We start from the raw sequence: 53238 nt of genomic DNA, 5'->3' as shown, positions 1-53238 counted from the left end.
ATCTGCGCGTGTCGTACGAGAAGACTGCGGGTCCCGTGCTCGACGGTGTCGATCTCGACCTCTTCCCCGGTGAGATGGTGGCCCTGCTCGGGGCCTCCGGGTCGGGCAAGTCGACGCTGATGAAGAGCCTCACCGGCTTCGCTCCGATCTCCGGTGGGTCAGTCCGGGTCGCGGGTCACGATGTCACCAACCTCGCCCGCGGCGAACTGCGGACGCTGCGCAGCGAAGTCGGGCAGGTGTTCCAGCAGTTCAACCTGATCCCGCGGCTCAGCGTGCTGACGAACGTGCTCACCGGCGGCCTGCACGGCGCCGGCGCGATCAACATGGTCGGCGGATTCTCCACAGCGCAGCGCACACGGGCGCTGGAGCTGCTCGACCGGGTCGGCATCGCGCACAAGGCCACACAGTCGGCCCGCTCGCTCTCCGGCGGACAGCAGCAGCGCGTCGCGATCGCACGGGCGCTCATGCAGCAGCCGCGACTGATCCTCGCCGACGAACCGGTGGCATCGCTGGACCCCAAGCTCGCCGGTTCCGTGCTGCGCCTGCTGCGCGAGATCGCCGTCGAAGACGGCATCCCGGTGCTCGTGAGCCTGCACGTGCTGCCGCTCGCCCTGGAGCACAGCGACCGCATCGTCGGGCTTCGCCACGGCGAGATGCTCGTGTCCGGTGCGACGGCCGATCTCGACGCCGACGCGCTCGCGGTGCTCTACGACGAGGAGGACGACGATGTCGACGACGAACGCTGAACCCCGCACGCGGCGCGAGGCGCCGCAGCTGTCCGACGCCGAGCGCGATCGACTGGAGCGGGCCTTCCGGATCCCGCGGACACGTTTCCTCATCGGCATCCCGGTGGCCGTCGGCATCCTGTTGTGGTCGGCCAGCGGCGTCGGATTCGACTTCACCGCACTCGCCGAGGGCACGGTCAACATGGCCGAATTCATGTCGCGGCTGTTCCCGCCGGACTTCTCCGACATCGGCACCATCCTGGCCCTGCTGGTCGAGACCCTGCAGATGGCGATCATCGCGACGGTGCTCGGCGCCGTGCTTTCGCTGATCGTCGCCTTCGGGGCGTCGTCCAACATCGCGCCGAAGTGGCTCTACTACCCGTCCCGCTGGGTGATGAACATCATCCGATCGGTGCCGGATCTCGTGTTCGCCCTGATGTTCGTCTCGGCGGTGGGTCTCGGACCGTTCGCGGGCATCCTGGCCATGACACTGGGTTCGCTCGGGTCGATCGGCAAGATCTTCGCCGAGGCCATGGAGTCCGTCGACGACGGCCCCATCGTGGCCATGCAGGCGGTCGGTGCGTCCAAGCGCCAGATCATCCAGTACGGCATCCTGCCTCAGGCCGCCCCGCTGCTGGTGTCCTACACGCTGCTGCTGTTCGAGGGGAACGTCCGTGGCGCGACGATCCTCGGACTCGTCGGCGCCGGCGGCATCGGCCTCGAGCTCACCACGGCCATGCGGATGTACGACTACGGACACCTCAGCGCCATCATCATCTGCATCATCGTGCTCGTCACGGCGATCGACCAGGGCAGCGCCCTCATCCGAAGGAGAATCACATGACCACGATCGAACTCACCCTCAGCGCCCCGGTGAACCTGCGCGACCTCGGCGGAATCGCGATCGACGGCGGCGTGCTGCGCGAGGGCGTCGCGATCCGCACGGACGATCTCGCCTACGTCACCACCGAGGTCGCATCGGATCTCGTGGCGGGCGGGCTGACCGCGATCATCGACCTCCGGTCCCCGCTCGAGGTGGAGGTCACGGGCCGAGGGCCGCTCGGCGCCTACCCGATCGCGTATCACCACCTGCCGTTGATCGCTGATGTGTCACGCGCCCAGGACGGCGACGATTTCAGCCACGAGGGCATGGGGCGCATGTACCTCCGCATGGTCGAGCACGCCGCTCCCCAGCTCGTCGTGGCGCTGAACGTCATCGCCTACACGCCGGGGGCCGCCGCGTTCCACTGCGCCGCGGGACGCGACCGCACCGGGGTGCTCGCTGCAATGCTCCTGCTCGTGCTCGGCGCGCAGGACGACGCCATCGTCGCCGATTACACGCGCACGGGGGAGAACATGGTGGCGATCATGACGCGGACCGCACCCGTGATGGGCCACATGTGGAAGGCGCTCGGACATGACGTCGACGCGGCCAAGGCGTCGAGCTCGCTGCTGGAGGGGTCGATGGAGGTCTCGATGCGCGCCCTGCTCGAGGCGCTGCGGGAGCGGCACGGCGACGCCCTTGCACCGCTGCGGGCCGCAGGGCTGAGCGATGACACCATCGCGCGGCTGCGCGAGCGGGCGCTCGCGGCATGACGACGACCGCGACGCAGGATGCCGGGGTCGCGGTCCGCCGCGGCCCCGGACGCCCGCGCGACGAGGACATCGACGGGCAGATCATCGCCGCGACGCTCGCGCTGATCGACGCGGAGGAGGAGGTCAGCGTCTCCCGTGTCGTCGCTCGCAGCGGGGTCAGTCGCGCGGCGCTCTACCGCCGCTGGCCGTCGCTGACGGCGCTCATCGCCGCTGCACTGGATGTTGGACGCACCGTGCCGCCCGCCGTGCCGACGGACGGCGACCTTCGGGAGACCGTCTTCACGGCGCTGCTCGGCGCCCCGACCTCGGTGACGGCGGCCGGCTACTCCGAGGTGCGGTTCCGTCAGCGCATCCGTCTCGTGATGGGGGATCGGACGCTGCAGAGGGCCTACTGGGACTCGCACGTCTCCCGCCGCAGGGTGCCGATCGAGAACGCGTTCCGTGCGGGCATCGAGCGCGGCATCCTGCGGGCCGATCTCGATGTCGAGGCCTGCTTCGACGCCATCGCCGGAGCGGCGTACTACCAGATCGTCGTCCGCGGCGACGGGATGGATGCCCCCGGGGCGCGCGAGCGTCTGCATGCCGCGTTCGACGTGGTCTGGCGCGGCATGCAGGCGTGACGCCCTGTCAGTTCATCCGTGCGTCCGGAGGAAGCGTCGCGAGCACGGCATCCACCGCGCCCTTGACGCCCTTCGTCGGAACCTTCGTCGCGGCGACGAGCGAAGGCGCCAGCGCCGCCGCGATCCGGCCGGCGACGTACGGGGCGGCGAACGACGTGCCGCTCCAGGCCGCGAACCCGCCGCGGTAGTCGTCCGGGTCGACCGTCTGCCGATCGAAGCCCCCGAAATCGGCGCGGGTGGCCGCCTGCGCACCGCCGGTGAACGCGGGCGTCGTCGAGACGACCGCGGCCCCTGGCGCATACGTGCGCACCCACGGCCCGACGTTCGAGAACAGCGCCAGCGACCGCAGCGACGGGTTCAGAGCTCCGACCGACACGTGCGGAACGCCGTCGTCGTGGTGCAGTCCGTTGTCCGTTCCTGGCCATGGCCACAGGGATGCCGGGAAGGCCGGCCGATCGATCGCGTCGTTGCCCGCGGAGCAGACGACGACCATTCCTGTTTCCCTCGCCGTGCGCAGCAGGTCGTACAGCGTCAGCGAGAAGAGGCCGTCCGTCGGGGTCTCGTGGTAATACCCCAGCGAGAGGTTGAGGACGTCGATCGGCTGTCCACCTGTCTCCCCGGCGACCCATCTCCGGTGCAGCTCCACCACGGCGGCGAGAGAGGAGAGGAACGTGCTCTCGTCGACGACGCCGAGGGCCCCCGCCACGCGGATGGACACGATGTCGGCATCCGGGGCGGTCTGACGCAGGATGCCGGCGATGAACGTGCCGTGGCCGGCGACGGCATCGATCTCACCGTCGAGCTGCCCGTACAGGTCGGGGAAGCGCTCAGGGTCGTCGTCTCCGATGAGCCCGATCGGCACGCCGTCCAGCGTGAGGCCACGCGTGACGATCGGGTCGGGGAGCCAGTCGTGGATGCCGCAGCCCGTGTCGAGGACCGCGATCACCGCGCGGCGACCGCCCTTCTTCGGGTGGGGGCCGCGTGCCGGCTCCGGACCGATCCACGCGATGGGTTGGCGCCCGCCGCGCCCGGGCTCCAGATAGTCGTCCGTTCCGACCGCTCCCGCTCCGCGGATCGGATTCGATCGGGTGAACGGGTTGGAGCGGGTGAACGGGTTGGATCGCGTGAACGGATTGAGGCCGACCGGGTCGATCGACAGGACGTGTTCGAGGCTCGCCCTGGGCATCAGCCCGCCGCTCATCCTGCGCGCGCGCTGCAGCACGCGCCACGCGTCGGGGGCGATCGGCGATGCGCTGCCCTCTGTCTCGCCCGGTGTCGTGAGATTCGCGCGGTGCAGCCCGGCGAGTCCGGGAAGGCTGTCGGCGCGAAGCCCTGCTCGAACGAGATCGCCGCCCTCGACGCCCAGCTCCCAGCCGAAGGATCGAGCCGCGTCCATGAGGATCTTCAGGTCGCGGTCATAGGCGCCGTGCTCCTCGTCGAGCCGCTCGGCGATCAGCAGACGCGTCGGCAGGTACGCCGTGGGGTACGCCTGGATCTCGGGTATCGGGTCGATAGTCGGGTCGAGCGCGGTCCCCCGCGGGATCGACCCCTCCGCCCTGTCCTGCCAGCTCCAGTTCCTCGGCTGCTCCATGCGTGTCCCCTCCCGGCGGCAGAGCCGCCGCGTTCATCCCCCGTGGAGCTCACACCTCGAACTGAGGCGTGAGCAGATCCTTGGCGTCCCCTGCCGTCACGGCCTGCACGCGGCACAGGCCCGGCGGCACATCCTCGAAGGCGAAGCGGCCGTGCTCCGCCGGAGCGGTCGTCCACGTCCGCTCGCCCTGGGACAGCCGCACCTCGGTGGCGTCCGCATCGATCCAGCCGTCGATGCGGCGCCGGCCGTTCTCGGTGCGGCTGACGTGCAGCAGCACCGTGGCCGCGCCGTCGCTGAACTGCATCGTGGTGGTCTCGGCATCCCCGCGCACCGGGGACTCGATGCCTTCCATCAGCGTCAGAAGGGCGTACTCGCGCGAGAGGTCGGCGACCGCGACGACCGCGACCATGCGGTCGGCGAGGTCCGTCGGAACGGGGTCGCGCTGTTCGGCCGCGGCCCGGAGGGCTGCGAACAGGTCGTCGTCGCTCATCGTGCACCTCCGGCATCCGCAAGCGCCGTGCGCAGTTTGGCCAGGCACCGCTGTCGGGTCGGGCCGATGCTGCCGATCGGCATGTCCAGGTCGGCGGCGATCCGCGCGTAGTCGGGTCGATCGTCGAAGGCGACCACCCGCAGCAGGCGCTGGCAGCGGTCGGTGAGGGTCTCGAGGGCCGCCCAGAGCCTGGTGGCCTCGTCGGCGTCGGCGACGTGCTCCTCTGTCGACTGTTCGTGCGGGAGCAGCGGCTCGAGCACTTCGTCGGACGTCGCCGCCGCGGCACGATGCTGCTTGGCGACGCGCCAGGCTTCGCGCCGAGCCGTGACGGTCAGCCACCCGGAGATCGCCTTCGGATCGGCGATCGAATCATGGCTGCGCACGAGGGCGAGCCAGGTCGTCTGGACGACGTCCTCGGCGAGTGTGCGTTCGAGCCCGTACGAGCGCACGACATGCCAGAGCACGGGCGTCATCAGACGCACCAGCTCGTCCATGGCGCGGGCGTCGCCGGCACGCCAGTCAGCGAAGAGGGCGGCCGCGCGCTCCCAGCGCGCGGTGCCATCGCTGACGGCGCCTTCGGGGGAGGCGTCGGTCATGGTGCTCATTGTGCTCACACCTACCAGGAGCAGGGCAAGAGCTTTCTGATACATGGACTGCGTCCGGATACCGTGGAGGGGTGATTCCCCTCGCGATCCTCCTGTTCCTCAACGCCGCGTTCAACGTCGTCGTGTGGCCGCGGTTCTACAAGCGCGTCGCGCAGGACCCTCGTGCACGGGATGCCGAGGGCAGGCCGACGACGTTCCTGAAGGTGCACGTCGTGCTGATCGCGATCGCCCTCGTCCTGGCGCTCGTGTCGGCGCTCGCCGGGGTGGCGGCGCTGGTCGGGGCGCTGTAGCCGCGGCATCCCGCGCCCTGTGCGTGGCGAGTGATTCCGGCACCATTCCGGGGGCCGACACACCAGATGTCGGACGGATGCCGCGAAACGGTCCGACAAGTGGTGTGTCGGCCCCCGGAGTAGTGCGCCGCCGTCAGGCGCGGACGACGGGCTGCTGCAGCTCGGTGACCCAGTCGGCCTGATCGTCGGATACCGCGCGGACATACAGCTCCCGGCACGGGCCGGACGGCGCGAACCCGCGCGCGACGATCTCGGTGTGGATCTGCTGCCAGCTCACGGCGATCCGGTCCATCGATCCGAGATGGATGCCGCAGATCGCCAGATCAGCGGCGGGGAGATCGACGACTTCGAAGCCGTCGCGCGCCGGCCCGTTGTACGCGTAGCCGGCGATGACCTCTGTGCCCTCTTCTGCGGCGGAGTACTGCGCGATCGGAGTGGTCAACGAGCCCTTCTCATCGCCGATGACATCCGCGACGGCGTCGAAGGCGGGGCCGACGACGCCCGCGATCTCCGGCTGCGCCGCGACGGTCGCTCGACGCGCCGCGAGGCGGACGGCGGGGAGTGGCTTCTCGATGATCTCGATGGAGGACATCTGGTTCTCGCTTTCGATGAGGTGGAGCCGCCGTTCCACGTCGACGAGTCGCGCGGCCGCCAGTCGGTGCTCGCGCTCGACCTCGGCCCTGCGGATCCTCAGCAGGGCGCCGATGCGCTCGGCATCCACTCCCTGTTCGAGGATCAGGCTGATGTCGTCGAGGCCGAAGCCGAGCTGGCGCAGCGCCACGATGCGATGCAGTCTCTCGAGCTGCGACGGATCGTAGGAGCGGTAGCCGCTGAACTCGTCCACGTGCGCCGGCACGAGCAGGCCGGCGGTGTCCCAGTGCCGGAGCATCCGGTGGGTCACTTGGCCGATCTGCGCGAACGCTCCGATGGACAACATGTCTCTGTTCTCCCGCCTCACACGGTGTCAGAGTCAAGCATCCCAGGTCAGCGGATCTCGAACTGCTTCGCGTGGGCGGCCCAGCCGGCCTCGGAGGGCAGGGCACGCAGTGCCCTGTTGGTGATGGCCAGCGCGACCGAGACAGCGCAGAGCGCTGCGGCGAAGAGGATCGTGTTCTGCCGGCCGACGAGCGCGAGTCCGAAGCCGGCGATGAGCGGGGCGAGCGGCATGGCGCCCATGCCGAGGACGCCGGCGGCGCTGTTGGCGCGCCCCAGCAGTTCGGTGGGCGTGGCCACCATGAAGTAGCCCATCATCGATGCGTTCAACGCAGGAAGCAGAAAGACGGACGCACCCAGCACGGCCGTGATCCACCACGGGTTCTCGACCACCGAGACGATCGCCGCGCCGGCCGTGGCCGCGATGAGTCCGGCGATCGTCAGCGTGCCCGCCTTGACGCGGGGCACCAGCGCGGGCGCGATGAGTGCCCCGACGAGCATCACCGCGCCGAGCCCCGCCGATATCGATCCGATCGTGAGCTCGGAGTGACCGGACTGCTGCAGTCCGTAGACGACGGTGGTCATGGCTGCGTTGAAGCCCAGGTTGATGACCGTCGTGAGCAGCAGCACGCCGCGCAGATCGGGACGCGAGAACAGCCAGACGAACCCGTCGCGGATCTCGTGCCACGCGTTCGGCTTCGCGTCAACAGGTGCGGTCGCGCTCGCAGGAGAACGCGGATCACCCGCATCCGCATCCGGATCGGCGGGCCCTTCGTTCTCCGTGGATCCGGCGTTCGCCTCGGCATCCGCCGGACGATCCGTGATGCCGGCCCGGCGGGCAGAGCGCCGCAGCACCCAGGCCGTCACGCCGGCGAGCGCATAGGCGAGGGTCATCACGACGCCGACGAGCCATGCGCCGACACCGAGCAGCAGGCCGCCGAGCGGCCCACCCGCCAGTCGCAGCGCCGCATCGCGACCCTGGTTCGCCGCCTGGGCTCGCCCCATCGTCCCGTCGGGGACGATCTCCTTCAGAGCGCTCTCGCCGGCCGGGTCGAACAGACCCGAATGGGCCATCAGCAGCACTTCGACGACGAGGATCGTGGCGAACGTCAGGGCGTCGGCGAAGGCAAGCAGCGTGAATCCGCCTGCGAGGATGCCGGCGACGGCGGCGCCGAGGAGCATCAGCGCGAGACGTCCGTGCCGGTCGGCGAGGACGCCGCCGTACAGAGTGGTGAGAAGCCGCGTGACCATGCCGATGCCCGCGATGATGCCGGTCTGCGCCGGATCGTTCGTGACAACGAGGGCGATGAGCGGAATCGCGAACCCGGCGAGGGATGCCGCCAGCCCTTTGCTCGTGTCGCTGATCAGCCAGAGCAGGTAGCGGGTGTTGCTCCAGAGCCCGACGGGCTCGGCGGTGGTGGTCGTCATAATCCCCACCTTAGATCCGCAGGTTTATTTGCGCAAATAAAATCGCGCAAATAAACCTGGATAGACTTCTGGCATGGCAGAGGCGACGGACACCGAGGGGCGCCCGACGGAACGGACGATGACGACGGCGATGCTGAAAGCCATCGCCAACCCGCTGCGGCGTCGCATCATGCGCGTGTTCACCCAGCGGGAGTTCGTTCGGGCGGCCGACATCGCCGAGGATCTGGGGGAACCGGCGAACAAGATCAGCTTCCACCTGCGGGTGCTCGCGGATGCCGGCCTCATCGTCGAGGCGCCCGAGCAGGCTCGAGACGGACGGGATCGCGTCTGGACGCCGATCAAGGATTCGCTGCGCCTCAGGGGATCGACGACCGACCCCGACGACTTCGCCCTCAGCGATGCCGTGATCGCCGCGCTCACGGAGGACCACCTCGACCTGGTGCACCGGTTGGTCGCGCACTCGACCTCGGTGGCTGCGCAGGATCCGGCCGACCACGGCACCCTGAGCGTGAGCAACCTGCGACTGACCGAGGCGGAGTACTCGGCGCTGATGGACAAGCTCACCGCCGCGATCGTCGACGCGGAGCGAACGCGGGACAAGGATGCCGGTGATGCACGCGGCTGGCAGATCGACATCGTCGCCGCCGACGACACGATCTGAAGTGTGATGCCGCGGGATCCCGGGTCAGCGGATCTCGAACTGCTTCGCGTGAGCCGTCCAGCCGGCCTCGGCGGGGAGGGCGCGCAGGCCGCGGTTGGCGACGGCCAGCAGCACCGAGATCGCGCAGAGGACGGATGCCGCGATGAGCGTGTTCTCGCGACCGATCGCGGCGAGCCCGAACCCGGCGATCAACGGCGCCAAGGGCATCGCGCCCATGCCGAGGACGGCGGATGCGCTGTTGGCCCTGCCGAGCAGTTCGGTGGGCGTCGCGACCATGAAGTAGCCCATCAGCGCGGCATTGACGGCCGGGATGAAGAACACCGTCACGCCCAGCACGATCATCAGCGCCCACGGCTGCTGGGCGGGGATCATGCCGAAGACGCCGATCGTCGCGACGGCGAGTCCGCCGATGATGACGACGCTCGCGCGCATTCGCGACACCAGCAGCGGAGCGATCAGCGCGCCGATCAGCATCGCGACGCCCCCGGCCGTCGCGAGCAGGCCGATCGTGATGGTGGAGTGGCCCGACTGCTGCAGGGCGTAGATGACGGTGGTCATGGCCGTGCTGAATCCGAGGTTCACGATCGTGGCGACGAACAGCACTCCTCGCAGGTCCGGGCGGGAGAACAGCCACCGGAACCCTTCGACGACCTCCCGCAGCGCGTTCGGCCTTCCGACAGTCACCGCGGCGGCCATGAGGCCAACGTCGGATGCCGCGGCATCCGTCTCGGGCGTGCCGAATCCCGGACGGTCCCTGTCGTCGGCGGCGTGTCCTGGCGCCGGCAACAGCGACACGCGGGAGGCGTCCGGGATTCGGGGTCCATCGCCTGACGTCATGCGCCGCAGCATCCACGCCGTCACCATCGCGATTAGCTGGAACATCGCCATCGCGGCCCCGACCAGCCAGGCTCCCGCCGCGAGCAGGACGCCGCCGAGCGGCCCGCCGGCGAGCTGCAGCACGGCGTCGCGCCCCTGATTCGCTGCCTGCGCCCTGCCCATCGCGTCGTCGGGGACGATCTCCTTCAGCGCGCTTTCTCCGGCCACGTCGAACAGTCCGGCGCGCGCGGCGAGCGCGACGTCTATCAGCAGGAGTGTGGCGAATGTGAGTGCATCGGTGAGGGCGAGTGCTGTGAACGCGCCGGCGAGCACTGCTCCCGCCGCGGAGCCGATGATCATCATGACGATGCGGTTGTGGCGGTCGGCGAGCACTCCGCCGAACACCGTCGTGACGGTGCGGATCGTCATGCCCACCGCACTGATGATTCCCGCCTGAGCCGGGTCGTTCGTGACGATCAGTGCGATCAGCGGAATCGCGAACCCGAAGAGCGCCGAGGCGAGCCCTTTGGCGGTGTCGCTGATCAGCCACGTGATGTAGCGGACGTTGTGCGCCAGGCGATGAGCGGTGACGGTGGTCATGAGCCAAGAATAGATGCGCAACAGTACGTGCGCAACAGTCATTGCGCAATGATCGGTGTGGATAGAATCCGAGGATGGCAGACGAGAAACCGAAGCCGAGCGCGAAGGCCGCGCATCCCGAGGCGAAGCCGGCGACGACGGCGATGCTCAAGGCGTACGCCCACCCGCTGCGGCGGCGCATCGCCAGGGCGGTCGCCGGGCGCGGTCATGCGCGGGCTGCGGATCTCGCGGCCGATCTCGGGGTCCCCGCGAACAGCATCAGCTTCCACCTGCGGGTTCTCGCGGCCGCCGGCCTCGTCGAAGAGGCCCCCGAACACGCGCGCGACAAGCGCGATCGCGTGTGGAAGGCGACGGAAGGGTCGTGGAACGTCGGCTCCCCCGAGCATCCCATCGCCGACGAGGTTCTCGGCGGTGTGCTGATGAACGCCCTCGCCGAAGACCATCTCGAGATGCTGCGGAAGGTGATGGTCTGGGCGCCGGAATACGTGTCCGGTCGCGATCCCGTGGTGCACGGCACGTTCTCGCAGGCGAATCTGCGGCTGAACGAGGCCGAGTTCACCGAACTCGAGCGGCGCATCCAGGAGGCCATCAAGGAAGTCGGAGACGCGCACGATCCCGACGACCCGGAGACCCGGTTCTGGAGCCTGGACATCATCGCCGCGGACGACACGCTCTGAGGGGCGGATGCCGCGGCATCCGCCCCTCAGATCAGACATCGACGCTTACGGGATCGTCCTGCGGAACGCGAGGAACGAGACCACCGAGAGTGCGGCGACGGCGACGAGGCCCCACAGCGCCAGGCCGACGGCGCCGAGCGTCAGGATGCCCTCCCAGACCTGCCCCCACGCTTCAAGGCGGGTGATGACGAAGACGATCCCGAGCAGGACGAGCACGACCGCGAAGATCGCGATGAGGAGCACCATCTGTCCCCAGCTCTTGAAGATCGTCGCCCCGGTGAAGCCGATCACGAAGAAGAACAGGGCGAGTGTGAAGTACACGACGAACGCGCCGAGCGGACCCATCTCCCACAGCCACGGCAGGTAGAAGACGTAGCCGTTGACGCCGTAGCCGTTCGTGAGCGTCTCGATCCCGCCGCCGATGAGGAACAGCACACCCATGAGCGCGCTGGCGAGGATCGCGGTGAGCATCGTGCCGAGGAAGAATTCGCGGCGGGTGATGCTCATGGCCTGAGAGAACGGGAAGGTGAGGGTCATCGCCGACATCCCGACCGCGAAGAAGTACCACAGCGGGGCCTGCCCGCCGCCGCCGTACTTGGGCTGGTCGATGGGAATCATCGCGTAGATGAGCACCGAGATCACCACCGCACCGGCGAGGATCACCAGCGGGTACCAGATGAAGGTGCCCTTGTTGATCAGCTGCAGTCGGATGACATTGAGTGTGCGCATCAGTGGACCTCCTCCATGGTGGATGCAGCGGCGGCTTTCTGGGTGAGTCGGACGACGAGCTGCTGCAGAGACACCGGTGCGAGATCCAGCCCCGCTGCGGCGATGCCGGCGCGATCCGCATCGGTCAGTGCGCCGAGCACGGTCGCCGAGGCCACCCGCCCGAGCGCCTCGCGGTGGAGGACGTCGCGTCCGGCAGACCAGGCGTCGACCTTCTCCGCATCGCCGATGACGGTGACGGCGCGGTCGCGCACGGCATCCGTGTCCTCGTTCAGGAGGATCTGGCCGTTGTCGATCACGATGACCTTCTCGATGAGGTTGGAGACCTCGTCGATCAGGTGCGACGAGAGGATGATCGTGCGCGGGTGCTCCGCGTAGTCCTCGACGAGGCGGTCGTAGAAGATCTGCCTGGCGACGGCATCCAGTCCGAGGTACGGCTCGTCGAAGAAGGTGATCTCGGCCCGGGAAGCCAGCCCGATGATCACGCCGACCGCCGAGAGCTGTCCTCGGGAGAGCTTCTTGATCGTCGTCTTCATGGGCAACTGGAACTCGGCGATCAGCTCGTCGGCGAGCGCCTGGTCCCAGTGCTGGAAGAACAGACTGGCCGCCTTGAAGGCGTGCTTGGGGTATGCGTCGTCTGGATACTTCTGGCTCTCGCGGACGAAGCAGATCCGGCTGAGCACGTGCGCGTTCTCGTACGGGTGCTCGCCGAAGACCTTGACCGTTCCGGACGACTCGAAGTTCTGCGCCGTGAGGATGGACATCAGTGTGGTCTTGCCGGCGCCGTTGCGGCCGAGGAGGCCGTAGATGGCGCCGCCCTCGACGGACAGCGACACGTTGTCGAGCGCGCGCTTGTCCTTGTAGCGCTTGGAGAGGTTCTGCACCTCGATGACGGCGGTCATGCGGGGTTCTTCCCTTCTGTGATGGTGGATGCTGCGGCGCGTTCGCGCAGCAGTGCGGAGAGATCCTCCGGGCCGAGTCCGAGCGTGCGGGCCTCGGCGAGGAGGGGGTCGATGTAGCGGTCGGCGAAGGCGGAGCGGCGCTCGGTGAGGAGCTGATCGCGCGCGCCGGTCGTGACGAACATGCCGATGCCGCGGCGCTTGTACAGCACTCCCTTGTCGGTGAGCATGGCGACTCCCTTGGCTGCGGTGGCGGGGTTGATCCGGTAGAACGCGGCGAGTTCGTTGGTCGATGGAGCCTTGGACTCCTCTTCCAGCGAACCGTCGACGATCGAGTCCTCGATCTGCTCGGCGATCTGCAGGAAGAGTGCCTTGCCTTCTTCGATCACGACGCCTCCGGTTGGTCTGTTGGTTACTTACTCGACTAACTAACCACATAACCCAAGACGGAGTCAAGAGGGCAGCAGAAAGGGCCGACACCTGTGGTGCCGGCCCGTCGGGGTGAGATGTGATGCGCGTCAGCGGTAGAAGCCTTCACGCAGGTTGATGCCGTGCTCGAGCCACGCCTTCATGGCGGTCAGCATCCCGGCCCAGCCCTCGCAGTTGCCGAAGGCCGATTTCGCACCCTCGGTCGTCGCCTGCCAGGACTGCTCCGTGATGGTCACGAGCGTGCGCGCCCCGTCATCGATCGACGCGAACTCGAAAGTGGTGCGCGTCGTGCCGGCCCCGTCCGCGGCATTGTCGCCCTCCCACTCGATGACGATGCGATCGGGGGCGGATGCCTCGACGACCGTGACGGGGAATCGGCCGGGGAAATCGGCGAAGTCCCACGACACGTCGGCACCGGCCTCGAGGCGCCCGCGGGCGCCGCCGGTGGTGAAGTAGCGCGAGAGCTGCGCCGGATCGGCGACCGCCTCGTAGGTCTCGGCGATCGGCCGCGCCACGCGACCCGACACGGAGAAGGACAGTTCGGTGAGCGTTTCGGAGACTGACATGTTGTAAGATTACAACATGAAGTCGAACAGGGGAAGCGCCGACAACGACGACCTCGTCTTCAAGGCGCTGGCCGCCTCGGTTCGGCGCCGGATGCTCGACGCGTTGCGCGCATCGCCGTGCACCACCGGTGCCCTGTGCGCACAGTTTCCCGAACTCGACCGGACGACCGTGCTCCAGCATCTGCGTGTGCTCGAACAGGCCGAGCTCGTGATCGGACGGAAGGTCGGCAGGGAGCGTCATCTGACCCTCGCGCCACTGCCGATCAAGCGCATCCACGACCGCTGGATCGGAGACTACGCGCGGGCCGCAGTCGACCTGCTCGCGGAGCTCGACGACGATGCCGAGAGCGAGCGGGACCCGGACGCCTAGGGTGGGGTGGTGTCCGAGTTCCCGTACGACCGCCTCCGCCGTTTCCCCGACGTCGAGGCCCCCAACCTGCAGGCGCACGATGCGACCGATCTTCTGCTCGTCGAGCGGGGGTGCGCGCTCGCCGCGGACCGGGGACTGACCGGCTCGGAGATCGCCGTGATCGGCGACGAATACGGGGCCATCACACTCGCCCTGGCGGATGCCGGATTCCACGGGGTGAGGGTGCATCAGGACCTGGCGACCGGCCGGCGGGCGCTGGTGCGCAACGCCGCCGCGCTCGGGTTGTCCCGCACCCCGGACGCCGACGGCGTGTCGACCGGCGACGAGGCCGAACGCGCCGGAAGTCATCCGGGATCCGGGACGCCGTTCGCGTCGCACGAACTGGATGCCGAATTGCTCGCCGGCGCTCGACTGGTTCTGCTGCAGCTCCCGAAGGCGCTCGCCGAGCTCGAGGAGATCGCGGATGCCGTGGCCCGATGGGCGGCGGACGACGTCGTCCTCGTGGCCGGCGGACGGGTCAAGCACATGACGCTCGCGCAGAACGACGTGCTGGCGCGGTCGTTCGCTCGGGTTCAGGCGCAGCGGGCGGAGCGGAAGTCGCGTCTGATCGTGGCGGAGGAGCCGCGCGACGTGCCGCAGACACCGCCGTTCCCGGTTCACGCGACGCATGCGGAGCTCGGACTGACCCTCGCAGCGCACGGGGGTGCGTTCGCGGGCGCGCGCATCGACATCGGCACGCGCGTGCTGCTCGAGGTGCTGGACCGCGTTCCGTCCGAGGAGAACGTCGTCGATCTCGGCTGCGGAACGGGCGTGCTCGCCGCGGTGTATGCGCTCACGCATCCCGACGCCCGCGTGATCGCGACGGATCGATCCGCTGCGGCGGTGGCCTCGGCCAGGGCGACGGTGGCGGCGAACGGTCTCGACGAGCGCGTCGAAGTCACCCATGACGATGCCGGGTCCGAGCTGCCGGATGCCGGTGTGGACGTCGTGCTGCTCAACCCGCCGTTCCATCTCGGGGCGAGCGTGCACACGGCCGCCGCGACCCGTCTTTTCGAGGCGGCCGCGCGACTGCTCAAGCCGGGCGGCGAACTCTGGACGGTCTACAACTCCTCGCTCTCGTACAAGGGTGAGCTCGCGCGTCGAATCGGCCCGACGGAGCAGGTCAGGAGGACCTCGAAGTTCACCGTGACGCGCAGCGTCCGCCGCTGAACCGCATACGACGGTGTATCGGACAAATCTCCCGTTCACACGCGGATTCCCGCGGGTTCCGACACGCCGTGGATTTGCCCTGACCAGCCATTTTGTTACGGTGGAGGGCGGGCATGACGCCCGAAGACCAGTCCGCGGCCGCGTCCTTCTTTCGATTCTGCTGTGCTAACGAAGAGGCGTGGGCGTACGGTCGATGTTCTATGCGGGGGATCCGAAATCCTCCGTCCGTGCCGCCATGCAGCGTTGTCGAAACGGCCTTGTGAACGTCACCCGGGCGCAACCGAAGCGGGCTCACCGAGACCCTGAAAACGGTGAGTCGCGGGGGAAACGTGACCGAAATCGCTCTTGAAGCGCGCCATCTGTTCAAGGTGTTCGGACGGAACCCGAACCAAGCCGTCCGTCGCCTGAAATCCGGCGAATCCCGAAACGACGTCCTCGACGCCGGAACCGCTGCCGTCATCGACGCCAGCTTCTCCGTCAACAAGGGCGAGATCTTCGTCATCATGGGCCTGTCGGGTTCCGGCAAGTCCACCATCATCCGCATGCTGAACGGTCTGCACGACGCGACCGACGGCTCAGTCGTCGTCGGCGGCGACCAGATCACCGGCATCCCGGCATCCCGCCTGCGCGAGATCCGGCGCGACAACGTGTCGATGGTGTTCCAGCACTTCGCGCTGCTGCCGCACCGCACCGTCGCCGCGAACGTCGCCTACCCGCTCGAGCTCCGCGGAGTTCCGAAGGCCGAGCGCCTCGCGAAGGCCGAAGAGGTCCTCGCGATGGTCGGGTTGGAGGGCAACGGCGACAAGCTCCCCTCCCAGCTCTCCGGCGGAATGCAGCAGCGCGTCGGCATCGCCCGCGCCCTCGCGGCCGACACCGAGATCCTGCTCATGGACGAGGCGTTCAGCGCGCTCGACCCGCTGATCCGTCGCGAGATGCAGGAGCAGCTTCTCGAGCTGCAGCAGAAGCTGCAGAAGACGATCGTGTTCATCACGCACGACCTCAACGAGGCCATGTTCCTCGGCGACCGGATCGCGGTCATGCGCGACGGCCGAATCGTCCAGATCGGCACGCCTGAGGACATCCTCACCGACCCCGCCAACGACTACGTCGAGCAGTTCGTGCAGGACGTCGATCGCGCGCGCGTGCTCACGGCCGCCAACGTCATGGAGTTGCCGCGCCCCGTGGTCGCCGAGACGACGGGACCGCGCACTGCGCTGCGCCAGATGCGCGACGCCTACATGTCGGCCGCGTACGTCACCGGCCGCGATCGCAAACTGGTCGGCATCGTCACCGACCGTGACGCGATCAAGCTCGTCCGCAAGGGCGAGACGTCGCTCGCGTCGATCCTCAAGCCCGTTCCGCAGAGCGTGGCCGAGGACGAGGTGCTGATGAACCTGTTCGTCCCCGCGGTGGAGACCCCGCTGCCGCTCGCCGTCGTCGACGCGAGCGGTCGTCTGGTCGGCGTCATCCCCCGAGTCACGCTGCTCGCGGCCCTCGGCCCCGGACCGGGCGCGACGGAGGAGATCACGCTTCCGCTGCGCCCCGTCCCGCAGGCCGAGATCGACGCCGTGCTCGATGAAGCACAGGATGCCGCGGTCACCGCCGTCGAAGGACAGACACCCGAGAAGGAGGTGCTGTGATGGATGGCTTCCGCATCCCCATCGGCGAATGGGTCTCGTCCGTCGTCGACTGGGTCAAGGACAATCTGGCAGGTCTGCTCGACGTCATCTCCTTCGTCGTGCGGTTCCTCGTCGACGGTCTGACCGACATCCTCGTCGGCACGCCGTTCCCGATCATGATCGCGATCTTCGCGCTCATCGCCTGGCTCGTCCGCTCCTGGCAGATGGCGGTCGGTACCGTCATCTCATTCCTGCTCATCGTCTCGATGGACCTGTGGGAACTGTCGATGCAGACGCTGGCTCTCGTGCTCGTATCGGCGCTGGTCGCGATCGCGATCGCGGTTCCGCTGGGGATCTGGTCGGCGCGCAACGACACCGTCCGGATGATCCTGAAGCCGGTCCTCGACTTCATGCAGACCATGCCCGCCATGGTGTACCTGATCCCGGCGATCGTGTTCTTCAGCATCGGCGTCGTCCCCGGACTCGTCGCGACGGTGATCTTCGCGCTGCCACCCGGCGTGCGGCTGACCGAGCTCGGCATCCGCGGCGTCGACTCCGAGACCGTCGAAGCCGGTAAGGCGTTCGGCGCGAAGCCCGGACAGATTCTGCGCGGCATCCAGCTCCCGCTCGCGATGCCGTCCATCATGGCCGGCGTCAACCAGGTCATCATGCTCTCCCTCTCGATGGTCGTCATCGCCGGCATGGCCGGCGCGGACGGTCTCGGCAAGGAGGTCGTGCTGGCGATCTCGACCGTCAACACGGCCAAGGGCGTCGAGGCCGGACTCGCCGTCGTGCTGGTCGCGGTCTACCTCGATCGCGTCACCGCCGCACTCGGCACGCCGAACGAGTACTCCTCGTCGCTGCTGGGCGTGCTCTCCCGTCGCCGGGCACAGCGCGACCAGGCGGCGTCGGCCGTTTCCGCCCTCGCCTGAAACGAACTCACCTGAACCCATACGGAACGCACCACAGCATACGAAAGGAAGCACCATGAAGAAGTACCGGCACATCACAGCCGTCGCAGCACTCGGAGTCACCGCATCCCTCGCCCTCGCGGGGTGTGCGACGGGCTCTTCCGACGACTCGGCCGGGGGCTCGGCCGAGGAGGAGAAGGGCACCATCACCCTCGGCTTCCTGCCGTCGTGGACCGATGGTCTGAGCATGGCGTACCTGCTCCAGGACCAGCTCGAGAAGCTCGGCTACACGGTCGAGTTCGAAGAGCTCACCGAGGCAGGCCCGCTGTACACCGGCCTCGCGCAGGGCGACGTCGACATGTACCCGTCGGCATGGCCCGAGGTCACGCACGCCTCCTACATGGAGAAGTACGGCGACGACCTCGAAGACCTGGGCGCGTACTACGAGAACGCCGTGCTGACGCTCGCCGTTCCGAGCTACACCGACATCGACTCGATCGACCAGCTCAAGGGCAAGGGCGACATGTTCGACGGAACGATCGTCGGCATCGAGCCGGGTGCCGGGCTCACCAAGCAGACCCAGGAAGTCGCGATGCCGGCCTACGGGCTGGACGGCGAGTACACGCTGCAGACGTCGTCGACCGCCGCCATGCTGACGGTGCTCGGCGAGGCGATCGACAAGAAGGAAGACGTCGTCGTCACGCTGTGGAAGCCGTTCTGGGCGAACAGCTCCTACGACATCAAGACGCTCGAGGACCCGGAGGGCGCCATGGGCACCCCCGAGACCCTGAACTTCGTCGGCCACAAGGGCTTCGCGGAGGAGTTCCCCGAGGCCGCTGAGCTCGTCGAGCAGATCAAGCTGGACGACGCGCAGTACGGTTCGCTCGAGGATCTCGTCGTCAACGAGTTCGGCGATGGCAAGGAAGCCGAGGCAGTGGATGCCTGGCTCGAGGAGAACGGCGACCAGTTCGACTGGGTCGTCTCCGAATGAGACTCGCCTGATATCGGGGGCGTCGCAGTCCGCTGCGACGCCCCTTTTTGTCTGATGACGATGAAGCACCGACGAAAGACGCAGCGACCATGACCAACCGCACACGTATCACCACCGGCATCCTGGCCCTCGGTCTGGGGGGATCTCTGGCGTTGACCGGGTGCTCGGCCGACGACGCCGCGACGGGACCCGAAGGCGACACCGAGAAGGGGACGATCACGATCGGCTATCTGCCGGCCTGGACGGATTCCCTCAGCAACACCTTCCTGCTGCAGGATCAGCTCGAGAAGCTCGGCTACACGGTCGAGCTGGAGACGCTCACCGAGGCGGGCCCGCTCTACACCGGCCTGTCCGAGGGCGACATCGACATCTACCCATCCGCGTGGATCGATGTGGCGCAGGCCAGTTATTGGGAGCGCTTCTCGGACGACCTCGAGGACCTCGGCGAGTACTACTCCGAAGCGAGCGGTCTGCTCGCGGTGCCGTCATACGTCGACCTGGACTCGATCGCCGATCTGAAGGGGCAGGGTGAGAGGTTTGGCGGGAAGATCTACACGATCGAGCCCGGGTCGGGTGCGGCGACCTACGCACAGGAATCGCTGCTGCCGGCCTACGGTCTCGACGAGGAGTACGAGCTCGTCACGTCGTCCACTCCGGCGATGCTCACCGTGCTCGAAGATGCGATCCGCAACCAGGAGGACATCGTCGTCACGCTGTGGCGGCCGTACTGGGTGAACGACGTCTTCGACATCAAGGAGCTCGAGGACACCGAGGACGGTTACGGCGAGCCGGAGGGCCTGCACTACATCGCGCACAAGGGCTTCACCGAGGAGTTCCCCGAGGCGGCAGACCTGATCGGGCAGATCACGCTGGATGACGAGCAGTACGGCTCGCTCGAGAACCTCGTCGTGAACGAATACGGACCCGACAAGGAACCAGAGGCGATCGACGCCTGGCTGGCGGACCACGAGGGTCAGCTCGACTGGGTCGTCTCCGAGTAGACGGGACCGCTCCTGGCCGTCGCGGCGCGAGCGCTCAGCGCCCGGCGGTCATGGCCGGTCCGAGGAGCTGATCAGGCCGGCCAGCAGCGGCAGCTGAGCGGGGTCTTCGAGGGCGGATCCGACGGCGACCACACGAGCGCCGGCGCGCAGATACTCGTCGGCGTTCGTGGCGCTCATGCCGCCGGTGGCCACGAAATGCGCGTGCGGGAACGGGCCGCGCATGGCGGAGAGCCACTGCGCTCCCAGCACCGACGCGGGGAAGGCCTTCAGCCAGGTCAGACCGGCCTTCATGGCCAGCTGCACCTCGCTCGCCGTCGCGACCCCGGGGATGCTGAGCAGCCCCGCGTCCTGCGATGCGCGCACGACGTCGAGATCCAGACCGGGGCTCACGGTGAACGCCGCACCGGCGGATGCCGCCTGGGCGACGTTCTCGACCGAGACGACAGTGCCGGCGCCCACGATCTTGCCGCGTTCCTTGCCGGCGGCCGCGACCACACGCAGCGCCTCGAGGTCGTCAGGCGTCTGGATGGGCAGTTCGACGACCTCGATGCCGAGGTCCCACGCGGTGGTCGATATCGCGAGACTCCTCTCGGCGCCCATGCCGCGGAGGATCGCCATCAGCGGCGAACCGCCGAACAGTTCCTCGAATCCCGAATTGTCCATGAGCTTCCTTCTCCTGTGCCGGGCAGTCCTGCCCGAGCATACCTCCGTCCCCCGGTGCACCCGGAGGCGTAGCCTGGCGGCATGGACGGTTTCGCGGCTGTCGACTTCTTCATCGCACGCGAGGTCCTGCAGAGGGGCATCGCGGCGCTGTACCTCGTCGCGTTCGTCTCGTCGCTGAATCAGTTCCGCCCGCTGCTCGGAGAGCGCGGTCTGCTTCCCGCTCCGCAGCTGCTGGAATGGGTCGCGGCCTCGGCATCCCGCAAGCGGATGCTGCACCCCACGCTCTTCACCCGCATCCGCTACTCGGATCGGCGGCTGGCGGCGCTGTGCTGGGGAGGCATCGTCGTGTCGGCATCCCTCGTCGCAGGCATCCCGCAGCAGGGGCCGAGCTGGGTGCCGATGCTCGCGTTCCTGGTGCTGTGGAGCGGCTACATGTCGATCACGAGCATCGGGCAGACCTTCTACTCCTTCGGGTGGGAGATGCTGCTGCTCGAGGCCGGGTTCCTGGCGGCGTTCCTCGGATCGGCGCACGAGCCGCCGCCGACCGTCGTGATGGTGTTGTTCTGGTGGCTGGTGTTCCGGCTCGAGTTCGGCGCGGGGATGATCAAGATCCGCGGTGGGAGCGAGTGGCGCGACCTCACCGCGCTGACGTATCACCATGAGACGCAGCCGATGCCTGGCCCGCTGAGCCGACAGGCGCATCTGATGCCGCGGTGGTTCCACAAGGGCGAAGTGCTGGGAAACCATTTCGCGCAGCTGGTCGTGCCGTTCTTCCTCTTCGCGCCGATCCTGTCGCTCGTCCTCCCCGACGGCGTGCCGATTCTGATCGGCGCCGTCGCAGCGGCGATCGTCATCGCCACTCAGTTCTGGCTCGTCGCGACGGGCAACTTCGCGTGGCTGAACTGGGCGACGATCGTGCTGGCGTTCTCGGCGATCGGTGTTCCGGATGCCGCAGGACAGGAGGCGATTCCGCTGTACTGGATCGTCGTCACCTCTGCGGTCGGCATCCTGTACATCGTGCTGAGCTGGCCGGCGTTGCGGAATCTGTTCGCGAGGCGCCAGCTCATGAACGCGAGCTTCAACCGGTGCCAGCTCGCCAACGCCTACGGCGCGTTCGGAACCGTCACCAAGGAGCGCTTCGAGATCGTCGTCGAGGGCACGCTCGATGCCGATCCGGAAGCCGGTGAATGGCGGGAGTACGCGTTCAAGGGCAAGCCGGGCGCGCTGCGCCGGGTGCCGCGGCAGTTCGCCCCGTATCACCTGCGACTGGATTGGCTGATGTGGTTCCTGCCACTCGGGCGGTCGCTGGACGAGTGGTTCACGGCGTTTCTGGTGCGGCTGTTGGAGGCGGATGCCCCGACGCTGCGACTGCTCGCCGACGATCCCTTCGCTGGCGAGCGGCCGCGGTGGGTGCGCGCCGTGTCGTACCGGTACCGGTTCGCGTCCAGGGAGCTGCAACGCAGCCAGGGGGCCGTCTGGGTGCGCGATCGCCGGCGCGCCGTCATGGGGCCGATGTCTCTCCGCTGAGGGTCAGAGCTGCTCGAGCTCGCGAGCCACCAGGCTCGGTCTCTGCAGAGGGATGCCGTGCCCGGCATCCGCGACGACGTGCAGCGAGCTGCCGGGCAGTGCGTCGTGCAGCGCGTCTGCGGACGCCCGCATCAGTGCCTTCTCGTGTGAGCCCGCGAGAATCAACGCCTGGCCGGGAAAGGACCTCCACGCGTCGGGCACCGCGAAGCGGATATTCTCGCCAACCGCGGCGACCAGGCTCTGCGACGTCATCGCCGCCGAAGTTCGCAGATAGTCGTCCAGCAGCGCGGGAGGGATGAAGAGCTCCTTCGCCTGCAGGCGCGCGAACCATCGCACGCGGGCGAGACCCGAAGCGGACCGCAGCAGCGCGAGGGTGAGTCGTGGGGCGGGGGTCGGCTGGGCCTGGGCGCTGATCACGACCACCCGGTCGACGAGGTCGGGGCGTTCCGCGGCGAGCAGCACCGCCAGCTGCGCGCCGAGCGAGAAGCCGACGACTGCCGTCGGTGCGGCGCCGTCGGCCTCGAGAATCGACACAAGACCGCTGACTGTCTCGTCGTGCGAGATGTACGGCTGCTGAGCACTGCGATCGTGGCCCGGCAGATCCGGGATCAGTAAGCGCCTTCGAGGACCGAGATGTTCGCGCAAGGGCTTCCACATCCATCCGGCGACGCCTCCGCCGTGCAGCAGCAGGACGCGTGGGCCCTGCGGGTCGCCGTGACGCTCGACATGCATTCGGTGGCTCAGGCCCTTCGGGTGCGCGCGACGTAGATCGTGTTCGACGAGGTGCCGCCGGTGACGGGATTGTCGAAGTCGACGACGTGCGCGGTCGCGTCGTCGAAGACGGCATTCAGCTCGGACATGAACGCGGCGTCGGGCGGGTCGTCCGACCACAGTGCGAATACGCCGCCCGCGGCGAGGTGCCCGTCGAGTGCTCGAAGTCCGTTCGCGTCGTAGAGGTCCGCGTGCGTCGGGTCGAGCTGGTGTCGCGGCGAGTGGTCCACATCCAGCAGGATCGCCGAGTATCCGGGATGGTTCTCGGCCGGCGCCGCGCGCACGAGGGCGAAGAAGTCGTCCTCGATCAGCGACGTGCGCGGGTCGACGACGAGTTCGGCTGACGCGGGCAGCAGTCTCCGCTCGTGCCAGGAGATGACCGTGGCGAGCCGGTCGATCACCGTGAGCGCGCGCACTCTCGGATCGCGGAGCGCGGCGACCGCGGTGTATCCGAGGCCGAGTCCGCCGACCAGGACGGACAGTTCGTCACCCGTGACGGCGGCGAGGCCCAGATGCGCGAGCTCTTCCTCCGCCACCGTGAACAGGCTCGACATCAGGAACTCGTCGCCGAGTTTGACCTCGTAGATCTCCGCGTCGACCGCTGGCTCCGTCCGCCGTCGCAGGGTGAGTTCCCCGATGGGGGTCTGCTGCCAGTCGAGTTCTTCGAACCGAGTGATCACTGCGGCATCCCTCCGTCTTCGGCCACACTACCCCGGGCGCGGAGCGTGCCGATCATCGGATACCGCCATCGGCGTCCGTCGACCGATGACAGGTTTTTGGTTCGATCCGACAGCGCACCAACGCGGAGGCGCTCGACGGTGTCAGGATGCCGGGAGGCTCATGACAAGGAGACTCGATGACGACCTCGCCCATCAAGACGACCTACGAAGCTCTGCGCTCTCGCCCGCTCGGCAGGCGGATCTTCAGTACGATCGTGAGCCTCAAGGCGCCGTACTTCCGGACCATTCGGCCCGCGATCATCTCGCTGGAACCCGGCCGCGGGGTGGCGCGCATGCGCGACCGCTGGGGCGTGCACAACCACATCGGTACGGTGCACGCGATCGCGTGCTGCAATCTCGCCGAACTCGTCGCCGGCACCACGATCGACTACTCGCTGCCCGAGTCGCATCGATGGATCCCGAAGGGCATGAACGTCGCCTACCTCAAGAAGGCGAGGGGGACGCTCACCGCCGTCGGCACGATCGACGGGTTGGACACCCTTCAGGTCGGCGAGGCGCGTGACGTCATCGTCGCCGTGGACGTCACGGATCGCGCCGGTGTCGTCGTCGTGCACGCCGACATCACGATGTGGGTGACGCCGCGCAGAGCGTCCTGACGCTGCCGCGCCGAGCGCCTACGGCACGATCGAATCGATGTAGCCGCCGTCGACGCGCACCGCGGCGCCCGTGGTGGCGGACGCCAGGGGCGAGGCCAGGTACGCGACCATGTTCGCGATCTCCTCCGGTTCGATCAGCCGCTGCAGCAGCGACTGCGGGCGGTGCAGACGCATGAACTCGCGCTGGGCGTCCTCCCAGGGCAGAGCCGGGTCGACCAGTTCGTAGACGAACGTCTCGACGCCGCCGGTGTGCGTCGGTCCTGCCAGCACGGAGTTCACCGTGACGCCGGTGCCCGCGGCATCCTTCGCGAATCCGCGGGAGACGGCCAGCAGGGCCGTCTTCGACATGCCGTAGTGGATCATCTCGGCGGGGATCACGACGGCGGAGTCACTGGCGATGTTCAGCACGCGACCCCAGCCGCGCTCCTTCATGCCGGGAAGCGTCGCGCGGATCAGGCGCACGGCGGCGAGGACGTTCACCTCGAAGTATCGGCGCCACTCGTCGTCGGAGATGTCGAGGGCCTCCTCGGCGCCGAAGATTCCGAGGTTGTTCACGAGCACATCCACGGGACCGGCGGCGGCGAGCACCGCATCCGTTCCGTCGGTGGTCGTCACATCACCGGGGGCCGCGATGAACAGACGGTCCGCGTCCTCGGCCTGGAGCTCCGCGATCACGGATGCCACGGACGACGCACCGCGCCCGTTGATCGCGACGCGGGCACCCGCATCCGCCAGCGTCGCCGCGATGGCGCGGCCGATGCCCTGGGTCGAACCGGTGACGAGAACTGTCCTGCCGGTGAGGTCGATGCGCATGAGGATCCCTTCGTTGCTGCTGACCGTAGGTGCAACGCACCGGATGCTCAAGGCATGCCCGCGCCTAGGCTGGGCGCATGACGAATCAGACCGCGGTCATGCCGGAGCTCGGACGCATCGACATCGTCGACCGGTCCGTTCCCGATCTCGCCCCGCGACAGGCGCTCGTGCAGGTCGAATCGGTCGGCGTCTGCGGATCGGATGCCGCGTACTTCACGGTCGGCTACATCGGCGACTGGGTGGTCGACGGGCCGATCGTGCTCGGACACGAAGCATCGGGGCAGGTCGTCGCCGTCGGGGCGGACGTCACCCACGTCGCCGTCGGCGATCGTGTCGCGATCGAACCGGGAACGCCCTGCCGCGACTGCGCCGACTGCAGAGCCGGTCGGTATCACCTGTGCCCGGATCTCGCGTTCCTCGCGACGCCTCCGTACGACGGAGCCCTCACGCAGCTGCTCGCCATGGACGAGCGCAACCTGTTCCGGATGCCGGAGAGCATGTCCTACGACGAGGGCGCCATGCTCGAGCCGCTGTCCGTCGGGATCTGGGCGTGCCGACGGGCCGGGTTCCAGGCCGGGGACAGCGTGCTCGTGACCGGAGCGGGACCGGTCGGCGTGCTCGCGGCTCAGGTCGCGCGGGCGTTCGGCGCCTCTCACGTCCGCGTCGCGGATGTGTCGGATTACCGGTTGGGGCTGGCGTCCTCCCTCGGCTTCGAGGTGGAGAAGGCCGGGGGTGAGGCGTCGCACGAACCGGAGTTCGACGTCCTGCTGGAGTGCTCCGGCGCACCGACCGCGCTCGCCGACGGGCTGTGGCGGCTGAACAACGGGGGCCGCGCGGCCATGGTCGGAATGCCGAAGCAGTCCGTCGAACTGCCGTTGTCGAAACTGAACGTGCGCGAGCTGTCGGTCGCGTTGGTGAACCGCTACGCGCATACCTGGCCGACCGCGATGGCGCTCGTCGCCGACGGCCGAGTGGATGCCGCGGCGATCATCACCCATCATTTCGCCCTGTCCGAGACGGCCGAGGCGCTGATGCTGGCGAAGACGGAGCCGAACTCCATGAAGGCGATCATCCGCCCGCAGGCGTGAGGGGTGCGGGCAGGGTGACGGTTGCGCCGGAGGCGATCGACGCGTAGGCGGCCTCGGCGACGACGATGGCGGCGACCCCGTCGGCGCCGGACACGCGGGCATCGGCATCGTGGTCGATGGCGGCGACGAAATCCGCGAGCTCGTCGAGATACGGATTGCTGGCCGGGGACACCGGCGGAAGATGATCGGTCGTGGCGGCCTCCGTCGGCGAGGAGGCCTCCGCACTGTCATGGGCCAGCGTGCCGAGACGGCCCGAGATCTCGAGACCGGTGCGGAAAGTCAGACCGGGACCGCCCCACGTCGCCTGCAGATCCGAGCGGGCGCCGCTGGCATGGGACAGCACCACCCGGGCGGTGACGGGAACGGGTACGACATCGTCCGCTGTCGGTGGATGCTGGACCGCCGAAACGGTCGTGACGGGGCCGGCGAGCCAGAGCGCCTGGTCGATGTCGTGGATCATGAGGTCGCGGATCACGCCGCCACCGGTGCTCTCCTGGAAGAACCACGAGGCCGACGGTGCGGACCCCATCCGAAGGAAGCGCTGCGTCATGACTTCACCGACAGTCCGCGCGTCGACCTGCGCTTTGACCCGGACGTATTCGGGGAAGTACCTCACGACGTGCGCGGGGAACAGCCGCACTCCCGCCTCCGCCGCTGCGTCGACGATGCGCTGCGCTTCGGCAGCGGTCGGCGCCAGCGGCTTCTCGCAGATGACGTGGACCCCGGCTTCGATCGCCGCGAGAGCGAATGCGGCATGCGTTGCGCTCGGGGTCACGATGTCGACGATGTCGACATCCGCGAGCAGCGTCTCGACGTCGGGAGCCACACTCATGCCGTACTCCGCCGCGAGATCCTCGGCGCCCGTGCGCGACGTCACCGTCGCATGCGCGCCGAGGGTTCGCCAGGCGTCCGCGTGGACACGCGAGATCCCGCCTGCGCCGATGAGACCGACTCTGAGTCCGGACACGGGGCTCCTTCCGCTGTGGTCAGGCGCCGCTCACGCCGGGCGGTTCACGCGCGCTCGTCGTCCCGGCGCAGAGGCATCCGTTCGGGTTCGGGTACGGATGCCGGGGTGACAGGTTCCGCGGCGGCGGGCGTCGCGGTGATCTCGCGAGCGACCTGCTTCTCGAGCACCTCGACCGCCGCATCCGAGAGCATGATGAGCCCGTCGAGTTCCTCGCGGACTCGCTTGTAGGCGATGTTGCGCTCGGCCTGCGTCGCCGTGTCGTCGACGGCGACCTTCAACAGCTGCTGTGCGCGGTCGAGCTTCTTGCGTTCCGCCTCGGTGAAGGTCGAATCGCGCAGGCGCCGCGCATCCCGTTCGGCGACTTCGAAGGCGACGGCGTAGTTGCCGACGGCATCCAGATACTCGGCGATCTGCTGTTCGCTCACCTTCGCATCTGCGGATGCCGGACGCAGCGTGTCTGCGAGCTTCTTGGCGCGCAGGAACGCGGCGGTCAGCGGCTGGCGCCCGTCGCTCATGGCGGGGAAGGCGATGAGCTTCGCGACGTCGAGCTCGTAGTCCAGCCAGCGCGCGGTGATCTCGTCGTGCTCGGCGAACAGCCGCTCGAGAAGCTGGTTCGAGGCCACCTGCGGCTCTGATGCGATCTGCTGCGGACGCCCTCTCGGCGGTGAACTCTGCCCGCGCGCGGCGATCTGGGCGGCCTTGATCTCGCCCTTGATGCGGATCGTCTCCAGACGGCGTTCGTGTCGCTGCCGGGAGGCGCGCTCCCACGCCTTGCCGATGCCGCCGGCGACACCCATGATCGGGAAGATCAGCCACCAGTAGTCCCCGGCGAAGTCCCAGAAGCCTTGGAGGAACACGTCCATGATGGCCTCAGCCTAGTCGTGTCGTGGCGCGCGCGAACCTGCTCAGGAGCGGGGAAGCTCGCCGATCTTGGTGCCGGACTTGTCCATCACGATGAGGGTGTCGCCGTCGACCTGGACGGCGCTCAGGTGCCGGAGCCAATCGTCCACGCCCTGGCAGGCCTTCAGCGTGGAGTAATACGGCGCGATCTCGACCCTGTCGTCGACCACGGTGTAGGTGCTGCCGATGCCGTTGCACCCGTCGGTCCCGGTCACTTTGCCGTCCTCGGTGAATTCGAGGAACGGCTCGCCCGTGGCATCCGACCCCCAGCTGCCGACGACATCCGGGCCGGCGGGTGACGCGGTCGAGGTCGGCGCGGTGCCCTGGCCGCCGGCCGTAGCGCAGGCCGTCAGCAGAACGGCGGCTGCGGCCAGGAGGAGGCCGACGCGGATGCGGTGGGAAGTCATGACTCGATGGTACTCAGCGAGGGTCGGATAGACGGAAGATCAGGTGAACTCTCAAGTCGGGTAGAACTACCCATTGGAGTCTGTGTGAATGCTGTGTACTCTGAACGAGGCTTTGCGCTACGGCGCGGACCGCCGCATGTCCTTCCGGAGTAGAGGGGGTTTTCAACTCCGGCGGGGGGACACTGCGCATTCATTCGCAGCGATAAAGGACATTCATACATGACCAGAGGGATGGGGCGCCGGTCACTGGCGCTGACTGCAGCCGCGACGCTGACGCTCGGAGGCCTTGTCTTCGCAGCTCCGGCCGTCGCCGCAGAGACCACGCCGTCGCCGACTCCGGCGGCGACGCCGGAAGCGAGCACGACTCCGGCCGCGGAGGACACTTCCGCGCCGAAGGAGACCGAAGCTCCGAAGGAGACCGAGGCTCCCAAGACCGAGATCACCGAGGACGAGGTCGCCGAGGCAGCCGAGGCCGCGGCCGAGGCGGACGTCGAGATCGTCGCGGTCGGCGTCAACGCCGCCGGCGAGGACCTCATCCTCGTCACCGAGGAAAGCGTCAACACGCCCGGCGGAGACGAGGCCATCGAGGCATTCGCAGAGCAGGTGGACGTCGAGGGGGCTCAGGTCATCACGACGTCGGCCCCGTTCGAGTCCTACGCCGCCGGTGATGTCGTCGGCGGCCAGGGCTACGCGATGCTCGAGCAGGTCGGCGAAGAGGTCCACGCCTACTCGTGCTCGATCGGTTTCTCCGCGTACACGCCCGATGGCGCACCTGCCGTGATCACCGCAGGTCACTGCGCGATCAACGAGGCTGGCGAGAAGTTCACGGAGACCTACCTGACGATTCCGGGCGAAGAGCCCGCGGTCGACGGAGAAGGCTACGCGTTCGAGGAGCCGCTCGAGGTGTTCGGCGAGTTCGGTTTCTCGCAGTACGGCGGACCGGGCAACACGGCCGGCGCAGAGAACGACCCCAACGCGACCGACATCGCCGTCATCGACGTCGCAGAGGGATGGAACCCCCGTCCCGGCGTGACCGACTGGACCACGGCCGGTGCGTCTCTGGACTCGGCTTCAGACAGCATCACGTCGATCAAGTTCGTCGGCGAGCCCAAGGTGGGCGCCATCTCGAAGAGCGGACGCACCACAGGGCTCACCAACGGCCAGGTGAGCAGCAACGACTTCCTCGACGGATGGGCGCCGGTCAACGATTCGTCCGGCAACCCGCACTGGGTTCGCGGATTCTCGAGCAGCGTCGGCTCCGCCCCCGGCGACTCCGGTGGAGCGGTCTTCCAGGGCAACACCGCGGTCGGCGTGATCAGCGGCGGCAACGACACGATCACGTGGTCGACCTCGCTCACGAAGGGCCTCGAGTTCACGGACGGCTACCAGGTCGCACTCGCCATCGACGCACCCAAGGTCGATGCAGGCGCGACGGCCGAGCGCGGCTCGACGATCACCGGCACCACCTCGAAGAACGCCAAGTCCGTCATCATCACGCGTGATGGTGGCGAGCCCACGTCGGTCGACGTCGTGGACGGTGCGTTCAGCTTCAAGCTCGAGAACAAGGGCGAGTTCACGTACACCTTCACCGCGGTGAACGGCTACAGCCGCTCTTCGACCACCAACTGGGACGTGAAGGTCGTTCCGCCGCCCGTGGCGGCTCCGGTCATCACCACGCCGGCTGACGGTTCGACGGTCGGTTCGCCGCTCACCAGCGTCAGCGGCACCGGCACCCCCGGCTACACGGTCGAGGTGAGCATCGGAAACGGCAACTCGGGTTCGGGCTTCCCGCCCGTCACGGTGGATGCTGACGGCAACTGGACGCTCGACGGTCTGAACCTCGAGACCTACGGCGAGTACACCATCTCCGCGCAGCAGTTCCGCAACGCCGAGGAGTTCTCGGGCGTCGTCAACACGACGTTCAGCCTCGCACCGGCCGCGCCGGCGATCACCTCGATCTTCGAGGGCCAGGTCTTCGGTTCCACGGCCGGCCCGACGGGCCTGTCGGGCACGGGCATCGAAGGGGCAACCGTCAAGGTCGCTCTGAACGGCACGGATGCAGCCGGCGCGATCACCGCACTCGCGGCCGAGAGCGGCAGCTACACCGCGACGGTCGTCGACGGCGAGTGGAGCATCGACTTCTCTGCGGCCCTTCAGCCGGGTTCGTACTCGGTCCGCGCTGTTCAGTCTGTCGACGGAATCAACTCCGCCACGGCGGCGAGCCTGTCGTTCACGGTCTCGGCGGCGGCAGCTCCGGCTCCCGCGCCGGCTCCGGGTGGTGGCGGCGGTGCCGCGGCTCCGTCCGAAGGCGGAGACGGCGAGCTCGCGACCACGGGTATGGACACGCTGGTTCCGCTGACCGCTTCGGCCGGTGCGCTCGCACTGATCGCAGCCGGTGTCATGCTGCTGGTGGCGCGCCGTCGCCAGCTCGCGCAGGACTGACGCGTAACTGATCGAGGGGCGGGCGCCGTGAGGCGCTCGCCCCTTCGTCGTCCCCGCACGTGGCGATCACGCGCGGTCCGATTCCCGCCAGCATCCCTTCTCGCATCGCTCCAGGATGGAAGCGACCCGGTGCCGCCGGGCAGGAAAGGGATACCGACTATGAGCACCATCGCATTGGTCACCGGAGCCAACCGGGGCCTCGGACTCGCCGCAGCCGCAGCCATCGCGCGCACGGGAGCGACCGTCATCATCGCGGGGCGCGACGAGGCAGCGGCCCGGGAGAGCGCGGACGCGCTTGTCGCGCAGGGTCTTCGTGCGGAGGCACTGACGCTGGACGTCACTTCCGTGTCGAGCGTCGCCGCCGGTGTCGCGGAGATCGGGCGCCGTCACGGCAGGCTCGATGTCCTGGTGAACAACGCGGGGATCCTTCCGGAGGCGACGGCATCCGGCGATCGCGAGTTCATCGACATGGCGGCGCTGATCGCCACGTTCGAGACGAACGTGTTCGGCGCGGCGCGCGTCACCGAAGGGTTCCTGCCGCTGCTGCGCCGCAGCGAGGGCGCGCGCATCGTGAACGTCTCGTCGACGATGGGTTCGCTGAGCGATCAGTCGGACCCCGAGTCCCCGTTCTACGCGAGCGACGTGCCGGCGTACCGGGCGTCGAAGGCGGCGGTGAACAGCCTCACGATCGGGCTCAGCAAGAAGCTCGCCGACAGCCCTGTCAAGGTGACCTCGGTCTGCCCAGGGTGGGTTCAGACGGACCTCGCGCCGGGAAATCGCGAGCAGGCTCCGACGACCCCGGAGGATGCCGCGCGCGTCATCCTCGCCGCGGCGACCCTCCCCGAGGACGCGCCATCCGGCACGTTCATCGACGTCGACGGTCCGGTCCGCTGGTGAGAGAGGTCCGGGCGGAGAACCTCACCGCCCGGACTTCTCCGCGCACGGAACGCACAGCTCGGCGAACGGGCGCGCCTCCAGGCGCGCCGACGAGATGCCGCGGCCGCAGGACGTGCAGACGCCGTAGGTTCCCGCGTCCACCCGGCTCAGGGCGTCCTCGACCTGGCGCAGTTCGGACTGGGCGGCCTCTGCGAGACCGGTCAGACGCGACCACTCGGACGACAACGTCACGCCCTCAGGGTCGTGCTCGTCGTCGTCGTTCGCACCCTCGCGGTCGTGCGTCAGCTGCGTGAGCGCCGTGATCGCGGCCTCGGCGCGGCGGAGCGCGTCGACGCGCAGGTCCTCGAGACGGGTGCGCGGGTCGGTCATCCCGCCATCCTGCCCTACTCCCACCATTCCGTGACGACGCGGTCGTTCGCGTGCACGTGCGTGGCCTCGTACGTGCCGCCGTCGAGCACCTCCGTTCCACGCCCGAGGGTACGCCGCGCGTCGGACACAGGGAACGCGGAACGCCGCCCGAGCAGGTCAGCCGGGCGGCGTTCTCGCAGCGCTGGCGTCAGTCGACGCCGGCCGGGGTCCTGTCAGCGAGTGACTTTCTGAAACCCGGAGGCTCCTTCGCCGGTCCAGCGATACAGCTCCAGTGCGGCTGCTTCCTGCTTGTGCCCGCTGGAGTGGTCATCGAAGTCGCGGGCGACGTAGAAGTAGCCGTGACCGATGGGTTCGATGCCGACGTCGGCTTTGAACTCCCAGCCGTGGATGCCGGTGGCCTCATGGGGCAGGCCCTGCTGCAGCAGGGGGAGGACGAGGCCGACTTCTCCGCCGGGCTGGCCCTGGATGGGCTGCTGCGTGGCAGCGGCTGTTCCGTCGACGACGTACATGGTCCGGTTCGGGTAGCCGGGTTTGCTGCCTCGGTAGACGCCCAGGTACCAGAGGTTGCTGTGGGCATCGTAGGACAGGTTCTGCACGCCGTAATGGGTATTGCCGGTGTGGATGAAGTACTTGGCGTCCTCTTCGGCGGGGCCGGAGGTGTGCGGATCAGCCTGGCTCAGAGGGCGCTCGAAATCTCCCCAACCGGAGATGTCGTACTGCAGAACCACCTGATTGTCGTTGTCTGCCCGGTCGTTGTTGCGGTAGACGCCGTAGGCGACCATGAGCTGCTGCTTGCCGTTCTTCTTACCGAATTCGGGTCCGAAGGAGACGCCGTCGATGCCGCTCGAGCCGTAGCGGTGGTCTGCCGTGCTGCCCGTGTTGCCGTCGAAGGTGCCGTTGCCGTCCATGTCTGCGGTGTAGTCCTCGACGACTTCTTCGAGGTAGACGGCGGTGACGATGCCGGAGTCTTCAGCGTCCATGCCCGCTTCAGTGATCTTGTCGACGTCGAAGATCGCGATGTAGAAGGCCTCTTCGGCCTTGTATTCAAGAGAGCCGTAGACGCGGCCGTCTTTGCTGTTGAAGTCCAGGTCGCCCAGATGCCCGGTGAACCCTTCGACGGTTCCGATGACGTTGCCGTGAAGGTCGGTCTTGACCAGCATGTCGGTGAACGAGTGGTAGACGAACCCGTTCTTCTCGTCGATGGCGATGCCCTGGATGTGTCCTGCGTCCCATGACCCCGATCGGATCGTCGCCGGGTAGTTCTCGATCGATTTCACCGACTCGGCGTGGCCGGGAGGAATCGGGGAGTCTGCCGATGCGGCGCCGGCAGGGGCTGCCACACCCAGCACAGCAGTCAGCGCGACGGCACCGGCGATGGGCGCGAACTTCTTCTTCACTATGGCGGCTTCCTCGAGAATTCGGCGGGTGCGGGTGATCCCACCTTGCCGTGCTCGTGCGAACACCGGTCCACACGGACATGAACGGAACGCGAACGTCGACCGGTCGTCATCGCTGTCACACGGAAGTGCCCGGCATCCGAAACCGGATGCCGGGCACTTGCGCGGGCATCACCGTCAGCCGACGGTCGCCGCGATGTCGGGGTGGTCGCTGAAGATGCCGTCCATGCCGGCATCCAGGAAGACCTGGATCTCACCGGCGAGATCGCCGGCCGCGGCCGGGTCGCTCGAGGAACGGAACTCGGCCGGCAGGAACTGGTTCTCCAGGCGGAACGTCCAGCCGTGCACGTCGAGCCCCGCGGCGTGCGCATCCGCGATGACCGGCGACGGCGCGGCGAGCGTGCCCTGCGGCGTGCGGGGGATCAGTACCGACTTCTCGGCGCCGACGCCCTGCGCGTACTCCGCGATCCCGGCAAGACCGGTCGGGGTCACGAGGTCCGCGTACGTGCGGGTGTCACCGGCGAGCGCGAAGTCGTACGGGCGACCGGAGGAGTTCACGAGCTGAGCCAGCGTCACGTCGGTCAGGGCGCTCAGATCCTTCAGATTCGACACCTCGAAGCTCTGCACGATCACCGGGGCGTCCGCGGAGTCGACGCCGTTGGCCTGCAGGGCGGCGACCAGCGGCTCCTCGAGCGACAGGCCGATCGAGTCGAAGTAGCTGGGGTGCTTCGTCTCGGGGTACACGCCGATCTGGCGGCCGTCGCAGCTGATCGAGTGACGGGCCAGGTCGATGACCTCGTCGAGCGTCGGGATGACGTAGAGACCGTCGAATGCGGTGTTCCCCGGGCGGACCTGGGGCAGGCGCTCCTTCGCGCGCAGCGTGCGCAGCTCGGCGAAGGTGAAGTCCTCGGTGAACCAGCCGGTGATGTTGGCGCCGTCGATGACCTTCGTGGTCCTGCGGTCCGCGAACTCGGGCCGCGCCGACACATCGGTGGTGCCGCCGATCTCGTTCTCGTGGCGGGCGACGAGGACGCCGTCCTTCGTCGAGACGACGTCCGGCTCGATGTAGTCGGCGCACTGGATGATCGCCTGCTCGTAGGCGGCGAGGGTGTGCTCGGGGCGGTAGCCGCTGGCGCCGCGGTGGCCGACGACCGTGATGAGCTCCTTCTCGATCTTCGTGCGGTCGAGGTCGATGACGGCGAACTCCGTGTCATCGGGGGTGCCGGTGACACGCGCGTCGTTTCCGGGGAAGTTGTTGTCGTTGGCGATCAGGAGATTGCCGTCCTTCAGCTGCACGACCGTCTCGAGCGACTGCACGGGCAGTGACCAGACCTCGCCGGTGCCGTAGCCGTTGCCGGAGCTCAGGGCGTCGGGGTTGGAGATGCGGAGCGCGTCGAGCACCAGCTTCTTCTCGACGTAGCCCTCGGCATCCGTCTTCTTGAGGTTGATCTCGTAGATGCGCTTGGTGACGGCTTGATCGCCCTCGAAGTCGTCGCGCTCGACGACGAGAAGCACGTCGTTCTTGACGGTGAACGCGTCGCCGATGACGTTCGGCTCCTGGTCGGTCTGGTAGTTCCAGGTGCGACCGGTGTAGGCGCGGGTCTTCGTGTCGAACTCATGGATCTCGCGACGGCGCAGGTCGGTCTCGCCCGTGTACGCGCCCTCGACGATGGGGTAGAGGTAGCGGCCGTTGACCGAACCGGCCAGTGCTTCGAAGCCGCGGCTCGCGGGCAGCGTCGGCGCCGCGCCGCCGAGGTACGGGTTCTGCGGCGAGGCCACGCCATCCAGGGCGAAGGGCTTCTCGATAAGCGTGCCCTCGGCGTCGAAATGCAGCAGGAACGGTCCGAACTCCTCGCCGACCCAGAACGTGCCGTCCTTCGCGCGGACGACGGATTCGATGTCGAAGTCGGCACCGGTGAGCAGGCGCTCCTCGGTGGCGTCGTTCACGATCGGGAAGTCGAGCACGCTGTTGCGGTCGTTGTACGAGATGAAGCGCTCGACCGCGATCTCACCATCGCCGCCCTGCGCGGTCTGCCAGGCCGGGCGCACCAGGTAGTTGCGCAGCAGGAAGTCCGCGGAGTTGCCCTTCGACCCGAAGCCGTTGTCGGGCTGCGCCCAGAACGTTCCGTCCCCGTTGTCGAGCACAGCGGAGAACCCGGGGATGACCTGCCCGTCCCAGGGCCCTTGCCGACCGTTGCCGGCGCTGGCCTGAGCCCCGGACGCGGGTCCCTCGGCGAGGTGGTCCGCCGACAGTTCGGCCCACGCGACGAGTGTCGGCTCGAAGGCGTGCATCTTCGAGGTCGGGGTGGTCTGGTTTCCGGATGCCGCGGCCGGGGCGGCGATCAGCAGCGAGGCTGCGGTCGCGGCGACGGCGGCGGTGGCGATGGCGCGATGGACTCTTCTCATGCCCTCGAGTCAATCGGTGCGCGTGGGAGCGTCCGTGTCGCCGTCATGACCGGCCGGTGACGAGGCGATGAACGGATGCCGGAGCCCGCGTCGAGCCGCGCGGGCTCAGCCCAGGAGGAGCGAGAGGACCGTCGCGCCGCCGCCGACCAGGATCAGCGCACCGATCGTGACCCAGGCGGTCACACGGATGCGCTTCTGGCGGCGCTCCGAGTAGATCGACAGATCTTCGGCCTCTTCGTGCTTGTCAGACATCGTGTGCTCCTGGAGATCGAGGGCGTCAGGCCGAGACCGGCTCGGTGACCGTGGGGCCGAAGTAGCTCGGCAGGGTGGCCTGCGAACGCTCGCGCAGCTCGGCGGCCGAGATGGTGAAGACGTCCTGCACCTCGAGCTGCGGCTCGGTGTCGGTCACGCCGATGCGCATCACGGGGTAGTCGCGGCCTTCGCAGAGTCCGCGGAACTTCACATCGTCCTCGCGCGGCACCGTCACGATGACGCGACCCGTGGACTCGGAGAACAGTGCGGTCGCCGCATCCACTCCGTCGCGCTCGATGATCTCGTTCAGCCAGACGCGGGCGCCGACGCCGAAGCGCATGACGCCCTCGGCGAGGGCCTGCGCGAGGCCGCCCTCGGAGAGGTCGTGCGCGGAGGAGATCAGCCACTCGTCGCGCGCCGCGCCGATGAGGCCGGCGAGGCGCTTCTCGCCCGCGAGGTCGACCTTCGGGGGCAGCCCGCCGAGGTGCGAGTGCACGGTCTCGGCCCAGGCCGAGCCGCTCAGCTCGGTCTTCGTGGTGCCGAGCAGGTAGATGTTCTGGCCCTCGTCCTGCCACCCGGACGGGATCCGCCGGGAGACGTCGTCGATGAGGCCGAGCACGCCGACCAGCGGGGTCGGGTGGATCGGCACATCACCGGTCTGGTTGTAGAACGAGACGTTGCCGCCGGTGACGGGGGTGCCCAGCTCGTAGCAGCCGTCGGCGAGGCCGTCGACGGTCTGCCCGAACTGCCACATGACCTCGGGGTTCTCGGGAGAGCCGAAGTTCAGGCAGTCGGTGATCGCGGTCGGCGTCGCACCCGTGACGGCGACGTTGCGGTACGCCTCGGCGAGGGCGAGCTGCGCGCCGGCGTACGGGTCGAGCTGGCTGTAGCGACCGTTGGCGTCGGTTGCGATCGCGAAGCCCAGGCCGGACTCCTCGTCGACGCGGATCATGCCGGCGTCGTCGGGGAACGCGAGCGCCGTGTTGCCGAGCACGTAGTAGTCGTACTGGTTGGTGATCCAGCGCGTGTCAGCCAGATTCGGCGAAGCCACGAGGTCGAGGAACTGCTTCTTCAGCTCCTCGGGGTCGGAGCTGCGGGGGAGGTTCTCCGCGGCATCCGCCTGCAGTGCGTCGATCCACGTCGGGTAGGCGACCGGACGATCGTAGACCGGGCCGTCGACGGCGACGGTCGACGGGTCGACGTCGACGATGCGCTCGCCCTGCCAGTCGATGATGAGGCGACCGTCTCCGGTGACCTCGCCGAGCACGCTGGTCTCGACCTCCCACTTGTTCACGACCTCGAGGAACGCGTCCAGCTTCTCGGGCGCGACGATCGCCATCATGCGCTCCTGCGACTCCGACATGAGGATCTCCTCGGCCGTCAGCGAGGGGTCGCGCAGCAGCACGTTGTCCAGCGAGACCTTCATGCCGCTGTTGCCGTTGGCCGCGAGTTCGCTGGTCGCGCACGAGATGCCGGCGGCACCGAGGTCCTGGATGGCCTCGACGAGCTCGCCGCTGTACAGCTCGAGGCAGCACTCGATGAGCACCTTCTCGGCGAACGGGTCGCCGACCTGGACGGCCGGACGCTTGGTGGGCCCGCCGTCGTCGAAGGAGTCGGATGCCAGGATGCTGGCGCCGCCGATGCCGTCTCCGCCGGTGCGGGCACCGAACAGGACGACCTTGTTGCCGACGCCGGTGGCGTTCGCGAGCTTGAGGTCCTCGTGACGCAGGACACCCACGGCGAGGGCGTTCACGAGCGGGTTGGCCTGGTAGACAGCGTCGAAGACCGTCTCGCCGCCGATGTTGGGCAGGCCGAGGCAGTTGCCGTAGAAGCTGATGCCCGCGGTCACGCCGTGCACGACGCGCGCGGTGTCCGGGTGGTCGATCGCGCCGAAGCGCAGGGCGTCCATGACCGCCACGGGGCGGGCGCCCATCGAGATGATGTCGCGGACGATGCCGCCGACGCCGGTGGCCGCGCCCTGGAACGGCTCGATGAACGACGGGTGGTTGTGCGACTCGGCCTTGAAGGTGACGGCCCAGCCCTCGCCGACGTCGACGACGCCCGCGTTCTGGCCCATGCCGACCATCAGGCGTTCCTTCATCTCGTCGGAGACCTTCTGGCCGAAGCGGCGCAGGTAGTTCTTGGACGACTTGTAGGAGCAGTGCTCCGACCACATGACGGAGTACATCGCCAGCTCGCCCGAGGTGGGGCGGCGGCCGAGGATCTCGCGGATGCGTGCGTACTCGTCATCCTTCAGGCCCAGCGCGGCGTACGGCTGCTCCTTGTCGGGAGTGGCGATCGCGTTCTCGACGGAGTCGGGAACGTGCTGACGGGCGGATGCTTCGGGGGTGGTCACGCGCACTCCAAGGGAAAGGGCCGAGCGGGGCGTGATCAGTCTACCGGCGCGGGGTCGTCCCGGTTTCAGCGGCCCCGGACGTGGCTCTCGGCACCCGGGGACGGCGCCGGGCTCACTTGTCCTTGCCCTTTCCGTTGCCCTTGTCGTTGCCGTTGTTGTTTCCCTTGCCCTGATTGCCCTGATTGCCCTGTCCGTCGTCGCCCTTGCCCTGGTTCCCCTGGCCGCTGTTGTCGTCGGTCGGTTCGGTCACGACCTGGGCAGGTGCTTCCTCGACGGGGGCGGGCGGCTCGGTCGACGCGTCCGCCGAGCGGAGCGAGGTGACGGAGGCGACGCGGGGGAAGTCCGTCGCAGGTTCGGTGAGCGCGGCCGTGCCGGCGGTGGCGATCGCGAGCACGGCGACCAGCGCGGCACCCAGCCCGATGCGACGGCGCACGCGCGAGTCTGCGGCGGCGGGCGGTAGGACGGTGGTCGGTGCGGTGGGCGGCGCTTTACGGTCATGCGTGGTGCCTGGCCCATCCGTGTGCGGTGCCGGTGCCGGCACCGTTGCCGCGTACGGGGCTGTTCCGCTCCTCTTCGCGAGAGCGCGCGCTGCACGGGCGACCTCGGCGGCCGTCGGCCTTTCCGCGGGGTCGATCCGCGTCATCCGCTCCAGCAGATCCCGCCACTCGGCGTCGACCGTGTCGGGGATGGTCGGGGGCACGCTCAATCGCATGACGGCGGCCCGCCGGTCCGAACCGACAGCGGGATATCCCGGTTCGCCCGTGAGTGCTTCGAGCACGACCAGGCCCAGCGAGAAGACGTCGACCGCCGTACCCGGGTCCGAGTCGCTCAGCTGCTCAGGGGCCATGTACATGAGCGTTCCCAGCACGATGCCCGGCGAAGTCATGGGGCTCCGCTCGACCGAGCAGGCGATGCCGAAATCGGCGAGCTTCGCCGCCCAGGGCATACCGGGGTCGCCGGTGGGCGCCATGAGCACGTTCGACGGTTTCACATCGCGATGGATGATCCCTGCGGCGTGCGCCGCGTCGAGGCCCTTCGCCAGATCCCGCGTGATGCGCGCGAGCTGTGGAGGTGGGATCGGTCCCTCCGCCATGCGGGCGGCCAGGGTCGGCCCGTCGATGTACTCCATCACCAGGTACTGCGCTCCGGTGCGCTCCAGCCTGGCGTCGAACAGGGTGACCAGCGAGGGGTGATTCAACGAGGCGAGCAGCGCCTTCTCGGTGTGCGCGCGGTCCACAGAGCTCTCCGCGTCGCCGCCGCCATCGTGGATCATCTTGATCGCCACGGTGCGTCCGAGGTGGGTGTCCTCGGCGCGATAGACCGTCGCCATCCCGCCCTTGCCGACGGGCTCCTCGAGCAGGTACCTGCTGTCGAGCAGAGCGGCCGTCGGCGATACGACTTCCAGCGTCATCGCGAACTCCTCATGCGTGCATTCGGGTCATGCATTCGAACGAACCTAACCGGACAGCGGGTGTTCGTCAGCGCCCTTGACGTCTCGGCGAAAGGATGATTGCCCCGCTCACAGACTAGGGGCGCGTGTCGTCGTGGTGCACGATCCGTCCGAGCTCGACGCCTCCGCCCGGCAGCTCCCAGTAGTGCAACCGCCGCGCGCCTGCGACGTTCTGCTCCACGCTGGAGCGCATGCAGCGGGCGCCGTCCTCGCGGACCACGTACGAGTCCCCGCCGCCCTCGCCGGTGCGCAGACGATGCAGTTCGCGCGCCGGGATCTCGCGGTCGCGTCCGGTGATGGCGTCGACGCAGGTGCGGATCGCCTTGCTCAGCTGACCTTCGTCGAGCGGGTCGAGCGACTCGATGAAGTCATCGCCGAGCGCGTACTCGCGCAGGGGCCAGCGCCCTCGTTCTCCGGGGGCGGTGCGGTTGCCCCAGGTGCGTTCGATCTCGAAGCGGATGCCGTCGGCGGTCGTGTCGACATGCGAGCGCTCGGCGGCTCGGCGGGCATCGCGCAGGGCCCGGCCGGTCTCGCGGCGGTCCTGCTCGGCGTGACCGAGGTTCGCCTCGGCGGTCGCCCGTTCGGCGCGTTCGTCGGCCAGCTGGGTGCGCAGGCGCTCGTTCTCCGTGCGGAGCCGCTCGAGCTCGTCGTCGTCCACGGCGGGTGAGCCCGCGCCGCGGGCGACGAGGTTCGTCAGCGCGAGGAGATCGCTGCGCAGGCTCGTGATCTGGTGAGCCAGGGCGGTCACATCGGTGCGGGTCGCAAGGTCGGCCGGTGTCGGAATCAGGGAGGCAGTCGCCGCGGTCGATGCCGGAGAGCCCTGATCTGCGGTGGGGGCGTGCGCGGCGGCATCCGATGGCGGCTGCGGATGGCGATCCTCGCTGAGCCACGGCGCACCGCCGACGATCAGGGGGAGCGCCGGCACCAGCGGGGCATCCGGGTCGGCGTCGGTTCGGCTGAGTGCGGGCGGTCTTCCCGGCTGCCGGCTGATGCGCACGCGGATCACGTCTCCCACGGCGAGCACGTCGCCGACGGGGCCGTCGCCGGTGTCGACGTCGCCGCGGCGCAGCACGGCGGAGATGCGCGGATGCAGCTGCACGGTCGCGCGCAGCTCCGTGATCCTCACGACGAGGGCGAGGGTGTGCGACCCGTCCGGGAACGCATCCAGGTCCGGTTCGAGCGGCTCGGGGTGCAGCTCGGTGCCGTCCAGGATCCCGCCGGTGCGCTCGCCGACGACGAGCGCGGCGAGAAGAGGGATGTCCGGCGGCAGCAGGGCGGCGGTCCCGGTCACGGTGGTGCCGTCGTCGAGGCGCACCATCGCGCGGCTGCCGTCGGCGACGAAGCCCTGCACGATGCCGGTGGCGCGTCGGACGCGGGGGGAGGGCGACGATTCGACTCGGCGCTGCACGTTCTGCGCGAGCGCGTCGTCGATGAGGTCCTCGGTGTTCGCGTGGTCGGGGAAGCGCAGGTGCGAGCGGGCGCAGGCCGGGTCCGCGCCGAAGTCGATGGGATAAGACCGGGCCGTTCCTCCGAACGCGTGCGTCTTCGGCGGCAGCAGGTGCTCGAGATGGCGGGTCACCGCGCCGGTCTCGATCGTGATGACATCGGCGAGCCCGTCCAGCTCACGCCGCAGCCGGGCCAAATCGAAGGCGAATCCGCCGTCCGGCTCCGTCGAGACGAGCACGAGCGGGTGCGTTCGTGCGGTGAGGATTCGGGCAGCGAGATCCTCCGCCTGCGTGGGGGTGACGACGTCGGCGGAAACCATGGTTGCGAGTGTAGGCACGCGTTTCGGCGAGGTCGCGGAGGCTGCTCCGTGATTCGCCGCCTGGCTCGGTACGGCGGCGATTCCGCTCACGACGTCAGGACGCGACCGGATCGCCGTGGCGGGTCTGCCCCTCCGCGAAGCGCGCTGCGGCGCGGTCCTGCCGGCGGCCGACGGGGACGAGCTCGGTCGCCTGGGGGAGACCCATCGGCTTCGTCGACACGTAGACGCTCTCCGCACGTTCGACGAGGAACGTCTCGTGCCAGACGCCGACGGCCCCCGGCGCCTTGCGGGCCACGCGGTTGAAGCGGGTCCACGCCGGCCGGTGCTCCTGCGACGGCGCGGATGCGTAGGCGTAGAGCTTCTCCACCGACGACCAGTACTGCACGACGTACGGACCGCCGCCGCCGAAGAGCAGTTCGTAGCCGAGGAAGCCTGATTCGGGGTCGAGGGACAGCTCCTTCAGCATCCGCGGCATGGCGAAGAAGGCCGGAAGCCAGAGGTCGGGCCGCCACCAGCGGTTGATCTGCATGCCGATGTGGAACACGACCAGCTCGCCGTCGTAGCGGTGTGTCATGCGGCCGGGGATGATGCGAGCCATGGTGTTCTCCCTGATTGGATAGCGTCACTATCTATATTGGATAGCGTTACTATCGATGTCAAGAGGTGGCCATGAGGATTTCCGAACTGTCGGCGCAGAGCGGCGTGACCGTGCCGACGATCAAGTACTACCTGCGCGAGGGGCTGCTGCCCGAGGGGGAGCGCAGTGCGCCCACCCAGGCAGCGTACGGTTCGCTGCACGTCCAGCGGCTGGGCGTGATCCGAGCCTTGCTGGATGCCGGGGTGAGCGTCGCGGAGACGCGACGCGTGCTCGCCACGCTCGATGCCCCGCCCGGCAGCGCGCACGAGCTGCTCGGCGCGGCGCATGCCGCCATCACCCGCCCCGTGGACGAGGGCGTCGATCTGACCGAGGCGGAACGCCTCGTGGAGGGGCTGGGGTGGAAGCCCGGCACCTGCGATCCCGACGTGCTCGGGGACGTCGCGCGCGCGCTGGACGGGCTCGAGCGGGCCGGATTCACGGTGCCGGACGGGGTCCTGCCGGTGTATCTGCAGAGCATCAGGGTGATCGCGGATGCCGAGATCGCCGCCACTCCGTCCGATTCCGCCGAGGCGGCCGTGCGTTACGTCGTGCTCGGGTCGGTGCTGGTCGAGCCGCTGCTGCTCGCGCTGCGACGGGTCGCCGAGCAGGTCGCGTCGGCGGAGCGGTTCGGCGGGACGAAGACGGGCGACTGAACGCTCAGAAGTCGCCGCCGGGGTAGGTGTCCTCCGGCAGGGTGAAGCACACGGAGTACGAGTCGATGACGATGGTGCCCGGCTGGCCCTCGCCGAACAGATATCCCTCTCCGGTCGTCGGCGACTCCACGGTCGCCACGTATTTGTCCGTGATGCCGCGGCGGTTCGACACCTCGAAGTCGCCCTCGGGGAAGAGCGTGTCGACCTGTTCCTCCATGGTTTTTGTGATGGCCTCGGCATCGGCGCCGGGCACGAGTCGCACCGTCGTGATGCCCTTCCAGCGGTGCTGCGTCTCGTCGCAGGTGAAGAGCCCTCCCTTCGCGTTCTGGTCGATGCCGGCGACATCCTCGCTGGGAACAAGTGCGGCGATCTCCAGCTCCTTCGCCTGCGTCGCGGCCTTGGCCTGTTGCCACGTGATCATGCTCGTCGTCTCCTCCGGGGCTGTCTGGGGTTCCGCGCAGGCCGTCAGCGTCAGCGCCATCAGCGCCACCGCCAGGATCGTTCCGCCGCGCCGCGTCGTCATTTCGCCACCAGCTCGGCCATGTCGCGCAGAGCATCCCGGTTGTCCGGATCGTCCGATGCGATCAGATCGTGGTTCTCCATGAGCACGCGGACGGAATCCGGTGGGATGTAGATCGACGGATAGCCGCCGGAATTGCCGACCGACGCCTGGTCGAGCACCTCGTCCTCAGGGCCGACGTAGTAGTCGCCGTGCTCGAAGGCCGGATGGGAGCGGGGGTTGTTGCCGTCCCACACTGCGCCGAGGTCCTGTCCGGTCTGCAGGATGTCGTCGTACGACAGATCCGCATAGGTGGTCTCGGGATCCGGTTCCCAGTCCGGGGGCATCCCGGCGCCGGAGAGCGAGATCACTGTGTCGTATTCCACTCCTGCGGCTTCGGCGCTGGTGACGTTGGCCAGGCCCCAGCTGTGTCCGAACGCGTCGTGCTCCACGCCGGCGAACAGGGGGTCCGTCCGCATGCCGGCCTCGAACCGGGCCAGCTGTCTGCCGGCCTCTTCCGCGCGCGCCTGGTCATTCGCCTCGAGAATGCGCCACAGGTTCGCGCCGCCGGTGTCGGGGTTCTCGCCGGGGAACAGGCCGTCCTTGTAGACGAATGCCAGCGTGCCGGGCACCGCGCGCACCATTTCGCCGGCCACCTGTTGCGCATGACCGCCGTAGAAGCTGTCGAGGCTCGTGAAGGTGCCGGGGACGTACGTGATCACGCGATCCGGAGGCGTCGTGAGGTCTCCCATCACCTCGACGATGCGAGAGAAGTCACGATCGTAGAGATACAGCATCACGTCTCCGCTTTGGACCTCACGAAGATACCTGATCTCGTTCTTCAGGAACGCGGCGCGTTCGTCGCTCACGGATGCCGTGGCCAGCTCCGCCTGCGCGGCCTCGATCCAGGATTGCGCGTTCAGTTGGTTCGCTCGCACGCGCAGCGCGGCGGGCAGCCCGTCCATCCCGCCGAGAATCTCCGGGTGAGCGGCGAGCAGCTCCTCGTGCAGTTCGGGGTGCGACAACCACAGCGCCAGCACGTCCGCCGGCGCGTCTGCGGCGAGGAGATCGGCGAGCAGGTTCCGCGATTCGAGCGAGGACAATGCGCTCATGTCGCCCAGCAGGCCGCGCACGGCCGCGTCGTACGCTTCTTCCCAGGCGCCGAAGTGGTGGTCGTACCGGGCCCAGAGGTCGTCGAGCGCCGCTTCAGCGGCCTCGCGATCCGCGATCGCGTCGGCGGCGGCATCCTCCGCCACCTGCAGAGCCACCGGATCACTGCCGTACGACGCGGCGAGAGCACCGCGGCCGGCATGATCGGACGCGGCGTTCAGCACCTTCCACGCCGCGTGTGCGGTCTCGATCTCCTCGATCAGCGCATTCGCCTTGCTCGCATGCGCTTCGTGCGCGTTCGCGTAGGCGGTCAGCACCGAAGAGAGCGTCTGCGCGAGTGCGACGTGCGGGCCGATCGTCGACAGGACCTCGAGAGCATCAGTCCGCAATCTCGTCACGGCCTTACCCATTCCCGGCAGCCCGGTCGCGCGCCCTGCCGCGCTTCGCGCGGCGCCCAGATGCTCGGCGACCACATCGAATTGACCGACCCACTGAGCCATCTGGTCGACGCTCCCGGTGATCCGCTCCAGCGGATACCCGTGCACAGGGGAGGTCAGGGTCACGGCGTGTTCTCGCCAGACAACTCCTCGTCGAGGAGGGAGTACTTCGACGTGATGGCGAAGGCGGAGGAGGAGAGCGCGGAACTCGCCTCCCAGTGCGAGAAGACCGCGTCGTGCAGCTCGTCCACGCGGCGGTTCAGTTCCGCCCTCAGCTGGTTTCGTCCGATCGGCGCTTCGACACCGGGGTCATCGCCGATGAGAGAGGTGATATCGGACTGCAGGTCGATCGACGCCGACGAGAAGTTGGATCCGGCCTCGTAGAGATCGGCATGGAAAATCGCTACATCCGTCACGAAGACGCCCCCCGGTATTCGTTCGAATCTCTCTCCGCCGGAGCGGAGATGTCCGCCTGGCGTATCGTGGCGGCGCCACGAGCAGCATCAGCCTAGGTGATCGGCTCGGCGGCGGAATGGGCAGTTCTGCCCGGCGACACGATCATCGTTCTTCCGCCGGGGTGCGGTGTTTCCGGCATCCTGTGCCAGCGTGTGAGCATGACCGAAGCTCCGCCCGCGTCTGCGGCGACGCCCAGCAGGCTTCTACCGTTCGCGATCGGAGTGGCGGGGGCGGTGCTGGGACTGCTGCCCTGGGTCGTCGCCGGCACGCTGCCGTTGCAGAATCTCTGGGCGACAGAGGTGATGCCCGAGGCGATGCCGTTCGTCCTGCTGCCGCTGAGCCAGTACTCGGTGACGATGCTCTTCTCTCTCGTGCTGCTCGGTGGCGTCTTCGCCGGTGTCGCAGTCCGCGTGGCGCGACGGCGCCGTGCCCTGTCGCTGTGGCCGGCGGCGCTGGGGGTGGCGTTCGTGCACGTCTTCGCCGCGCTGCAGAGCTTCCTCGTGCTGGCCGGTGGCCTCGGACTCGCCGGCGGGTCGGCGGGCTCGCGGGCGGTGCTGTACTTCGGCGGATTGCTGGGCGGGACCATCGTGGCGGCGCTGATGGCGCAGCTGGGTCTGTGGATGACGTCCCGGTCGTCGGTCGCCATGTCGCCCTTCGGGATCGCCCTTGCCGCCGTGCCGTTCGCCGGCTGGGTCACGCGGTGGTTCGGCGCGTTCGCCGGCCCGATGGGGCCGCCGCCGTTCATCTCCTTGGTGGGCTACTGGCTGCCGGCCATCATCGTGGGCGCTGCACTGGTGTGGTGCGGGGTGCGCCCGCCGAGTCGGCTGGTCGTGTGGACCGTCGCGCTGCTGTCGGTGTGGGTGGTGCCCGCGTTGTTCACCGCGATCGGGTACGGGCTCGGGATGCGGGTGCTGCAGGGGAACCTGGCAGATATGGCCGAGGCATCCGTGCAGCTGTTCCCGCTGGCGCTGGCGGAGATGTGGTGGCCGGCCGTGCTGGCTGCGGCGATCGCGGTGGTCGGCACCCTCGTTCGGGCCGGGTGGACCACGCGGCCGGCTGCGGCGGACGCCTCGGGCATGGACGCGGCGGTGCCATCGTGACGCTGGTCGTCCTCATCGTCGTGGTGATCCTGGTCGGTTTCATCGTCTCGCTGTTCATCCGTGATCGGCAGTTCCGCAAGCACGGTCGTCGTATCCGTGTGCGGTTGGATGACGTGCGTCACGTAGGCACGAGCGAGACGGGCGCGGTGACCGTTCGGTACCGCGCGTCGTGGGTCGAGGACAACAGGCCGAAACTGATCGAGGGTCGGGAGACGATCCCCGCGAAGCGGCTTCGGCAGATGCAGGTGGGCCGCAGCGTGTACGTCTTCTATCTGGGAGACGGGCGAGCGCAGCTCGATCTCGGCTGAGGAAGGTGAGGGGTGGCGCGGAGGCGTCATCATGGAACCGTGCACTCAACCCACTCGCCCGCCGCGCTCGAACCGGAGTGGTCCCGCTACACATCGCCGATCCGGGAACTCGTCATGCTCAACGCCATCCTGGCGTTTCTGCTCGAAATCGCGATGCTGGTGTTCGTCGCCTGGTGGGCCCTGCTGCTCGACGTGCCGTGGTGGGTGCGGATTCTGATCGCGTTCGCTGCGGTCGGGGTGCTGGTGGTGCTGTGGGGGACGTTCGCTTCGCCGCGGGCGCGCGTCCGCCTGCCGGTGGCGGGAGTCGTGGCGGTCAAGGTGGTCGCTCTCGGGGCCGGAGTGCTGGCGCTGTCGGGCGTGGGCAGCGCAGTGGCGGCCGTCGTGTTCGCCGTCGTCGCGGCGGCGAACGTCGCCATCACGACGTTCGTCAGGTCGCGGGCGGCGTAGCCGGGTCTGCGGAACTCGGCGTCGGACGGGTGCCCGGAGGTGCCTGCTGCTCGACGTCCGTCCAGATCTCGGTCAGTCCGACGATGAAACCGTCCCGCATGCGGGCGAAGCTCGCACATTCGAAATGCTGCGGGCCCGCCTCGCCGTGACCGGTGACGTGCGATCGGCAGGCCGCCTCGGTCTCGGCCGCGACGAAGTCTTCTATCGTCAGATGCTCGAATCCGGGGTAGTCGCGGTTGAACCGGATCCAATCGTCGCGGTTGAACGATTCGCCGGTGTGCGCGAGTCGGCAAACGAATTCGGGGTGCAGGTAGGACGCGAGATCGTCCCAGCGCTTCTCGTCGATCGCGGTCATGAGTCCGTGCAGCGCGAGTCCGGCATTCATGACGGCATCCTAAGTTCGGCCTCGGACAGATCACCCCCGCAGCAGCGCTCGCAGGGTCTGGATCGTGTCGGCATCCGCTGCGGTCTTGTCGGGGCGGTAGCCCTTCACCCGAGCGAAGCGCAGGGCGATGCCGCCGGGGTAGCGCGGGGACTGCTGCACGCCGTCGATGGCGATCTCGACGACGAGCTCAGGGCGCAGAAAGACCGCGTAGGGCGAGCGATCGGTCTCGTAGTCCGGGAACGTGTCGGTCTGCCACTGCAGCAGCTCATCGGTGAGCCCTTTGAAGGTCTTTCCGACCATCACGAAGCCGCCAGGCTCACCGAACTCGCCGTCCGGGTCGAGGGCGCCGAGGTGCAGGTTCGAGAGCTTGCCTCGACGACGTCCCGATCCCCATTCCGCCGCGAGGACGACGAGATCGTAGGTCAGCACGGGTTTGACCTTGACCCAGGATTTTCCTCGTCGGCCCGCCGCGTAGGCGGAGTCGATCGCCTTGACGAGGATGCCCTCGTGCCCGGCGCCGAGCGCGTCGCGGGACAGCTGCTCGGCGGCCTCCGGGTCGGCGGTGACGATGCCCGGCATCCGCCACTCGCCGGCGATGCGGTCGAGCTCGGCGAGGCGGGTGGAGAGCGGTTCGTCGAGAAGGTCGCGGCCGTCGACGTGCAGCAGATCGAAGAACCAGGGACGCAGCACGAGTTCGCGCGAGACGTCGGCGCCGAAGCGCGACATGGTCTGCTGGAACGGTCGTGGCCCGCCGTCCTCGTCGAGCGCCAGGGTCTCGCCGTCGAGGATGAGGTCCTGTGCCGGAAGCGAGCGGACGATCTCGACGATCTCGGGCACGCGATGGGTGATGTCGGCGAGACTGCGCGTGTAGATGCCGACATCATCGCCGTGTCGATGGACCTGGATCCGCGCACCGTCGAGCTTGTACTCGACGGATGCCTCTCCGGTGAGCTCGAGGGCCGCGGTGGGCGTCGCGGCGGTGGCGGCGAGCATCGGCAGGACGGGACGACCGACGACGAGCCCGACCTCGTCGAGGTCTTGTTCGGTGCCCGTGAGGGCGAGGAGGGCGGTCTCGCCCAGGTCGCCGGAGAGCATCGCGGCCCGTCGCACGGCGGCCACCGGCCGATCGGATGCCCGGGCGATCGCATCGAGAAGCACCCCGCCCAGCGCGCCGGTGCGCAGTTCGCCGAGCATGGCGCGGGCCAGGAAGTCCCACTCCGCGGCGGTGGCGCGGGAGGCGAGGTCGGTCAGGGTGCCGGTGCGGACGGCCGCCGATCCCGTTCCGGATGTCGTAGCGAGCGCATCGAGGGCGTCATCGACGTCGGCGATCGTCAGGGTGGATTCGTCGGCATGCGTGAGGTCGAGCGCGGCGAGTCCGCGCCAGCCGACTCCGAGCCTGCCCTGCCGTGGTGACGCGAGCAGCAGGCCGGTCAGCGGAGCGACCTCATCCGGTTCTGCGCGCGCGAGCAGCCGCGCGAGAGCATCGATCTTTGCGAGGCGCGATGACGTCGCCGCGACCTCTGCGGCGGTGGTGACGAGCTCGGAGAGCTTCATGACGGCATTGTCGCACCGGGGTGCGACATCGGGAACAGGGCGAGGGTACTGGCTGACCGTTGAAATGTGTCAAGGCCCTCGTTCTGCCCCGGCCGCTGACGTAAGAAGGAGGCAGAAGGAAGGAACATGGCATGGCTGCAGGCGACATCGAGACGTTCCAGCGGGACGGCATCTGGTTCAACCGCATCGAGGGAGAGGCCCGCACACTGGGCGCCAGCTTCACCTCACAGGCGGAAGCCGTGAAGGTCGGGCGCGGGGCTGCAGCGGCGCGCCAGGTGCAGCACACCGTGCGGACCGAGGAAGGCCCGTCGGAGGACGCGAACGTCTACGACCGGCACCCGCGGGATCTCATGAGCTGACCGGGAGGAGGCGACGCTTCGCCCGCCCGCCCGCCCGCCCTCCGCGATCGCGTCCTGTCAACCCCCGTCACGCGCCCACGGTGCGCGCGTATCGTGACCATCATGTGGACCGTACTCGTCATCCTGCTGGTCGCCTGGGCTGTGCTCTCGGTGGTGGGCTTCGTCTTCGAGGGGTTGTTCTGGCTCGCCGTGATCGGCCTCATCCTCTTCGTCGGCACCCTCGTCTTCGGCTTCGTGCGTCGCGGCAGCAAGAAGACCTGACCCGCCGTCAGAACGGCCGCGCGCCCTCGTAGCCGCGTGGCCCTGTGTCATGCGCGGTCATGCGATGTGCGGCAGTGCGGGAACGTCCTTAGATTGGGTGTTCCCGCTGCTGCGAAGGAGTCCCGCGTGTCCGACATCCAGACCACGACCGCCGCGCGCACGGGACAGCATCCGTTCGACGGCCGGACCCGGTTCCACCTCGATCGGCCCGAGAGCCGCAAGTGGAGCCTGCACCCGGGGCGCATCGGCGCCTGGGTCGCCGAGATGGACTTCGGCGTCGCTCCCGAGATCGCAGCGGCCATGCACCGCGCGATCGATGAGGAGAACCTCGGCTACCTGTCGCCTTCGCTGGCCGCGGAGCTCGGCGTCGCGGCCGCTGACTGGATGCGCGACGAGTACGGCTGGGCGGTCGACCCGGAGCGCGTGCATCCCGTGTCGGATGTGATGGCGGTGCTCCGGGTGGCGGTCGAGGAGTACGCGCCTGCCGGTTCGCCGGTGATCGTGCCGACGCCGGCGTACATGCCGTTCCTGACGTATCTGCCGACCATCGGGCATCCGGTGATCGAAGTTCCTGGCCGCGAGGTCGACGGGCGGTGGCAGCACGACCTGCAGCGCATCGACGAGGCGTTCGCCGCCGGCGCCCGAACCCTCGTACTGTGCAATCCGCACAATCCGACCGGGACGATCGCCGACCGAGCCGAGCTCGAAGCCATCGCCGAGATCGTCGAGCGGCACGGTGGCCGGGTGTTCGCCGATGAGATCCATGCGCCGCTGCGCTTCGACGGCCGCCCGTTCGTCCCGTATGCGTCGGTGTCGGAGGTGACCGCCGCGCACACGATCACCGGCACGAGCGCATCGAAGGCGTGGAACATCCCCGGGCTCAAGACCGCGCAGCTGATCACCTCGAACGACGCCGATCAGCAGCTCTACCGCGGCTTCGGGTTCTCAGTGCAGCACGGCGCGGCGACGCTCGGTGTGGTGGCGTCGACGGCCGCGTACCGGTCGGGCAAGCCCTGGCTCGACGGGGTCATCGACTATCTGGACGGTTCGCGGTCGTTGCTCGGCTCGCTGGTCACGGAGCATCTGGCGGGGGCCGTGTATCGGGCGCCGGAGGCGACGTACATCGGCTGGATCGACGTCGCCCGACTCGGCATCCCCGGCGCGCCGGCGGAGTTCTTCCGCGAGCAGGCGGGAGTCGTGCTCACCGAGGGGCGGCTGCTGGGGCAGGGGTACGAGGACTTCGTCCGCGTGGTGTTCGCCACACCGAAGCCGATTCTGGAGGAGGCGCTCGCGGCGATGGGTGCGGCCGTCCGGCGAGGGTGACTCTCCAGCTGAGTGTCGGCGCGGGACTACTCTGAGTCCCATCCGGTGACACCCGCCCGCGCGCTTCGAAGGAGATCGGCGCATGAGACCACTGCGGTATTCGATCAACGTCACGCTCGACGGCTGCGTCCATCACGAGGCCGGGGTGGCGCCCGATGAGGAGCTGATGCGCTTCTGGACCGCCGACATCGAGCGGGCCGACGCCCTGCTGTACGGCAGCGTGACGTACGAGATGATGGAGTCGGCGTGGCGGCGGCCCGCCTCGGGGGTGTGGCCCGACTGGATGAGCGAGTGGGAGATCCCGTTCGCCGAGGCCATCGATCGAGCGCCGAAACACGTCGTCTCAAGCACGCTCGACGCCGTCGACTGGAACGCCGATCTGGTGCACGGCGACCTGGATCGGGCCGTCCGGCGCCTCAAAGAACAACCGGGCGAGGGGCTGGCCGTCGGCGGAGTGACTCTTCCGCTGGCATTGGCCGAGCGGGGGCTGATCGACGAGTACACCTTCGTCGTGCATCCGGTTGTCGCCGGCCACGGCCCGAGGTTGCTCGACGGCCTGCATGAGAGCATCCGCCTCGAGCTCGTGGATCGGCGCGAGTTCCGGTCGGGAGCGGTCGCGAACCGTTATCGGCCCGTCGTCGGCTGACCCGCGCTCCTAGAGATCGACCTTCGCGTTCTCGCCGCCGTCGTACTGCTCTCCTGTGAGCTTCGACTTCACGAAACTGAAGGCGCTGGCGATCGTTCCGCCGGGACTGTCCCAATACTCCGCCGACTCGGCGGTGAACTTCAGCAGGCCGACGAAGGGGTCGTCCGGTCCGTCGGGGAACCATGCTCCGACCACCGGGTTCCACAGTTCTTCGATCTTCTGCCGGTCCTCGACGAGGCGCGCTGTGCCGGAGAGCGACACCCACGAGTCGGAGGAGCTGAACGAGACGTTCGCGTCCGAGTCGGCGGCGAGGTCTGCCACCGGAGACGAGCGCTTCGAGACGAGGAACCACAGGTCGCCGTCGAATTCCGCCTCCTGCACAGTGAGGGGATGCGCGACCAGCTTGCCGTCCGCGTGCCGGGTGACGAACATCGCGAAGCGGAAGTCCTTGATGAGATCGGCGACCTTCTTGCGCTCGTCGATGGTGTCAGTCATGGTGTCGCACCTTTCTCTGTCGTTGGATGCTGTGCACGCAACGATGCCCGCTCGAGGGGAATGCGCCGAGGGGGTTGAGGCTGGGGCGAGCAGCGAGTACGGGGCGTCCGGCTCTCTCGACCGTCAGCGTTCTCGCCGCTGACCCCAACCCGACCAGTCGGGACGATCGACGATGCAGAAGCGGTTGCCCTCGGGGTCTTCCATGATGACGTAGTCGGCATCGTCCGGCAGGTTGTCCCAGTGCACCTCGCGGGCGCCGAGCTCAGCGAGTCGATGCACCTCTGCGGCCTGATCCTCGGCGTAGATGTCGAGGTGGATGCGTGGAGGCAGGACCCGCTCGGAATGACGAGCATCGAGGGCAACGCAGGGAGTGTCCGCATCACGTGGTGTGAGGACGACCCAATCGTCCTCCGCCGGGTCCCGCTCGACGTAATCGAGCGCAGCCTGCCAGAAACGGGACTGCGCAGGGAGGTCGTTGACGCGGATCACGATCGACACGATCTTCAACATGCGGGACAGCGTAGGTCGGTGTCCGGCGGCCGAACAAGGGGGTGGCATGCGCGGGACGATACGATTCGCCCCGCGCATCGCGGCCTTACTGCACCGACCATCCACCGTCCGAGGCGAGCACGGCACCGTTGATGTTCACGGCGTCGTCCGACAGCAGGAACGTGATCGAGGCGGCGAGGTGCTCGGCCGTCGCAACGGTCGGGATCGCCTGCTGGAACGGGCCTAGGCGGCCGGAGCCGTACTCGGACATGTTCGGCGGCATCGGGATGCCGGTGGCGACGCCGCCCGGAGCGACCGAGTTCACGCGGATGCCCTTCGGTCCGTACATGAAGGCCGCGGACTTCGTGACGCCGATGATGCCGTGCTTGCTGGCGGTATAGGCGTTTCCGGAGGCGTTGCCGCGCAGGCCCGCCTCGCTGGAGACGTTGAGGACTGCGCCGGTTCCGGCGGCCTCCATGATCGGGAGGACCGCACGCATGAGCTTGAACGGTGCGGTGAG

At 68.4% G+C, this 53238-nt stretch carries 59 protein-coding genes (2 of these 59 cut by a window edge); 26 read left to right on the top strand and 33 right to left on the bottom strand.

All coding sequences use genetic code 11. The features are described 5' to 3' along the window. The 4 genes in view from ACFCYE_RS01345 to ACFCYE_RS01330 are tightly spaced (each overlapping or abutting the next) and all read left to right on the top strand, a layout consistent with a single transcriptional unit that may run on beyond the window. Positions 1-746, top strand: the 3' portion of a protein-coding gene (locus ACFCYE_RS01345; protein WP_376175750.1) for a phosphonate ABC transporter ATP-binding protein. 115 nt of this gene lie to the left of the window's left edge; only the last 746 of its 861 coding nucleotides appear in the window; its start codon lies off the left edge, out of view; the stop codon is at positions 744-746. Next, positions 727-1569, top strand: a complete 843-nt coding sequence (gene phnE / locus ACFCYE_RS01340) for a phosphonate ABC transporter, permease protein PhnE (protein WP_376175749.1) — start codon at positions 727-729, stop codon at positions 1567-1569. The genes ACFCYE_RS01345 and phnE overlap by 20 nt, the downstream gene beginning before the upstream one ends. Beyond that, positions 1566-2321, top strand: coding sequence for a tyrosine-protein phosphatase (locus ACFCYE_RS01335; RefSeq protein WP_376175748.1), 756 nt, complete (start codon positions 1566-1568; stop codon positions 2319-2321). Before phnE ends, ACFCYE_RS01335 begins: the two co-directional genes overlap by 4 nt. Continuing rightward, complete coding sequence (locus tag ACFCYE_RS01330) at positions 2318-2941, top strand: TetR/AcrR family transcriptional regulator (protein ID WP_376175747.1); 624 nt, start codon at positions 2318-2320, stop codon at positions 2939-2941. Before ACFCYE_RS01335 ends, ACFCYE_RS01330 begins: the two co-directional genes overlap by 4 nt. A 7-nt stretch (positions 2942-2948) precedes the next feature. On the opposite strand, the gene ACFCYE_RS01325 is transcribed toward ACFCYE_RS01330, so the two are convergent. Genes ACFCYE_RS01325 through ACFCYE_RS01315 form a run of 3 tightly spaced genes read right to left on the bottom strand, consistent with a single transcriptional unit; the run spans position 2949 to position 5618 of the window. Beyond that, positions 2949-4532 carry a S8 family serine peptidase gene (locus ACFCYE_RS01325; RefSeq protein WP_376175746.1) on the bottom strand — a complete coding sequence of 528 codons (1584 nt, stop codon included), beginning with the start codon at positions 4530-4532 and terminating at the stop codon, positions 2949-2951. Positions 4533-4581: 49 nt separating this feature from the next. Next, entirely contained in the window at positions 4582-5022 is a 441-nt protein-coding gene (locus tag ACFCYE_RS01320; protein WP_376175745.1) for a hypothetical protein, read from the bottom strand. Next, positions 5019-5618 (bottom strand): RNA polymerase sigma factor, encoded by a 600-nt coding sequence (locus tag ACFCYE_RS01315; RefSeq protein ID WP_376175744.1) that lies wholly within the window; start codon positions 5616-5618, stop codon positions 5019-5021. The genes ACFCYE_RS01320 and ACFCYE_RS01315 overlap by 4 nt, the downstream gene beginning before the upstream one ends. An 80-nt stretch (positions 5619-5698) precedes the next feature. Here ACFCYE_RS01315 and ACFCYE_RS01310 point away from each other — a divergent pair, with 80 nt between their 5' ends. Next, positions 5699-5917, top strand: a complete 219-nt coding sequence (locus ACFCYE_RS01310) for an SCO4848 family membrane protein (RefSeq protein WP_376175743.1) — start codon at positions 5699-5701, stop codon at positions 5915-5917. 133 nt (positions 5918-6050) lie between these two features. Here ACFCYE_RS01310 and ACFCYE_RS01305 read toward each other — a convergent pair whose 3' ends face one another. Together ACFCYE_RS01305 and ACFCYE_RS01300 are read right to left on the bottom strand one after the other, a co-directional pair. Beyond that, a complete protein-coding gene (locus ACFCYE_RS01305) occupies positions 6051-6854 on the bottom strand; it encodes a MerR family transcriptional regulator (RefSeq protein ID WP_376175742.1) in 804 nt (267 codons plus the stop codon). A 47-nt stretch (positions 6855-6901) separates the two neighbouring features. Continuing rightward, positions 6902-8278, bottom strand: a complete 1377-nt coding sequence (locus tag ACFCYE_RS01300; RefSeq protein WP_376175741.1) for an MFS transporter — start codon at positions 8276-8278, stop codon at positions 6902-6904. Positions 8279-8351: 73 nt separating this feature from the next. On the opposite strand from ACFCYE_RS01300, the gene ACFCYE_RS01295 reads away from it, so the two are divergent. After that, a complete protein-coding gene (locus ACFCYE_RS01295; protein ID WP_376175740.1) occupies positions 8352-8939 on the top strand; it encodes an ArsR/SmtB family transcription factor in 588 nt (195 codons plus the stop codon). Positions 8940-8963: 24 nt separating this feature from the next. Here the strand turns inward: ACFCYE_RS01295 and ACFCYE_RS01290 are convergent, their stop codons facing one another. Further along, positions 8964-10355 (bottom strand): MFS transporter, encoded by a 1392-nt coding sequence (locus ACFCYE_RS01290; protein ID WP_376175739.1) that lies wholly within the window; start codon positions 10353-10355, stop codon positions 8964-8966. Positions 10356-10429: 74 nt separating this feature from the next. On the opposite strand from ACFCYE_RS01290, the gene ACFCYE_RS01285 reads away from it, so the two are divergent. Beyond that, positions 10430-11032 carry a winged helix-turn-helix domain-containing protein gene (locus ACFCYE_RS01285; protein WP_376175738.1) on the top strand — a complete coding sequence of 201 codons (603 nt, stop codon included), beginning with the start codon at positions 10430-10432 and terminating at the stop codon, positions 11030-11032. A 45-nt stretch (positions 11033-11077) separates the two neighbouring features. Here the strand turns inward: ACFCYE_RS01285 and ACFCYE_RS01280 are convergent, their stop codons facing one another. From ACFCYE_RS01280 to ACFCYE_RS01265, 4 genes are all read right to left on the bottom strand, one after another. Beyond that, the gene (locus ACFCYE_RS01280) at positions 11078-11761 is read right to left on the bottom strand and encodes a hypothetical protein (protein WP_376175737.1); all 684 of its coding nucleotides are present in this window, start codon (positions 11759-11761) and stop codon (positions 11078-11080) included. Then, a complete protein-coding gene (locus tag ACFCYE_RS01275; RefSeq protein ID WP_376175736.1) occupies positions 11761-12660 on the bottom strand; it encodes an ABC transporter ATP-binding protein in 900 nt (299 codons plus the stop codon). Before ACFCYE_RS01275 ends, ACFCYE_RS01280 begins: the two co-directional genes overlap by 1 nt. Next, entirely contained in the window at positions 12657-13046 is a 390-nt protein-coding gene (locus ACFCYE_RS01270) for a GntR family transcriptional regulator (RefSeq protein ID WP_376175735.1), read from the bottom strand. The genes ACFCYE_RS01275 and ACFCYE_RS01270 overlap by 4 nt, the downstream gene beginning before the upstream one ends. 129 nt (positions 13047-13175) lie before the next feature. After that, positions 13176-13652 (bottom strand): SRPBCC domain-containing protein, encoded by a 477-nt coding sequence (locus ACFCYE_RS01265; protein ID WP_376175734.1) that lies wholly within the window; start codon positions 13650-13652, stop codon positions 13176-13178. A gap of 16 nt (positions 13653-13668) precedes the next feature. On the opposite strand from ACFCYE_RS01265, the gene ACFCYE_RS01260 reads away from it, so the two are divergent. The 6 genes from ACFCYE_RS01260 to ACFCYE_RS01235 all read left to right on the top strand — a co-directional run bounded on the left by ACFCYE_RS01260 (position 13669) and on the right by ACFCYE_RS01235 (position 19753). After that, complete coding sequence (locus tag ACFCYE_RS01260) at positions 13669-14022, top strand: ArsR/SmtB family transcription factor (RefSeq protein ID WP_376175733.1); 354 nt, start codon at positions 13669-13671, stop codon at positions 14020-14022. 9 nt (positions 14023-14031) lie between these two features. After that, positions 14032-15231 carry a class I SAM-dependent methyltransferase gene (locus tag ACFCYE_RS01255; RefSeq protein WP_376175732.1) on the top strand — a complete coding sequence of 400 codons (1200 nt, stop codon included), beginning with the start codon at positions 14032-14034 and terminating at the stop codon, positions 15229-15231. A gap of 329 nt (positions 15232-15560) precedes the next feature. Continuing rightward, positions 15561-16871: a glycine betaine/L-proline ABC transporter ATP-binding protein gene (locus ACFCYE_RS01250; protein WP_376175731.1), complete on the top strand. Its 1311-nt coding sequence runs from the start codon at positions 15561-15563 to the stop codon at positions 16869-16871. Next, positions 16871-17782, top strand: coding sequence for an ABC transporter permease (locus tag ACFCYE_RS01245; protein WP_376177111.1), 912 nt, complete (start codon positions 16871-16873; stop codon positions 17780-17782). The genes ACFCYE_RS01250 and ACFCYE_RS01245 overlap by 1 nt, the downstream gene beginning before the upstream one ends. 55 nt (positions 17783-17837) lie before the next feature. Then, a complete protein-coding gene (locus ACFCYE_RS01240) occupies positions 17838-18752 on the top strand; it encodes a glycine betaine ABC transporter substrate-binding protein (RefSeq protein WP_376175730.1) in 915 nt (304 codons plus the stop codon). Positions 18753-18841: 89 nt separating this feature from the next. Next, positions 18842-19753, top strand: coding sequence for a glycine betaine ABC transporter substrate-binding protein (locus ACFCYE_RS01235; RefSeq protein WP_376175729.1), 912 nt, complete (start codon positions 18842-18844; stop codon positions 19751-19753). 48 nt (positions 19754-19801) lie between these two features. Here ACFCYE_RS01235 and ACFCYE_RS01230 read toward each other — a convergent pair whose 3' ends face one another. Then, positions 19802-20416 carry a bifunctional 4-hydroxy-2-oxoglutarate aldolase/2-dehydro-3-deoxy-phosphogluconate aldolase gene (locus ACFCYE_RS01230; RefSeq protein ID WP_376175728.1) on the bottom strand — a complete coding sequence of 205 codons (615 nt, stop codon included), beginning with the start codon at positions 20414-20416 and terminating at the stop codon, positions 19802-19804. A gap of 81 nt (positions 20417-20497) precedes the next feature. Between ACFCYE_RS01230 and ACFCYE_RS01225 the strand changes: the two genes are divergently transcribed. Further along, positions 20498-21943, top strand: a complete 1446-nt coding sequence (locus ACFCYE_RS01225; RefSeq protein ID WP_376175727.1) for a lipase maturation factor family protein — start codon at positions 20498-20500, stop codon at positions 21941-21943. Between the two features lie 3 nt (positions 21944-21946). Here the strand turns inward: ACFCYE_RS01225 and ACFCYE_RS01220 are convergent, their stop codons facing one another. Then, complete coding sequence (locus tag ACFCYE_RS01220) at positions 21947-22675, bottom strand: alpha/beta fold hydrolase (RefSeq protein ID WP_376175726.1); 729 nt, start codon at positions 22673-22675, stop codon at positions 21947-21949. A gap of 8 nt (positions 22676-22683) precedes the next feature. Next, on the bottom strand, positions 22684-23394 hold the full coding sequence (locus ACFCYE_RS01215; protein WP_376175725.1) for a spermidine synthase: 711 nt from the start codon (positions 23392-23394) through the stop codon (positions 22684-22686). A 176-nt stretch (positions 23395-23570) separates the two neighbouring features. Here ACFCYE_RS01215 and ACFCYE_RS01210 point away from each other — a divergent pair, with 176 nt between their 5' ends. After that, a complete protein-coding gene (locus ACFCYE_RS01210; RefSeq protein ID WP_376175724.1) occupies positions 23571-24050 on the top strand; it encodes a hotdog fold domain-containing protein in 480 nt (159 codons plus the stop codon). Positions 24051-24068: 18 nt separating this feature from the next. On the opposite strand, the gene ACFCYE_RS01205 is transcribed toward ACFCYE_RS01210, so the two are convergent. Further along, positions 24069-24863, bottom strand: coding sequence for an SDR family NAD(P)-dependent oxidoreductase (locus ACFCYE_RS01205; RefSeq protein ID WP_376175723.1), 795 nt, complete (start codon positions 24861-24863; stop codon positions 24069-24071). A gap of 77 nt (positions 24864-24940) precedes the next feature. Here ACFCYE_RS01205 and ACFCYE_RS01200 point away from each other — a divergent pair, with 77 nt between their 5' ends. Beyond that, on the top strand, positions 24941-25951 hold the full coding sequence (locus ACFCYE_RS01200; RefSeq protein ID WP_376175722.1) for an NAD(P)-dependent alcohol dehydrogenase: 1011 nt from the start codon (positions 24941-24943) through the stop codon (positions 25949-25951). Here the strand turns inward: ACFCYE_RS01200 and ACFCYE_RS01195 are convergent. The 3 genes from ACFCYE_RS01195 to ACFCYE_RS01185 are packed head-to-tail and all read right to left on the bottom strand — an operon-like array spanning position 25932 to position 28225. After that, complete coding sequence (locus tag ACFCYE_RS01195) at positions 25932-26918, bottom strand: Gfo/Idh/MocA family protein (RefSeq protein WP_376175721.1); 987 nt, start codon at positions 26916-26918, stop codon at positions 25932-25934. The two genes, ACFCYE_RS01200 and ACFCYE_RS01195, sit on opposite strands and share 20 nt — an antisense overlap. A 44-nt stretch (positions 26919-26962) precedes the next feature. Continuing rightward, on the bottom strand, positions 26963-27781 hold the full coding sequence (locus ACFCYE_RS01190; RefSeq protein WP_376175720.1) for a hypothetical protein: 819 nt from the start codon (positions 27779-27781) through the stop codon (positions 26963-26965). Positions 27782-27823: 42 nt separating this feature from the next. Continuing rightward, positions 27824-28225, bottom strand: coding sequence for an META domain-containing protein (locus ACFCYE_RS01185; protein ID WP_376175719.1), 402 nt, complete (start codon positions 28223-28225; stop codon positions 27824-27826). Between the two features lie 219 nt (positions 28226-28444). Between ACFCYE_RS01185 and ACFCYE_RS01180 the strand changes: the two genes are divergently transcribed. Both ACFCYE_RS01180 and ACFCYE_RS01175 read left to right on the top strand, forming a co-directional pair. Further along, positions 28445-30667, top strand: coding sequence for a trypsin-like serine protease (locus ACFCYE_RS01180; protein WP_376175718.1), 2223 nt, complete (start codon positions 28445-28447; stop codon positions 30665-30667). Positions 30668-30826: 159 nt separating this feature from the next. After that, on the top strand, positions 30827-31564 hold the full coding sequence (locus tag ACFCYE_RS01175) for an SDR family NAD(P)-dependent oxidoreductase (RefSeq protein ID WP_376175717.1): 738 nt from the start codon (positions 30827-30829) through the stop codon (positions 31562-31564). A gap of 21 nt (positions 31565-31585) precedes the next feature. Here ACFCYE_RS01175 and ACFCYE_RS01170 read toward each other — a convergent pair whose 3' ends face one another. The 8 genes from ACFCYE_RS01170 to ACFCYE_RS01135 all read right to left on the bottom strand — a co-directional run bounded on the left by ACFCYE_RS01170 (position 31586) and on the right by ACFCYE_RS01135 (position 42157). Then, positions 31586-31933, bottom strand: a complete 348-nt coding sequence (locus tag ACFCYE_RS01170) for a TraR/DksA family transcriptional regulator (protein WP_376175716.1) — start codon at positions 31931-31933, stop codon at positions 31586-31588. A gap of 212 nt (positions 31934-32145) precedes the next feature. After that, positions 32146-33330 (bottom strand): hypothetical protein, encoded by a 1185-nt coding sequence (locus ACFCYE_RS01165; RefSeq protein ID WP_376175715.1) that lies wholly within the window; start codon positions 33328-33330, stop codon positions 32146-32148. Between the two features lie 177 nt (positions 33331-33507). After that, positions 33508-35736: an esterase-like activity of phytase family protein gene (locus ACFCYE_RS01160; RefSeq protein ID WP_376175714.1), complete on the bottom strand. Its 2229-nt coding sequence runs from the start codon at positions 35734-35736 to the stop codon at positions 33508-33510. A gap of 105 nt (positions 35737-35841) precedes the next feature. After that, positions 35842-35988 carry a hypothetical protein gene (locus ACFCYE_RS01155; RefSeq protein ID WP_376175713.1) on the bottom strand — a complete coding sequence of 49 codons (147 nt, stop codon included), beginning with the start codon at positions 35986-35988 and terminating at the stop codon, positions 35842-35844. 25 nt (positions 35989-36013) lie between these two features. After that, on the bottom strand, positions 36014-38344 hold the full coding sequence (gene purL, locus ACFCYE_RS01150; protein WP_376175712.1) for a phosphoribosylformylglycinamidine synthase subunit PurL: 2331 nt from the start codon (positions 38342-38344) through the stop codon (positions 36014-36016). Between the two features lie 112 nt (positions 38345-38456). Beyond that, on the bottom strand, positions 38457-39755 hold the full coding sequence (locus ACFCYE_RS01145; protein WP_376175711.1) for a protein kinase: 1299 nt from the start codon (positions 39753-39755) through the stop codon (positions 38457-38459). Positions 39756-39870: 115 nt separating this feature from the next. Beyond that, positions 39871-41559, bottom strand: coding sequence for a hypothetical protein (locus ACFCYE_RS01140; RefSeq protein WP_376175710.1), 1689 nt, complete (start codon positions 41557-41559; stop codon positions 39871-39873). 94 nt (positions 41560-41653) lie between these two features. Continuing rightward, on the bottom strand, positions 41654-42157 hold the full coding sequence (locus ACFCYE_RS01135; protein WP_376175709.1) for a DUF4188 domain-containing protein: 504 nt from the start codon (positions 42155-42157) through the stop codon (positions 41654-41656). Between the two features lie 71 nt (positions 42158-42228). Here ACFCYE_RS01135 and ACFCYE_RS01130 point away from each other — a divergent pair, with 71 nt between their 5' ends. Further along, positions 42229-42849 carry a MerR family transcriptional regulator gene (locus tag ACFCYE_RS01130; RefSeq protein WP_376175708.1) on the top strand — a complete coding sequence of 207 codons (621 nt, stop codon included), beginning with the start codon at positions 42229-42231 and terminating at the stop codon, positions 42847-42849. A 4-nt stretch (positions 42850-42853) separates the two neighbouring features. On the opposite strand, the gene ACFCYE_RS01125 is transcribed toward ACFCYE_RS01130, so the two are convergent. The 3 genes from ACFCYE_RS01125 to ACFCYE_RS01115 are packed head-to-tail and all read right to left on the bottom strand — an operon-like array spanning position 42854 to position 45311. Continuing rightward, positions 42854-43372: a hypothetical protein gene (locus ACFCYE_RS01125; RefSeq protein WP_376175707.1), complete on the bottom strand. Its 519-nt coding sequence runs from the start codon at positions 43370-43372 to the stop codon at positions 42854-42856. Beyond that, positions 43369-45021 carry a hypothetical protein gene (locus ACFCYE_RS01120; RefSeq protein WP_376175706.1) on the bottom strand — a complete coding sequence of 551 codons (1653 nt, stop codon included), beginning with the start codon at positions 45019-45021 and terminating at the stop codon, positions 43369-43371. Before ACFCYE_RS01120 ends, ACFCYE_RS01125 begins: the two co-directional genes overlap by 4 nt. Beyond that, positions 45018-45311, bottom strand: a complete 294-nt coding sequence (locus ACFCYE_RS01115) for a hypothetical protein (protein WP_376175705.1) — start codon at positions 45309-45311, stop codon at positions 45018-45020. Before ACFCYE_RS01115 ends, ACFCYE_RS01120 begins: the two co-directional genes overlap by 4 nt. 198 nt (positions 45312-45509) lie before the next feature. On the opposite strand from ACFCYE_RS01115, the gene ACFCYE_RS01110 reads away from it, so the two are divergent. The 3 genes from ACFCYE_RS01110 to ACFCYE_RS01100 are packed head-to-tail and all read left to right on the top strand — an operon-like array spanning position 45510 to position 47206. Then, positions 45510-46451 (top strand): hypothetical protein, encoded by a 942-nt coding sequence (locus ACFCYE_RS01110; RefSeq protein WP_376175704.1) that lies wholly within the window; start codon positions 45510-45512, stop codon positions 46449-46451. Next, positions 46448-46759: a hypothetical protein gene (locus tag ACFCYE_RS01105; protein WP_376175703.1), complete on the top strand. Its 312-nt coding sequence runs from the start codon at positions 46448-46450 to the stop codon at positions 46757-46759. The genes ACFCYE_RS01110 and ACFCYE_RS01105 overlap by 4 nt, the downstream gene beginning before the upstream one ends. A 39-nt stretch (positions 46760-46798) precedes the next feature. Continuing rightward, positions 46799-47206 (top strand): YrdB family protein, encoded by a 408-nt coding sequence (locus ACFCYE_RS01100; protein ID WP_376175702.1) that lies wholly within the window; start codon positions 46799-46801, stop codon positions 47204-47206. Here ACFCYE_RS01100 and ACFCYE_RS01095 read toward each other — a convergent pair. Next, positions 47187-47591, bottom strand: coding sequence for a nuclear transport factor 2 family protein (locus ACFCYE_RS01095; RefSeq protein WP_376175701.1), 405 nt, complete (start codon positions 47589-47591; stop codon positions 47187-47189). The genes ACFCYE_RS01100 and ACFCYE_RS01095 overlap by 20 nt on opposite strands. 30 nt (positions 47592-47621) lie before the next feature. Then, entirely contained in the window at positions 47622-49145 is a 1524-nt protein-coding gene (locus ACFCYE_RS01090) for an ATP-dependent DNA ligase (protein WP_376175700.1), read from the bottom strand. A 131-nt stretch (positions 49146-49276) separates the two neighbouring features. Here ACFCYE_RS01090 and ACFCYE_RS01085 point away from each other — a divergent pair, with 131 nt between their 5' ends. The 4 genes from ACFCYE_RS01085 to ACFCYE_RS01070 all read left to right on the top strand — a co-directional run bounded on the left by ACFCYE_RS01085 (position 49277) and on the right by ACFCYE_RS01070 (position 51734). After that, positions 49277-49504 carry a DUF2188 domain-containing protein gene (locus tag ACFCYE_RS01085; RefSeq protein WP_376175699.1) on the top strand — a complete coding sequence of 76 codons (228 nt, stop codon included), beginning with the start codon at positions 49277-49279 and terminating at the stop codon, positions 49502-49504. Positions 49505-49606: 102 nt separating this feature from the next. Beyond that, positions 49607-49765 (top strand): hypothetical protein, encoded by a 159-nt coding sequence (locus tag ACFCYE_RS01080; protein WP_376175698.1) that lies wholly within the window; start codon positions 49607-49609, stop codon positions 49763-49765. A gap of 126 nt (positions 49766-49891) precedes the next feature. Continuing rightward, positions 49892-51088 carry a MalY/PatB family protein gene (locus ACFCYE_RS01075; protein ID WP_376175697.1) on the top strand — a complete coding sequence of 399 codons (1197 nt, stop codon included), beginning with the start codon at positions 49892-49894 and terminating at the stop codon, positions 51086-51088. A gap of 82 nt (positions 51089-51170) precedes the next feature. Then, entirely contained in the window at positions 51171-51734 is a 564-nt protein-coding gene (locus ACFCYE_RS01070) for a dihydrofolate reductase family protein (protein ID WP_376175696.1), read from the top strand. 9 nt (positions 51735-51743) lie between these two features. On the opposite strand, the gene ACFCYE_RS01065 is transcribed toward ACFCYE_RS01070, so the two are convergent. The 3 genes from ACFCYE_RS01065 to ACFCYE_RS01055 form a co-directional block, all read right to left on the bottom strand. Continuing rightward, on the bottom strand, positions 51744-52229 hold the full coding sequence (locus ACFCYE_RS01065; protein WP_376175695.1) for a pyridoxamine 5'-phosphate oxidase family protein: 486 nt from the start codon (positions 52227-52229) through the stop codon (positions 51744-51746). A gap of 123 nt (positions 52230-52352) precedes the next feature. Further along, positions 52353-52739: a VOC family protein gene (locus tag ACFCYE_RS01060; protein ID WP_376175694.1), complete on the bottom strand. Its 387-nt coding sequence runs from the start codon at positions 52737-52739 to the stop codon at positions 52353-52355. Between the two features lie 85 nt (positions 52740-52824). Further along, positions 52825-53238, bottom strand: the 3' portion of a protein-coding gene (locus ACFCYE_RS01055) for an SDR family NAD(P)-dependent oxidoreductase (protein WP_376175693.1). The gene runs 582 nt beyond the window's last position; the window shows 414 of its 996 coding nt (coding positions 583-996); its start codon lies beyond the right edge, outside the window; its stop codon occupies positions 52825-52827.

This window comes from Microbacterium sp. NPDC056234 (assembly GCF_042267585.1).
GTDB lineage: Bacteria > Actinomycetota > Actinomycetes > Actinomycetales > Microbacteriaceae > Microbacterium.
This window is presented reverse-complemented; position numbering and strand designations above follow the sequence as displayed.

What these genes read in the sequence shown, in the direction of transcription:
- ACFCYE_RS01175 (WP_376175717.1), top strand. Translation starts at nt 30,827, where the DNA reads ATGAGCACCATCGCATTGGTCACCGGAGCCAACCGGGGCCTCGGACTC.
- ACFCYE_RS01280 (WP_376175737.1), bottom strand. Translation starts at nt 11,761, where the DNA reads ATGCGCACACTCAATGTCATCCGACTGCAGCTGATCAACAAGGGCACC.
- ACFCYE_RS01080 (WP_376175698.1), top strand. Translation starts at nt 49,607, where the DNA reads ATGTGGACCGTACTCGTCATCCTGCTGGTCGCCTGGGCTGTGCTCTCG.
- ACFCYE_RS01265 (WP_376175734.1), bottom strand. Translation starts at nt 13,652, where the DNA reads ATGTCAGTCTCCGAAACGCTCACCGAACTGTCCTTCTCCGTGTCGGGT.
- ACFCYE_RS01235 (WP_376175729.1), top strand. Translation starts at nt 18,842, where the DNA reads ATGACCAACCGCACACGTATCACCACCGGCATCCTGGCCCTCGGTCTG.
- ACFCYE_RS01145 (WP_376175711.1), bottom strand. Translation starts at nt 39,755, where the DNA reads ATGACGCTGGAAGTCGTATCGCCGACGGCCGCTCTGCTCGACAGCAGG.
- ACFCYE_RS01190 (WP_376175720.1), bottom strand. Translation starts at nt 27,781, where the DNA reads ATGGACGTGTTCCTCCAAGGCTTCTGGGACTTCGCCGGGGACTACTGG.
- ACFCYE_RS01130 (WP_376175708.1), top strand. Translation starts at nt 42,229, where the DNA reads ATGAGGATTTCCGAACTGTCGGCGCAGAGCGGCGTGACCGTGCCGACG.
- ACFCYE_RS01155 (WP_376175713.1), bottom strand. Translation starts at nt 35,988, where the DNA reads ATGTCTGACAAGCACGAAGAGGCCGAAGATCTGTCGATCTACTCGGAG.
- ACFCYE_RS01095 (WP_376175701.1), bottom strand. Translation starts at nt 47,591, where the DNA reads ATGAATGCCGGACTCGCGCTGCACGGACTCATGACCGCGATCGACGAG.
- ACFCYE_RS01065 (WP_376175695.1), bottom strand. Translation starts at nt 52,229, where the DNA reads ATGACTGACACCATCGACGAGCGCAAGAAGGTCGCCGATCTCATCAAG.
- ACFCYE_RS01305 (WP_376175742.1), bottom strand. Translation starts at nt 6,854, where the DNA reads ATGTTGTCCATCGGAGCGTTCGCGCAGATCGGCCAAGTGACCCACCGG.
- ACFCYE_RS01210 (WP_376175724.1), top strand. Translation starts at nt 23,571, where the DNA reads ATGACGACCTCGCCCATCAAGACGACCTACGAAGCTCTGCGCTCTCGC.
- ACFCYE_RS01330 (WP_376175747.1), top strand. Translation starts at nt 2,318, where the DNA reads ATGACGACGACCGCGACGCAGGATGCCGGGGTCGCGGTCCGCCGCGGC.
- ACFCYE_RS01170 (WP_376175716.1), bottom strand. Translation starts at nt 31,933, where the DNA reads ATGACCGACCCGCGCACCCGTCTCGAGGACCTGCGCGTCGACGCGCTC.
- ACFCYE_RS01245 (WP_376177111.1), top strand. Translation starts at nt 16,871, where the DNA reads ATGGATGGCTTCCGCATCCCCATCGGCGAATGGGTCTCGTCCGTCGTC.
- ACFCYE_RS01205 (WP_376175723.1), bottom strand. Translation starts at nt 24,863, where the DNA reads ATGCGCATCGACCTCACCGGCAGGACAGTTCTCGTCACCGGTTCGACC.
- ACFCYE_RS01070 (WP_376175696.1), top strand. Translation starts at nt 51,171, where the DNA reads ATGAGACCACTGCGGTATTCGATCAACGTCACGCTCGACGGCTGCGTC.
- ACFCYE_RS01335 (WP_376175748.1), top strand. Translation starts at nt 1,566, where the DNA reads ATGACCACGATCGAACTCACCCTCAGCGCCCCGGTGAACCTGCGCGAC.
- ACFCYE_RS01285 (WP_376175738.1), top strand. Translation starts at nt 10,430, where the DNA reads ATGGCAGACGAGAAACCGAAGCCGAGCGCGAAGGCCGCGCATCCCGAG.
- ACFCYE_RS01320 (WP_376175745.1), bottom strand. Translation starts at nt 5,022, where the DNA reads ATGAGCGACGACGACCTGTTCGCAGCCCTCCGGGCCGCGGCCGAACAG.
- ACFCYE_RS01140 (WP_376175710.1), bottom strand. Translation starts at nt 41,559, where the DNA reads ATGGTTTCCGCCGACGTCGTCACCCCCACGCAGGCGGAGGATCTCGCT.
- ACFCYE_RS01240 (WP_376175730.1), top strand. Translation starts at nt 17,838, where the DNA reads ATGAAGAAGTACCGGCACATCACAGCCGTCGCAGCACTCGGAGTCACC.
- ACFCYE_RS01185 (WP_376175719.1), bottom strand. Translation starts at nt 28,225, where the DNA reads ATGACTTCCCACCGCATCCGCGTCGGCCTCCTCCTGGCCGCAGCCGCC.
- ACFCYE_RS01220 (WP_376175726.1), bottom strand. Translation starts at nt 22,675, where the DNA reads ATGCATGTCGAGCGTCACGGCGACCCGCAGGGCCCACGCGTCCTGCTG.
- ACFCYE_RS01295 (WP_376175740.1), top strand. Translation starts at nt 8,352, where the DNA reads ATGGCAGAGGCGACGGACACCGAGGGGCGCCCGACGGAACGGACGATG.
- ACFCYE_RS01225 (WP_376175727.1), top strand. Translation starts at nt 20,498, where the DNA reads ATGGACGGTTTCGCGGCTGTCGACTTCTTCATCGCACGCGAGGTCCTG.
- ACFCYE_RS01125 (WP_376175707.1), bottom strand. Translation starts at nt 43,372, where the DNA reads ATGACGACGCGGCGCGGCGGAACGATCCTGGCGGTGGCGCTGATGGCG.
- ACFCYE_RS01315 (WP_376175744.1), bottom strand. Translation starts at nt 5,618, where the DNA reads ATGACCGACGCCTCCCCCGAAGGCGCCGTCAGCGATGGCACCGCGCGC.
- ACFCYE_RS01290 (WP_376175739.1), bottom strand. Translation starts at nt 10,355, where the DNA reads ATGACCACCGTCACCGCTCATCGCCTGGCGCACAACGTCCGCTACATC.
- ACFCYE_RS01135 (WP_376175709.1), bottom strand. Translation starts at nt 42,157, where the DNA reads ATGGCTCGCATCATCCCCGGCCGCATGACACACCGCTACGACGGCGAG.
- phnE (WP_376175749.1), top strand. Translation starts at nt 727, where the DNA reads ATGTCGACGACGAACGCTGAACCCCGCACGCGGCGCGAGGCGCCGCAG.
- ACFCYE_RS01060 (WP_376175694.1), bottom strand. Translation starts at nt 52,739, where the DNA reads ATGTTGAAGATCGTGTCGATCGTGATCCGCGTCAACGACCTCCCTGCG.
- ACFCYE_RS01325 (WP_376175746.1), bottom strand. Translation starts at nt 4,532, where the DNA reads ATGGAGCAGCCGAGGAACTGGAGCTGGCAGGACAGGGCGGAGGGGTCG.
- ACFCYE_RS01110 (WP_376175704.1), top strand. Translation starts at nt 45,510, where the DNA reads ATGACCGAAGCTCCGCCCGCGTCTGCGGCGACGCCCAGCAGGCTTCTA.
- ACFCYE_RS01300 (WP_376175741.1), bottom strand. Translation starts at nt 8,278, where the DNA reads ATGACGACCACCACCGCCGAGCCCGTCGGGCTCTGGAGCAACACCCGC.
- ACFCYE_RS01160 (WP_376175714.1), bottom strand. Translation starts at nt 35,736, where the DNA reads ATGAGAAGAGTCCATCGCGCCATCGCCACCGCCGCCGTCGCCGCGACC.
- ACFCYE_RS01090 (WP_376175700.1), bottom strand. Translation starts at nt 49,145, where the DNA reads ATGAAGCTCTCCGAGCTCGTCACCACCGCCGCAGAGGTCGCGGCGACG.
- ACFCYE_RS01085 (WP_376175699.1), top strand. Translation starts at nt 49,277, where the DNA reads ATGGCTGCAGGCGACATCGAGACGTTCCAGCGGGACGGCATCTGGTTC.
- ACFCYE_RS01180 (WP_376175718.1), top strand. Translation starts at nt 28,445, where the DNA reads ATGACCAGAGGGATGGGGCGCCGGTCACTGGCGCTGACTGCAGCCGCG.
- ACFCYE_RS01200 (WP_376175722.1), top strand. Translation starts at nt 24,941, where the DNA reads ATGACGAATCAGACCGCGGTCATGCCGGAGCTCGGACGCATCGACATC.
- ACFCYE_RS01260 (WP_376175733.1), top strand. Translation starts at nt 13,669, where the DNA reads ATGAAGTCGAACAGGGGAAGCGCCGACAACGACGACCTCGTCTTCAAG.
- ACFCYE_RS01275 (WP_376175736.1), bottom strand. Translation starts at nt 12,660, where the DNA reads ATGACCGCCGTCATCGAGGTGCAGAACCTCTCCAAGCGCTACAAGGAC.
- ACFCYE_RS01230 (WP_376175728.1), bottom strand. Translation starts at nt 20,416, where the DNA reads ATGGACAATTCGGGATTCGAGGAACTGTTCGGCGGTTCGCCGCTGATG.